49 protein-coding genes and 1 tRNA gene (1 of these 50 running past the window's edge) are annotated in these 57,671 nt (G+C 44.5%); 30 read left to right on the forward strand and 20 right to left on the reverse strand.

The features are described from left to right. Positions 1-357, forward strand: the end of a protein-coding gene (locus tag NI461_RS01150) for an NAD(P)/FAD-dependent oxidoreductase (protein ID WP_253156203.1). 1,134 nt of this gene lie to the left of the window's left edge; only the last 357 of its 1,491 coding nucleotides appear in the window; its start codon lies off the left edge, out of view; its stop codon occupies positions 355-357. A 57-nt stretch (positions 358-414) separates the two neighbouring features. Here the strand turns inward: NI461_RS01150 and NI461_RS01155 are convergent, their stop codons facing one another. Continuing rightward, positions 415-1,587, reverse strand: a complete 1,173-nt coding sequence (locus NI461_RS01155; protein WP_253156205.1) for an acyl-CoA dehydrogenase family protein — start codon at positions 1,585-1,587, stop codon at positions 415-417. Between the two features lie 183 nt (positions 1,588-1,770). On the opposite strand from NI461_RS01155, the gene NI461_RS01160 reads away from it, so the two are divergent. The 5 genes from NI461_RS01160 (at position 1,771) to NI461_RS01180 (ending at position 7,074) form a co-directional block, all read left to right on the forward strand. Beyond that, positions 1,771-2,028, forward strand: coding sequence for a succinate dehydrogenase assembly factor 2 (locus NI461_RS01160; protein WP_151204001.1), 258 nt, complete (start codon positions 1,771-1,773; stop codon positions 2,026-2,028). Next, the gene (locus NI461_RS01165) at positions 2,021-2,404 is read left to right on the forward strand and encodes a hypothetical protein (protein WP_253156207.1); all 384 of its coding nucleotides are present in this window, start codon (positions 2,021-2,023) and stop codon (positions 2,402-2,404) included. The genes NI461_RS01160 and NI461_RS01165 overlap by 8 nt, the downstream gene beginning before the upstream one ends. Before the next feature lie 528 nt (positions 2,405-2,932). Further along, positions 2,933-3,973: a hypothetical protein gene (locus NI461_RS01170; protein ID WP_151207433.1), complete on the forward strand. Its 1,041-nt coding sequence runs from the start codon at positions 2,933-2,935 to the stop codon at positions 3,971-3,973. A gap of 66 nt (positions 3,974-4,039) precedes the next feature. Continuing rightward, complete coding sequence (gene rrtA / locus NI461_RS01175) at positions 4,040-4,612, forward strand: rhombosortase (RefSeq protein ID WP_253156208.1); 573 nt, start codon at positions 4,040-4,042, stop codon at positions 4,610-4,612. Between the two features lie 179 nt (positions 4,613-4,791). Continuing rightward, positions 4,792-7,074 carry a TRAP transporter large permease subunit gene (locus tag NI461_RS01180; protein ID WP_253156210.1) on the forward strand — a complete coding sequence of 761 codons (2,283 nt, stop codon included), beginning with the start codon at positions 4,792-4,794 and terminating at the stop codon, positions 7,072-7,074. Positions 7,075-7,553: 479 nt separating this feature from the next. Here NI461_RS01180 and rsfS read toward each other — a convergent pair whose 3' ends face one another. The 5 genes from rsfS to NI461_RS01205 all read right to left on the reverse strand — a co-directional run bounded on the left by rsfS (position 7,554) and on the right by NI461_RS01205 (position 13,476). Continuing rightward, positions 7,554-7,958, reverse strand: coding sequence for a ribosome silencing factor (gene rsfS / locus NI461_RS01185; RefSeq protein WP_253156212.1), 405 nt, complete (start codon positions 7,956-7,958; stop codon positions 7,554-7,556). Between the two features lie 80 nt (positions 7,959-8,038). Continuing rightward, a complete protein-coding gene (locus tag NI461_RS01190; protein WP_253150457.1) occupies positions 8,039-8,827 on the reverse strand; it encodes a TIM barrel protein in 789 nt (262 codons plus the stop codon). A gap of 39 nt (positions 8,828-8,866) precedes the next feature. Continuing rightward, positions 8,867-9,733: an NAD(P)-dependent oxidoreductase gene (locus NI461_RS01195; RefSeq protein WP_253156214.1), complete on the reverse strand. Its 867-nt coding sequence runs from the start codon at positions 9,731-9,733 to the stop codon at positions 8,867-8,869. Between the two features lie 33 nt (positions 9,734-9,766). Further along, positions 9,767-10,558 (reverse strand): crotonase/enoyl-CoA hydratase family protein, encoded by a 792-nt coding sequence (locus NI461_RS01200; protein WP_253156216.1) that lies wholly within the window; start codon positions 10,556-10,558, stop codon positions 9,767-9,769. Between the two features lie 104 nt (positions 10,559-10,662). After that, positions 10,663-13,476 (reverse strand): ATP-binding protein, encoded by a 2,814-nt coding sequence (locus NI461_RS01205; RefSeq protein ID WP_253156219.1) that lies wholly within the window; start codon positions 13,474-13,476, stop codon positions 10,663-10,665. 349 nt (positions 13,477-13,825) lie between these two features. On the opposite strand from NI461_RS01205, the gene cysM reads away from it, so the two are divergent. From cysM to NI461_RS01230, 5 genes are all read left to right on the forward strand, one after another. After that, on the forward strand, positions 13,826-14,755 hold the full coding sequence (gene cysM / locus NI461_RS01210; protein ID WP_253156221.1) for a cysteine synthase CysM: 930 nt from the start codon (positions 13,826-13,828) through the stop codon (positions 14,753-14,755). A 17-nt stretch (positions 14,756-14,772) separates the two neighbouring features. After that, positions 14,773-15,591, forward strand: a complete 819-nt coding sequence (locus NI461_RS01215) for a 3'-5' exonuclease (RefSeq protein ID WP_253156222.1) — start codon at positions 14,773-14,775, stop codon at positions 15,589-15,591. Between the two features lie 6 nt (positions 15,592-15,597). Continuing rightward, the gene (gene rlmD, locus NI461_RS01220; RefSeq protein WP_253156240.1) at positions 15,598-16,974 is read left to right on the forward strand and encodes a 23S rRNA (uracil(1939)-C(5))-methyltransferase RlmD; all 1,377 of its coding nucleotides are present in this window, start codon (positions 15,598-15,600) and stop codon (positions 16,972-16,974) included. 44 nt (positions 16,975-17,018) lie between these two features. After that, entirely contained in the window at positions 17,019-19,325 is a 2,307-nt protein-coding gene (locus NI461_RS01225) for a bifunctional (p)ppGpp synthetase/guanosine-3',5'-bis(diphosphate) 3'-pyrophosphohydrolase (RefSeq protein ID WP_151205264.1), read from the forward strand. 90 nt (positions 19,326-19,415) lie between these two features. Next, positions 19,416-20,066, forward strand: coding sequence for a hypothetical protein (locus tag NI461_RS01230; RefSeq protein WP_253156242.1), 651 nt, complete (start codon positions 19,416-19,418; stop codon positions 20,064-20,066). 55 nt (positions 20,067-20,121) lie between these two features. Here the strand turns inward: NI461_RS01230 and secF are convergent, their stop codons facing one another. The 7 genes from secF to queA form a co-directional block, all read right to left on the reverse strand. After that, positions 20,122-21,096, reverse strand: a complete 975-nt coding sequence (secF, locus tag NI461_RS01235) for a protein translocase subunit SecF (protein WP_253156298.1) — start codon at positions 21,094-21,096, stop codon at positions 20,122-20,124. Positions 21,097-21,104: 8 nt separating this feature from the next. Beyond that, the gene (gene secD, locus NI461_RS01240; protein ID WP_253156244.1) at positions 21,105-23,003 is read right to left on the reverse strand and encodes a protein translocase subunit SecD; all 1,899 of its coding nucleotides are present in this window, start codon (positions 23,001-23,003) and stop codon (positions 21,105-21,107) included. Positions 23,004-23,057: 54 nt separating this feature from the next. Then, complete coding sequence (yajC, locus tag NI461_RS01245; protein WP_151203683.1) at positions 23,058-23,387, reverse strand: preprotein translocase subunit YajC; 330 nt, start codon at positions 23,385-23,387, stop codon at positions 23,058-23,060. A gap of 100 nt (positions 23,388-23,487) precedes the next feature. Then, positions 23,488-24,618 (reverse strand): tRNA guanosine(34) transglycosylase Tgt, encoded by a 1,131-nt coding sequence (gene tgt / locus NI461_RS01250; RefSeq protein WP_151203681.1) that lies wholly within the window; start codon positions 24,616-24,618, stop codon positions 23,488-23,490. Positions 24,619-24,847: 229 nt separating this feature from the next. Beyond that, positions 24,848-25,417 carry a LemA family protein gene (locus NI461_RS01255; protein ID WP_151203679.1) on the reverse strand — a complete coding sequence of 190 codons (570 nt, stop codon included), beginning with the start codon at positions 25,415-25,417 and terminating at the stop codon, positions 24,848-24,850. Between the two features lie 28 nt (positions 25,418-25,445). Beyond that, the gene (locus tag NI461_RS01260; protein ID WP_253156246.1) at positions 25,446-26,474 is read right to left on the reverse strand and encodes a hypothetical protein; all 1,029 of its coding nucleotides are present in this window, start codon (positions 26,472-26,474) and stop codon (positions 25,446-25,448) included. Between the two features lie 16 nt (positions 26,475-26,490). Next, positions 26,491-27,525 carry a tRNA preQ1(34) S-adenosylmethionine ribosyltransferase-isomerase QueA gene (gene queA / locus NI461_RS01265; RefSeq protein WP_151203675.1) on the reverse strand — a complete coding sequence of 345 codons (1,035 nt, stop codon included), beginning with the start codon at positions 27,523-27,525 and terminating at the stop codon, positions 26,491-26,493. 168 nt (positions 27,526-27,693) lie between these two features. Between queA and NI461_RS01270 the strand changes: the two genes are divergently transcribed. The 3 genes from NI461_RS01270 (at position 27,694) to NI461_RS01280 (ending at position 31,430) form a co-directional block, all read left to right on the forward strand. Then, positions 27,694-27,780, forward strand: a tRNA-Leu gene (locus NI461_RS01270). A 162-nt stretch (positions 27,781-27,942) separates the two neighbouring features. Continuing rightward, entirely contained in the window at positions 27,943-29,364 is a 1,422-nt protein-coding gene (locus tag NI461_RS01275) for an integrase arm-type DNA-binding domain-containing protein (RefSeq protein WP_253156248.1), read from the forward strand. 734 nt (positions 29,365-30,098) lie between these two features. Then, positions 30,099-31,430, forward strand: a complete 1,332-nt coding sequence (locus NI461_RS01280) for a hypothetical protein (protein WP_253156250.1) — start codon at positions 30,099-30,101, stop codon at positions 31,428-31,430. 452 nt (positions 31,431-31,882) lie between these two features. Here NI461_RS01280 and NI461_RS14200 read toward each other — a convergent pair whose 3' ends face one another. Continuing rightward, positions 31,883-32,017 (reverse strand): hypothetical protein, encoded by a 135-nt coding sequence (locus NI461_RS14200; RefSeq protein WP_257225514.1) that lies wholly within the window; start codon positions 32,015-32,017, stop codon positions 31,883-31,885. Positions 32,018-32,314: 297 nt separating this feature from the next. Here NI461_RS14200 and NI461_RS01285 point away from each other — a divergent pair, with 297 nt between their 5' ends. The 3 genes from NI461_RS01285 (at position 32,315) to NI461_RS01295 (ending at position 38,415) form a co-directional block, all read left to right on the forward strand. Then, positions 32,315-32,791, forward strand: a complete 477-nt coding sequence (locus NI461_RS01285) for a hypothetical protein (RefSeq protein ID WP_180083455.1) — start codon at positions 32,315-32,317, stop codon at positions 32,789-32,791. Positions 32,792-32,856: 65 nt separating this feature from the next. Next, a complete protein-coding gene (locus tag NI461_RS01290) occupies positions 32,857-37,779 on the forward strand; it encodes a type ISP restriction/modification enzyme (protein WP_253156252.1) in 4,923 nt (1,640 codons plus the stop codon). A 75-nt stretch (positions 37,780-37,854) separates the two neighbouring features. After that, entirely contained in the window at positions 37,855-38,415 is a 561-nt protein-coding gene (locus NI461_RS01295; protein ID WP_253156254.1) for a hypothetical protein, read from the forward strand. Positions 38,416-38,815: 400 nt separating this feature from the next. Here the strand turns inward: NI461_RS01295 and NI461_RS01300 are convergent, their stop codons facing one another. Both NI461_RS01300 and NI461_RS01305 read right to left on the reverse strand, forming a co-directional pair. Further along, a complete protein-coding gene (locus NI461_RS01300; RefSeq protein WP_253156256.1) occupies positions 38,816-39,442 on the reverse strand; it encodes an SOS response-associated peptidase in 627 nt (208 codons plus the stop codon). A 231-nt stretch (positions 39,443-39,673) separates the two neighbouring features. Then, positions 39,674-41,317 carry an acyl-CoA synthetase gene (locus NI461_RS01305; RefSeq protein WP_253156258.1) on the reverse strand — a complete coding sequence of 548 codons (1,644 nt, stop codon included), beginning with the start codon at positions 41,315-41,317 and terminating at the stop codon, positions 39,674-39,676. A gap of 225 nt (positions 41,318-41,542) precedes the next feature. On the opposite strand from NI461_RS01305, the gene NI461_RS01310 reads away from it, so the two are divergent. The 4 genes from NI461_RS01310 to infC all read left to right on the forward strand — a co-directional run bounded on the left by NI461_RS01310 (position 41,543) and on the right by infC (position 46,717). Beyond that, positions 41,543-42,826, forward strand: a complete 1,284-nt coding sequence (locus tag NI461_RS01310) for a D-arabinono-1,4-lactone oxidase (protein WP_253156260.1) — start codon at positions 41,543-41,545, stop codon at positions 42,824-42,826. Positions 42,827-42,836: 10 nt separating this feature from the next. Further along, positions 42,837-44,009, forward strand: a complete 1,173-nt coding sequence (locus NI461_RS01315; protein ID WP_253156262.1) for an alanine racemase — start codon at positions 42,837-42,839, stop codon at positions 44,007-44,009. Positions 44,010-44,237: 228 nt separating this feature from the next. Further along, positions 44,238-46,160 carry a threonine--tRNA ligase gene (thrS, locus tag NI461_RS01320; protein WP_253156264.1) on the forward strand — a complete coding sequence of 641 codons (1,923 nt, stop codon included), beginning with the start codon at positions 44,238-44,240 and terminating at the stop codon, positions 46,158-46,160. Positions 46,161-46,165: 5 nt separating this feature from the next. Continuing rightward, the gene (infC, locus tag NI461_RS01325; RefSeq protein WP_151203663.1) at positions 46,166-46,717 is read left to right on the forward strand and encodes a translation initiation factor IF-3; all 552 of its coding nucleotides are present in this window, start codon (positions 46,166-46,168) and stop codon (positions 46,715-46,717) included. Between the two features lie 418 nt (positions 46,718-47,135). Here infC and NI461_RS01330 read toward each other — a convergent pair whose 3' ends face one another. Further along, positions 47,136-47,609 (reverse strand): Hsp20 family protein, encoded by a 474-nt coding sequence (locus NI461_RS01330; protein WP_253156266.1) that lies wholly within the window; start codon positions 47,607-47,609, stop codon positions 47,136-47,138. 281 nt (positions 47,610-47,890) lie between these two features. On the opposite strand from NI461_RS01330, the gene NI461_RS01335 reads away from it, so the two are divergent. The 3 genes from NI461_RS01335 (at position 47,891) to NI461_RS01345 (ending at position 49,316) form a co-directional block, all read left to right on the forward strand. Further along, the gene (locus tag NI461_RS01335) at positions 47,891-48,508 is read left to right on the forward strand and encodes a glutathione S-transferase N-terminal domain-containing protein (RefSeq protein WP_253156268.1); all 618 of its coding nucleotides are present in this window, start codon (positions 47,891-47,893) and stop codon (positions 48,506-48,508) included. Positions 48,509-48,595: 87 nt separating this feature from the next. Next, entirely contained in the window at positions 48,596-48,886 is a 291-nt protein-coding gene (locus NI461_RS01340) for a hypothetical protein (RefSeq protein ID WP_151207474.1), read from the forward strand. Positions 48,887-48,893: 7 nt separating this feature from the next. After that, on the forward strand, positions 48,894-49,316 hold the full coding sequence (locus NI461_RS01345) for a YqaA family protein (protein ID WP_174660257.1): 423 nt from the start codon (positions 48,894-48,896) through the stop codon (positions 49,314-49,316). A gap of 23 nt (positions 49,317-49,339) precedes the next feature. On the opposite strand, the gene NI461_RS01350 is transcribed toward NI461_RS01345, so the two are convergent. Next, a complete protein-coding gene (locus tag NI461_RS01350) occupies positions 49,340-50,077 on the reverse strand; it encodes a TonB family protein (RefSeq protein WP_253156270.1) in 738 nt (245 codons plus the stop codon). Positions 50,078-50,438: 361 nt separating this feature from the next. Between NI461_RS01350 and rpmI the strand changes: the two genes are divergently transcribed. The 3 genes from rpmI to NI461_RS01365 all read left to right on the forward strand — a co-directional run bounded on the left by rpmI (position 50,439) and on the right by NI461_RS01365 (position 51,512). Continuing rightward, on the forward strand, positions 50,439-50,633 hold the full coding sequence (rpmI, locus tag NI461_RS01355; RefSeq protein ID WP_001096359.1) for a 50S ribosomal protein L35: 195 nt from the start codon (positions 50,439-50,441) through the stop codon (positions 50,631-50,633). 11 nt (positions 50,634-50,644) lie between these two features. Continuing rightward, a complete protein-coding gene (gene rplT, locus NI461_RS01360; protein ID WP_004647525.1) occupies positions 50,645-51,004 on the forward strand; it encodes a 50S ribosomal protein L20 in 360 nt (119 codons plus the stop codon). Positions 51,005-51,131: 127 nt separating this feature from the next. Next, the gene (locus NI461_RS01365) at positions 51,132-51,512 is read left to right on the forward strand and encodes a hypothetical protein (RefSeq protein WP_151203651.1); all 381 of its coding nucleotides are present in this window, start codon (positions 51,132-51,134) and stop codon (positions 51,510-51,512) included. A 668-nt stretch (positions 51,513-52,180) separates the two neighbouring features. Here the strand turns inward: NI461_RS01365 and NI461_RS01370 are convergent. Then, complete coding sequence (locus tag NI461_RS01370) at positions 52,181-53,203, reverse strand: hypothetical protein (RefSeq protein ID WP_253156272.1); 1,023 nt, start codon at positions 53,201-53,203, stop codon at positions 52,181-52,183. A gap of 160 nt (positions 53,204-53,363) precedes the next feature. Here NI461_RS01370 and pheS point away from each other — a divergent pair, with 160 nt between their 5' ends. The 3 genes from pheS to NI461_RS01385 all read left to right on the forward strand — a co-directional run bounded on the left by pheS (position 53,364) and on the right by NI461_RS01385 (position 57,150). Then, a complete protein-coding gene (pheS, locus tag NI461_RS01375; protein ID WP_253156274.1) occupies positions 53,364-54,344 on the forward strand; it encodes a phenylalanine--tRNA ligase subunit alpha in 981 nt (326 codons plus the stop codon). Positions 54,345-54,475: 131 nt separating this feature from the next. Beyond that, entirely contained in the window at positions 54,476-56,857 is a 2,382-nt protein-coding gene (gene pheT / locus NI461_RS01380) for a phenylalanine--tRNA ligase subunit beta (protein ID WP_253156276.1), read from the forward strand. Next, positions 56,854-57,150, forward strand: a complete 297-nt coding sequence (locus NI461_RS01385) for an integration host factor subunit alpha (protein WP_004783565.1) — start codon at positions 56,854-56,856, stop codon at positions 57,148-57,150. Before pheT ends, NI461_RS01385 begins: the two co-directional genes overlap by 4 nt. Before the next feature lie 104 nt (positions 57,151-57,254). On the opposite strand, the gene NI461_RS01390 is transcribed toward NI461_RS01385, so the two are convergent. Next, the gene (locus tag NI461_RS01390; RefSeq protein WP_253156278.1) at positions 57,255-57,542 is read right to left on the reverse strand and encodes a hypothetical protein; all 288 of its coding nucleotides are present in this window, start codon (positions 57,540-57,542) and stop codon (positions 57,255-57,257) included. Between the last annotated feature and the right edge of the window lie 129 nt (positions 57,543-57,671).

Consider the following 57,671-nt stretch of genomic DNA (forward strand, 5'->3'; position numbering starts at 1 on the left):
AATATGGCCTTAATTATTGGTTATATCAATGCTTCTTGGACCTTAAAGGTAGATATTGCGGCAGAATATATTTGCCGTTTGCTGAACCATATGGATCATAAGGGGTATGATGAGGTGGTCGCTCAAGGGGATGTTAGCGAATTGATGGACGATACGGTCATGGGCAGCTTGAGTTCGGGCTATATCGCCCGCGCGGCGGATGTCATGCCAAAACAGGGGAAACATGCCCCTTGGCATGTCAGTAATAATTATCTGGCCGATCGCAAGGATCTGAAGCAGGCTTCTTTTAAAGATGGTGTGCTGAAATTTAAAACCAAAGTAACTGCTGTTCAGAGCAAGCCACGACTGGTATCCTGAAAATCTATGTAAAATAAAAAGGAGTACTTAAGGTACTCCTTTTTAGATTATGAAACATTAAAGCGAACGGGCAATCAGCTCTTTCATGATTTCATTGGTGCCTGCATAGATGCGATTGGCCCGGTTATCGAGATAAGCTCTAGCAATTGGATATTCCAGCATATAACCATAACCACCATGCAATTGCAGGCATTCATCTACAACCTTACTGTACATTTCTGAGATTTTGTATTTGGCTGCAGCTGCTGCGTCAACTCCTAACTCATTTTTCAGCTGTAACTCCATACAGCGATCCAGATAGGCACGGCATACTTCGATTTCAGTACGCAGCTCTGCCAGTTTAAAGCGGGTATTCTGAAAGGCTGCCACGGGTTTGCCAAAAGCCTGGCGTTCCTCGGTGTATTGCAGTGTATGTGCAAAAGCCGCTTCAGCACCAGCCTGACAGATAATCGCCACAATCAGGCGTTCCCAAGCCAGCTCTTTCATCAGCATAATGAAGCCCATACCTTCCATGCCCAGCAGATTTTCTTTAGGCACACGGACATCGTCGAAGAACAGTTCACAGGTATCCTGGCCTTTCATCCCGATTTTATTTAAAGGTTGGCCTTTGCTAAATCCTACACGTTCTGCTTCTACCAGAATAAGGGATAAATTGGCGGAGCCTTTGTCGCTATTGCCCGTTTTGCACACTACAATTGCCAGATCACACAGATAGCCATTGGTAATGAAGATTTTGGAGCCATTGATAATATAGTCATCTCCATCCTGAACAGCAGTGGTGCGTACTGCTTGCAAGTCGGAGCCGGTACCGGGTTCGGTCATGGCAATGGCTGTAATGGTTTCACCCGTCGCCATTTTCGGTAACCATTGTTGTTTCTGAGTGGCATTGCCAAAATTTAAAATATAGTTGGCAACGATATCGGAATGTAGGGAAAAACCGGTGGCTGAATCACCGGCATAGGCCTGTTCTTCAATTAGGATCATGCTATAGAGACGATCTACACCGGAACCTCCATATTCTTCCGGCATGGTCGAGCAAAGCAGGCCTAATGCACCTGCCTTGAGCCAAAGCTCACGGTCAACATGCTGTTGGTGCTCATATTTTTCTGTATAAGGAATGACTTCCTGTGTATAGAATTTGTGTACCGTCTCACGAAAAGCCTCATGTTCGGCAGTGAATAATTGGCGCGGTAACATGCCAGCAAGCGGTCGGATCGCAGTGGATTGCATTTTATTTTTCCTGATTTTGTGTATTTTTCTCTAAATTAGGACAAGCCGGTATAGGCAGCAATGAGCAAAAGACTCAAATCCCAGATATATCCTGATGCTTTTGGTCATTTATATGAAATTCCTCGAAATTCAGTGATTGCATCAGGTAAACTATTCGGGTTTGAAACCGGTTGGGGGAACTCGATGACTGATGAAATAAGCTTAGAAGAACGCAAAGTGATTTATCGTGCACGTCGTGGCTTAAAAGAGTTGGATGTGTATTTTGATCCTTACGTAAAAAACTACTATCTCAGCGCTGAACCTTTTGAAAAAGAAATGTTTGCTGAGCTGGTTGCTCAGGAAGATCCGGATCTGCTGGACTGGTTTATGGAAGTGTCGGAACCGCCACGCCCTGAATTGAAAGCCTTTATCTTGAAACTTAAATTTTACGTTCATGGATAATCGTTGTTTCAGGCTGAAACGCAGTAAATGTGCCCTGACGTTTCAGCTATTTATTTTTGCTGTATTGATGTTCCTGCTTTACCAGTTATTACCTCTGTTTCTATGGGGGGTATGTGGTATTTTAGGTGTCCTCATTTATCATCTGTTTTACCGTAAAACTCCGCAGGTTGAACAGTTGGAATACCTGGATGGGCGAGAATGGTCACTGAGCACGGTAAAAAAGACCTATCGTGTGATGATTAGTCATGTGATTGATCATCAGGCCTATATCGTGGTGTATTTCCAGCATGCCAAGGCGCGCCCTTTGCTGATCTGGTGTGATCAATTGCCGCTAAAACAGTGGAAATCTTTAAAAGTTCTTACAAAAATGCTGTAATTGTTAGACAACTAGCGCAGCTTTATTTTCTATAAATCTATTTAAAACAAATATATATTTCTCAAATCTCTCTTTTTGTTAGACAGGATTCGTTGTTTATTGAGGGAAAGAGTGAATTGTCTGACAATTTTCCTGCTGGTTTTTTGATAAGCAGGTACATTGAAGTCACCAACGCCAGCAGAGGAGATCATGATGGAATTTCCAGTATGGATGTTTCTGATCGCAGCAATTGTTTTAGCCTTGGTCATTGGAAGACTTGGAACAATATTGAAGGAAAAATTTTCACCTGAACCCTAATAAAGCCTATTTAAGTGCTTTCCCAGTTAATAAGTGGCATGTGCTGAACCGTCGCAATGCTACTTTTTTTTGCCCAAAATTTGGGTATTTTTCTATTCGAGTCAATTGCACTGGACTAAATTCATGGCAAAGTGATTGTTTTGGATTAGAGTAAATACTCTTTTATTCCTAAAAAGCTTCTGCTATGTTTAGCAGCATATGGACATCATCACAATTATAGAGGACAGGAAAATGTCGAGCGTCCGAAAAATATGCCAAGGTATGGCGACCATTGCAATAACAACAACAGTTTTAACAGGATGTTCTCAAGTCACCAAGACCGGTGCCAATGTTGCACTCGGTTTTACTGAAAAGCATGTTGTCCCGCCAATTCTGGCGATGGATGATGCTGAAATGGTGTGTAATTCCGGTAATGCTTTAACGCCAGCCATTATGTCCACCAAGGAAATGGGAGCGGATCCTACTCGTGTGGCAGTCTTGATGTATTCTGCAGCCGGTATCTGTGCCGAGAAGAAGGCACTCGAAGCAGAATTACGCTATTTGCGAGCTTCCAGAGCTAATCAGGTCACCGAAGCACAAGATGCCCGCGTTGAACAAAAGCGCTGGGCCGCTCTGGCAGCGCAGCGTCAGTACACAGGCTATCAGTTATTCCAGACCCGTTATGAGAAAAAGTACAATAAAGGACTGGGCGAAGAATGCGCACGCATGAACAGTGATATTGAGCAGACCGTGTATTTGCTTGGCATGTTAAGCGGTTTGCAAGCCATGACCAATGATATTAATTCCGGTAATGCGGTCAATGTACCCAAAGATATTGCTGCTGTGGTCGAACGTGGCATGACCTGCCTAGACAATGCCAAATTCTGGGGTGTGCCAAATGCGACCCGGGCTGTTATCTGGACCTTATTGCCAGGCGCGGGAGAGGGCAAGCCAGAGCCTTACCAAACCCTTAAACAATCTACACAAATCGGTGAGCAAAAAGGTGTACGTTTATCACATGCTCTGTATGCAGTAGCAGCTCAGGCCAGCGGGGACGATGCTAAAGTACGAGATGCCCTAAAAACTTTTGCCCAAGCCCGCAGTGATGAGAAACCGGTTAATCCTCAGTTCAAACTCATCGACAGTATGGCAGCCATGATGACCGAAGGTATTGCAGATCGTTACTGGACTGAACATACGGGTGTACGTAGTGCAGATGATGGTATGCAGAACTTTTGGGATGAAACAGCCAATTCTTCAGAACTGGATGAGCTGTTTAATGCTGACATGTAATTAATAGAATAGGCATGAGCGGCTGTATAGCTCATGTTAGTGGCTCACAGGGAGGACAAGAAGCCGATGTACGATCAAGATCTGCGACGAAAAATTATTTTTCTGGCGGCTTTTGTCTCTCTTGCTGCATGTTTGCAAATTTTTATGGAGCACTTTATTTACTGGCGGGAAAGTTTGCTCGGTGAGTTCTGGCGGCCCTGGACGGCACATTGGGTGCATGTCAGCTGGGTACATTATTTGTTGAATATTCTGGCCTTTATCTGCTTGCCTTTTATATTTCCCCGCGTCACTATCTGGCATTTTACAGCGATTTTGCTGATTTTACCGCCGTTGATCAGCCTGAGCTTTTATTTCTTTTTACCAAATATTGAAGCGTATGCCGGTCTATCCGGGGTATTGCATGGGGCGTATGTGGCAGTGGCCTGTCTTCATCTGCTCTACCGGCGTGAACGAAGCTTTGCCACGCTGGTTCTGGTTTTAATTTTAGGCAAGCTGATCTGGGAAAATACTATAGGTAATATTGGCACTGCACAATTAATTGGTAGTCCGGTACTGGTAGAAGCGCATTTGTTGGGTGTCATCTGGGGAGTGGTAATCGCCTTGCTGTATATACTCGTCAGCTATGTTCGTGAAAGTTAAATAGTTGGCATAAAAAACGAAAAAGAAAATACAAATTGTCACTCTTATTTTGACAATATTCATGCAGAGTCGAAAAAGATAATAAAGAAACTTAGCTCCGAACAGGACGTGTCGGAGCATACAGGAAGATTGGCGTCCTGAACCAAAGGGTCGCTAAAACAAAAAAAATAGGAATATACATGCAAAACGATAATCAAAACAGATCAGGTCTGGGTCTGTTGCGTTATATCTGGACCGAATGGATCTCGACCTTTGTGGTGCTCATCTTGCTTTTGCTTACCCTGATTATTGGGACAGGTGAAATGATTCACGGTCAGCTATTACGTATGGGTGAACGCCTCTATGGTGATCCGGCAACCGGGATGCAATATTCATTTTTACGGGCAGAGCCTACTGCACCCCAATGTGAGCGCAATATTAATGTCGATCAGCGCGTTCAGGAGCAAATGAAAACGGATGCTGCGGATGAGTATGCCGACTTCTTTGGCGTTCGTGCTGAAGCGGATGTCCGTGCTGCCGTTATGCAGGCCCAGCAGGTTTGTGAGGAGTCCTATGGGTTCTATGACAAGGCGATTGCACATATGCAGGCTTATCCTAGTATTCGGGCCTATCGTACTTTTGAAACCACGTTCTTTGGACTGTTTAAGTTCGGAACTGAAAACCGGGCGTTATTGCTGGTGATCATGGTGGTATTTGCTGCGATTAGTGCGACTTTAAAAACCCACCACATTGGTCTGCGTAGCCCGGCCACTAAAATTGATTTCCGGGTATATACCTTGGCCATGCTGATTGCCAATGTGTTCCTGGCCTTTTCATCTTATAGCCAATATCAATCCGTACTGAATTCTGGTGTCCCGATGGGCGAGATGAAGTATATCTACTGGTTATGGATGATTTTATTCGGAACTTTGACCCTCGTCAGTTTGTTTCAGGTCATCCGGCTTCCTCAGCCTATACGTGAAGGGGGTAGTCTGGGACTAGCATTTTTAAGTGTACCTCTGTATGCCTATATGGCGATTACAACCGGGATCAACTTTACCTTCTTTATGGATTATCCAATGGGACAGGGGATTTACCTCGGTCAACTGGTTGAATTTTCCAGTATTTTCCTGAATCTGGCCCTGTTTATCTGGGCTGGTATGCTGTTAAAACAGACCCGTGTGGTCGACATGTTTTTGAATATTCTGCGTCCATGGAATCTGGCACCAGAAACCCTGACCTGGCTGATACTGCTTGCAGCAGCCTTGCCGACAGCCTATACCGGTGCTTCAGGAATTTTCGTGATTGCAGCGGGTGCCATTATTTATAAGGAAGTCTGGAATGCCGGAGGGCGTCGTCAGTTTGCCTTGGCAGCTACGGCGATGTCTGGCTCGTTGGGTGTGGTTTTGCGTCCATGTCTGCTGATTGTTGTGGTGGCCTCCTTAAATAAAGAAGTCACGACCGATCTGCTGTATCACTATGGTCTGTATGTTTTCCTGCTGACTTCAACTTTATTTTTAGTCATTTCACTGTTCTTTGCCGAGCATAAGTTTAGGATTGCTGCACCAAGCATAGCTGCACCACAATCAGCTCGTGCCTTTGTTGCGATCATTCCTTATGTGATGATCTTTGTGCTGATCTGGTTGTTCTATAAATATGCCTTGTCGACCAACCTGAATGAGTTTACTGCACCTGTGATGATGCCAGTGATCTTGCTGATGATCGTGCTGTTTGACAAGCTGCGTCATGAGCCTGCGCCGTTACCAGCAGTTGGACATTGGGATGAAACGCTGACCGCGAGCCTAGGTTCAGGTTCTACGCCGGCGCTTGCAACGGCGAGTGCTGCTGCTCCTGCCGAGTATCGTGAAGCAGCACATGCTGAGCAATCTCAAAAAGAGTTGGCAGTAGATCATGGCGTTCCACGATCACCGTCGAATGGGAATTTGCGTCAGGTGGGTTTCTGGAAGTCCATGCATATCTCTACCAGTGAAACGGTAGGGCATATCGGTGCTTTGGTTATCCTGATGGCGTTGTCAGTCAGTGTCGGCGGTTTGCTGGAGCGTCTGGAAATCATGGAAGCTTTCCCGACCGATATTAGCAGTACGCTACTAGTAATTTCGATGATTGTCGGGCTGATGATTTTTGTCGGGATGATCATGGACCCATTCGGTGCCGTTATTTTAATCTCGGCTACGGTAGCCCCAGTGGCTTATCAATACGGCATTCATCCTGTGCATTTCTGGATGATTACCTTGATTGGCTTTGAGCTGGGCTATGTCACCCCACCTGTAGCATTGAACCATCTATTGGCACGGCAATCCATTGGCGATGCTGAAGTGGCCGAAGCGGATGCAGAAGTACGCCATCTGTCCTTCTACTATCGTTTTGAACGCTGGATTTTGCCAGTGATCGTATTGTTGCCAGCTATGCTGATCATTGCTTATGTACCTTATATTTTTAAGCTATTTGGCTGGTATCAATAGGTTTCAATAAAGGCATCTTCGGGGCATACATGTCCCGCCGTTTGCTTTAAATAACAACCTGAGTCTCAACGGTTAAAATATCGGTATGACCCCATATTTTAATAACAAGAACTCAGGTATTGTCCTATCTGAAGATTGTGCGTGATTCCTGAATAAAAGTTATTTCATCTTGTGAGATTGATGGCCTGTCCATCAGTAGCATTCAGGATAAAACCAAGATCATTAAGATATGGGCATCAAGTTAGCAACCTCCAATATGACTCATATTCATTGTCTATCTATTGGCCTTTTCAGGCACTGGATGTGAGCAGAAGGGCAATGGAGATAAGTCGTAGTCAGTTGAGTTTATTTGAAGTTAAACCTTCAAAACCTCTTATTCACTGCGGAAAAGGTATGAAAACAAAAAGAACCTCAATTGAGGTTCTTTTTGTAATATGTCTGGGGGAGCAGGACGCTACGGACCTGTTTCTAGAATCCGGTTAGGCGACAGAATCTGCTGGATTTTTTTGCCATAAGCTTTCCAGGTCGTAAAACTTACGAGCAGTGGGCAGCATGCAGTGAACAACCACATAACCTAAATCAATTAGAATCCATTCTGCATCACGTTCACCTTCCACGCCAAGTGGACGGAAACCGGCTTTACGTGCTTCTTCAGCAACATTATGGGCAAGAGATTTAATATGACGCGTTGACGTACCACTGGCAATAATCATGGCATCTGCAACATTGCTGATACTGCTGACATCAAGCTCGACAATTTCTTTCGCTTTTACATCTTCAAGGGCTGCGTGTACAACGTTCAGACACTCTTGTACCGCTGGAGAATAAGAATTCATGCTGTGATCGTGGGAATTAGAAGCGCTGGGCGATGGTTCTAAATTCATAGAGGGTATAATTTCCTAACAATTATGCTGATCTAATATAGCGGTTTTAGTCTTAAATTTCAAACGCTACCCTGGCCGGCTTAGTCATGCTCAGGAAAGAATTCAGCTTTCCAGCTAAAGGAATCATTGGAGTGTCCGAGCGGCTTATATTCGGCTGCAACATAAGCTTGATATTGACTACTCTTTAACCACTGAAAAATATCATAATATTCAATAGAAGCAGTATTTGGCTGATGCCGACCCGGGTAATCTGCAAATTGTATATGTCCAATCACTGCAATATTTTCTTTCAAAGTTTCCAGTACATCTTCGCCCATCATGGCCATGTGATAACAGTCATATTGCATTTTTAGGGCCGGATGCTGAACTGCTTCCAGCATTTCCTGAGCCTGGGCAATATTTTGTACTAGAAAGCGAGGCATATCCTTGCCATTAATCATTTCAAATACAGGCTCAATCTGATGCTCAGCGAGCATAGAACAGGCCATCTTTAAATTGCTGGCGAGGGTTTTCAGGCAGGGCAGCAGGTCACAGTCGAGTGGCTGCCGTCCTGCCAGAATATTGACCCGCGGTACTTGGAGTGCGGTTGCATATTGGATGGCCTGTTGCATGGCGTGACGAAATTCCAGTTCCTGTCCCGGAATACCTGCCAGACCATGGCCGCCCTGCATCAGGTTACCGGCTGGTACATTGATGAGGCAGAGGCTGAGTTCATGTCTGCTTAACTGACTACGAATCTGCTCTATGCTGAGTTCATAGGGAAACTGTATTTCAACATGTTCAAATCCGTGGGCACGGGCAAGGGCAAATCGCTCTAGGAGGGGAACTTCCGTAAAAATCATCGAAAGATTAACGGCGAGTTTAATCATAGGAAATGTCCTTGCTGAGTATTTAACAGGAATAGCGTATTAATGATTGATCTGCTGAATGAGAGAGGCCAAATCTGCTTCAGCAAAGCCTTGATCCTGATGAGCTTTTAATTGGGATAAAGCCTGCTGTGCAACCGGAATATCCAGCTCCAAACTGCGGGCCAGTTGTACGGCATTATTCAGATCTTTAGACAGGGTCTGGACTTTCCATTGTACCGGTTCAAAGGTTTGGGTGGCCATACGCGGTGCCAGAATCTGAAAGGGCTTGGAGTCGGCAAAACCATCGGCCAGTGCAGGGGCCAGTAAGCGGGTATCGACCCCGGCATGCTCCGCCAGCGCGACAGCTTCGGCAATGAGGGTGCTGTTGGCAGCTACAATCAGCTGATTGCAGATTTTGGTTGCTTGGCCCGCACCATTGTTGCCCATACGGGTGACACGCTGTGACAGCACCTTATAAATCAGGCTTAACGCGTCAATGATTGCGCGATTACCACCTGCAAAGATGACCAGATTACCCTGTTCGGCACCTGCTGTTCCACCAGAGACGGGTGAGTCAATCCAGTTGACCTGTTTGGCCTGTGCCTGTTCAGCCAGCAGCAAGGTCTGGGCAACTGAAAGACTGGAGAAATCAACAATAACCTGACCGGCTACCAGAAAAGGCGCAATTTGTGCAAATACCGCCGCCATCGCCTGATCATCGGCCAGACAGGTCAGAATTACAGGATAATCTGAAATCTGCTCGAGACTTAAGGCAAGGGCACCCATAGCAATAAGCGGATCGCAGGCGGTCGTTGTACGATTCCACACTGCAACCTGAAAACCGGCCTGTAGCAAACGTGTCGCCATACGGCTGCCCATCAGCCCCATGCCCAGAAAAGCAATTTTGCTCTCACGATTAAATAGCATCTGTGTTTTCACCTCTTGATTCCGCTTGCACTCTTATGATTTGTACTGACGTGGTACAAACTGAATCTCCGGATTCTTGTCTTTTTTACGGGCCAGCTGGCTGTTTTTGCCCAAAATTAATTTTAATTGCCAGATTTTTTCCATACGCAGGGATTTGTTCGGATGGTGCTGCATGGCATCCAGCACAAATTTAGAAGCCATTAAGGCATCTGGGGAGCGTTGTAGCATTTCCTCTGCCAGGGCCTGAGCTTTGACAAATGGTTGCTCATCTAGATGAGTGACCAGACCAATTTCTTTGGCATAGGCCCCTTCAAAAATACGTGCCGTTAATGTCAGCTCTTTGGCCAGATCAATCCCGATCAAGCCTTTGAGTGAACGGCTCAGGCCCATATCTGGCACCAGACCCCAGCGGGTTTCCATAATCGACATTTTGGTGGCGGGGTGAGCAATACGGATATCGGCGGCAAGCGCCAGTTGCATGCCGGCACCAAAACAGAAGCCTTCAAGTGCTGCAATCACGGGCACAGGTAGCTCCTGCCACACCAGAAAGGCTTTTTGAAACAGGCTCTGGCCCGGGCGAATCAGCTCCCAGGCGGCAAAGACACGGTTTTTAGGATTGTTTAAGTCAGCCAGATCAATTCCGGCACTAAAGACCTGGGCTTCGCCTGTCAGGATGACACAGCGGATGGATTTATCTTTTTTAATCCGCTTGGCCGTCTGCACCAGTTCACGCAGCAGGGCAAAGCTCATGGCATTACGTTTGTCTGGACGGTTCAGTGTAACCGTCGCAATTCCATTATTTTTTTCAAAGCGTACCAGAGACATGGGGTTCATCCTTATTTTTTCTTCAGCGAGCATAACATGCACTCTAAGCACTTGCATGACAGTCCGGTCACGCTCTCTTTACGTGTCCCGGACTAAAAACAGATTTAATGATCGGATTTATACAGGATTTGTCGGGCTGCCTGTTGGACCTGCTCAATGACGGTTTTTAGCTCATCCAGATATTTCAGCACCTGCTGTACAAAACTCTCATCTGCTTTACGGCGCTCTTTACGCAAGGTCGAAACAAACTGCTCAAACTCGCCTGTGATCGTTTGCAGGCTTGGCGTACCGACATAACGAGTTGCGCCATAGAGGCGGTGCAGAACATGTTCAAGCTGAGGAAAATCCTCCAGCTCGATCAGCTGCTCAATTTCAGTCAGTTCATTTTCAAAGCTGTCGACCAGCATGCCGAGCAGGTCAATCGCCAGATCCTCTTTGTTGGCTGCCAGTTGCAGGCTTTGTTGCCAGTCCAGAATATTAGGATCCAGGGCTTCAATGACATTGATACGTTCGGGTACCGGCGGTTTTTTAAAGCTTTCTGTGGTCCATTGGGTCAGGATCTGTACAATCTGCTCAATCTGAATTGGCTTGGTCACATAATCATCCATCCCATTTTGCAGCAGTTTATGCTTTTCATCGGAGAGTGCATGGGCGGTCAGGGCAATAATCGGCAAGCGCTGCTGAGGCTGGGGGTCAAACGTAGATTCCAGTGAGCGAATCGCACGCGTGGTATCAATGCCTGACATCACCGGCATCTGGATATCCATAAACACCAGATCAAAAGGGCTGAGTCCCTGTTCATGGCGGCTCTGGATAATATGCAAGGCTTCTTGTCCGCTAATGGCTTTGGTGGTACGGACATTCAGTTCGCCCAATAAGGCTTCCAGGACAATCAGGTTCGGTAGATGGTCATCCACAGCCAATACATGCAACCCCTGGCCATTAAAGCTTTCATACTGTTCTTCTTCAAAACTTTGCTGGTTGCTCAGGAGTTGAATCAGGGCCGTACGGCTGAGTGGCTGATGCAGGGCGCGAGCGCGATGTTCATTCAGCATGTTCGGATCAAGCTGCATCTGATAGCCATACACTGCCAGATGACCCTGATAACGGGTACGGATTTCTCTGAGCAAGGCCTGTCCATCGCCGCCATGATCAACAATAAGCCAAGTGTTGTCGGTGCTGTGTAAATGATTCAGGCGACTGAACAGATCCAGAATAGAGGCACATTCACTGTGTGCCACTTTATAGTTTTCTAGATAATGCCGCAGTACATTGGCGGTTGCCGGATGCGCCAGATAGGACACTACCGTCAGTTCACTGAAATCCGGATGTTCAATCACATGTTCTTCATCCAGCAGTAATTGTGCCGTAAACCAGAAAGTTGAGCCTTTTTCAGTCGGGGCGCGTTCCTGATTATCTTCAAAGCCAATCTGGCCATGCATCAGGCTCACTAATTGCTTGGAAATAGCCAGACCCAGACCGGTTCCGCCGAACTGACGGGTGACAGAGGTGTCGCCTTGCGAGAAGGATTCAAACAGTCTCTTGCGGTCAGTACCACTCAGGCCAATACCGCTGTCCTGTACGCTAAAGTGCAAGACACAGTGCTCCAGGTCCTCATGTTCCAGACGTACCCGGACAATGATTTCCCCGTCGGGGGTGAACTTGATGGCATTGGAGATCAGGTTGGTTAAAATCTGCTTGAAACGTAGCGCATCGCCAATCACATGTTTAGGCACATTGTCGGCATAGTAGAAGGCCATATCGATATGCTTTTGCGCAGCCAGCGGCGAGAGCATATCCATCACATCAAAAATAGCTTCTTCCAGATCAAAAGGTGCGGTTTCCAGCTCCAGTTTACCGGCATCAATCTTGGAAAAATCCAGCACATCATTAATCAGGGCCAGAAGATGGGCTGAAGACTTGCGAATGGTCTGCAGGTACAGGCTTTGTTCATTGCTCAGGTTGCCCTGACGCAGCAATAAATGGATAAAACCGTCAATACTGTTCAGTGGCGTGCGCAGTTCATGTGAAATATTGGCCAGAAATACCGATTTGGCCTGATTGGCAGAAATGGCCTGATCGCGTGCCTGACGATAGGTAATGTTTTGCACTTCTAAAGTGTCTAAGGTACGGCGCAGGTCATCTTCGGTCTGTTCGGTATGTTCGCGTAACTCCAGAAAACTAAAATGCAGACGTTTAACCACATTGGCAATATCGCGTTGCAACAGGCGCAGCTCGCCGGTACTGTTAATAACCATGTGTTGGTCCAGCGTATCGACGTTCAGGCGTTGCAACTGCATGCGAATTTCATACATCGGCGCAATCCAGCGACGCGAATAGAAATTCAGACATAACAGCAGAAGTAATAAGGTCAGTAAACCAGTGGCAATCAGTACGATTAATACCCGGTAACGGGCGATTTCCAGAGGCTGATTATCCAGCTCAATGGCCAGCCAGCCGGAATTAAAGCTATTTTCATTGACCCTGACCGCATAAATATGATTATTTTTATAAAGAATGGGGCCGATAAAACTGGCAGCTTGATTGAATTCCGGCCAGGGTGCCTGTTCTTGAAAGCCAATTCCCAGACGGTTTCGGCCATTTTCATCCAGAATTGCTGCACGTACCAAATGCTTTTCATTCAGCATATGCTGCATGGCACTGTGCGCCTGATCATATTGCCAAGGATACAGGCTTAAAATATCAAGTGAATATTCTGCCGTAGACTGAAAACGCGTCATAATCGCAATCGCCATCTGCTTTTGCTGGGCACGTGCCGCATTCGAGGTTTCAGTAATCACCAGAATGGCACCTACACAGGCCAAGATGGTAATCGGCACAAAAATCAGTGCAATCAGCTGTCCATAAGCGTGATTTAAGTGCAGGCGTTTAAACATCTTTTTATTGATACTTGACATGATTTAAGCAGTATTTTCCTTATGTCGGGCATATTAGCATGCTTTAAATTGACAGTTAAAATTTAAGCATTATTTTTATTCAGGTAGCCGCCGTGAAATACTGATCATCGGGTTTATAAAAGAGCTATCCTGCACATTTGCTCAGATAAAAATGCAAAGACATAACTGGATGCCATTTTCTTTAAATAGCATAGATTTGACCTACTCTTTTGAAAATACCTGTTTTTGAATCCATTTTTGATAAAGCGGAGCAATCTGCAAGCCGTAGGAAGGAAAAAGAAAAGGGGAAATGGATGCAGGGAAAAGTATTTTTTCATACAATAGTCGCACATCGATATAGGTGCAAATAATGAGTAATACATACCCCGATTTCCAAGCCGATGAATTTTTGTTAGACCATTGTGTCGGTAAAACGCCACTGGTGCGTTTGCAACGTCTGGCAAGTCATACTCAAGCGACTGTATTGGCTAAGCTCGAGGGCAATAATCCGGCAGGTTCAGTGAAGGACCGTCCTGCTTACAATATGATCATGCAGGCAGAAAAACGCGGGCAGATCCAGCCCGGCGATACCTTGATTGAGGCAACCAGCGGAAATACGGGAATTGCATTGGCGATGGTGTCTGCCATGCGCGGCTACAACATGAAGCTGATCATGCCGAATAACATGAGTCAGGAACGTAAGGATGCCATGCGTGCTTATGGGGCCGAGCTGATTGAAGTAAGTAAAGAGCAGGGCATGGAAGGCGCGCGCGATCTGGCCTTGCAAATGCAGGCAGAAGGTAAGGGGCTGGTTCTGAACCAGTTTGGTAATCCGGATAATGTCGAAGCACATTACCTGACCACAGGTCCGGAAATCTGGCAGCAGACGGGTGGCAAGATTACCCATTTTGTGAGTTCCATGGGAACGACTGGCACAATCATGGGGGTGTCCAAGTACCTGAAAGAAATGAACCCGGAAATTCAGATTGTAGGCTTGCAGCCTTCGGATGGCTCAAGCATTGCAGGCATTCGTCGCTGGCCGGAAGAATATCTGCCAACGATTTTTGACCGTAGCCGGATTGATCGTATTATGGATATTCCGCAGATTGAAGCTGAAAGAACCATGCGTAAACTGGCCCAAAAAGAAGGTATTAGTGCCGGTACCTCATCAGGCGGAGCCGTTTGGGCCTCCATTCAGTTGGCCGAAGAGCATCCAGACGCTGTGATTGTCTGTATCATCTGTGACCGGGGTGACCGTTATCTGTCTACCGGCCTGTTCTCTGTAGAAGATCCCGAATAATTGTTGAGAAATCGTTTATGCGCTTGCCTGTTTTAACTTTCGATATTGAAACCCAAACCGATCTTAAATCAGGCGCTCATCTGTTTGGTCTGGATCTGCCCGAGACAGACCTCGAGCAGGCCCTGACCAAATTACGCCGTCAGGAATCTGGTTCGGATTTTCAGCGTTTGCCCCTGCATGAGATTGTCTGTATTTCCGGTTTATGGATGGATGAGCAGGGCATGCGCCTGTTTTCTTTTAGTCAGGAACAGGACAGCGAAGCAGAGATTTTAAAAAAATTTCTGTCCATTTTTGACAAGCGCCATCCGACTCTGGTGAGCTGGAACGGCTCACAGTTTGATTTACCGGTAATTTTATACCGTGCCATGTATCATGGCCTTTCAGCCCCCAGCCTGTTCGACCAAGGCGAAATTGACACACAAAAGCGTTATAATAACTACCAGAATCGTTACCATCAGCGCCATGTCGATTTGATGGATGTCATGGCCATGTTTCATGCGCGGCATTTTCAAAAACTTGATGATGTGGCGCATTTGCTGGGTTATCCGGGAAAACGCGGTGATGGTGTGTACCGTATACCGAATTACGTCCGCGACCAGCAATGGACTGAAATCACCAGTTATTGTGAAGGCGATGTCCTGAATACCTGGCTGGTATATATTCGCTGGCTCTTGCTAAAAGGGCAGCTGTTATTGCCGGATTATCAGCATCTGTTGCAAAGCACCATTCAATATTTGCAGACCCAGCCGCAGCATGCAGATTTTTTAAGCCGCTGGCGCGAAACTGCGCAGCAGACTGCATTTACCCGTTTTGATTTTCCACTCTCCACAGATTAGGTTTTCATGAAACATCGCGCTCGACCCCGTCTCCAACAGCCATCCGAGTATATTTTTCAGGTTGAGTCGCTTTCCCATGAAGGGCGTGGCATAGCTCACTATGGCACCCATCCTGATCATCCGCCTGAAAAACACGGCAAGAAAGTGTTTATCCGCTATGCGCTGCCGGGTGAAACCGTGCGTGCCCGTATTAGCCGTGAAGTCAAAAAGCTGGAAGAAGCCGACAGTATAGAACTGCTGAGTGCACCTTTTAATATGCGTATCCAGCCCATCTGTCCGCATTTTGGGATATGTGGTGGCTGTAATATGCAACACATTCATCCCGATGCCCAGATTGAGCTGAAGCAGAATGTATTGCAATCGCATCTGGCACATTTTGCAGGCATCCAGCCGGAACAATGGCTGATGCCTTTGCGTTCCCAGCGTGAAGATTATCGCCGTAAAGCCCGGATTGGTGTGCGCTATATCGCACAGAAAGACCAACTGGTGGTGGGATTTCGTGAAAACCAGTCTAACAGGCTGACTTCAATTGACCGTTGCATGATTCTGGATCGTGAGTTCGGCTCGGTTACAGCTCTTAAACAATTGCTCCAAAGTCTAAATGGTCAGGCCGACATCGGTCATATAGAATTAGCCATGGGTGATGCAGAAATTGCGCTGACGGTTCGGGAAACTGCAAAACTATCAGCAGAAGATGTCAACCAATTGCGCCAATTTACGTTAGATAAAGGCTGGCAGCTGTATTTGCAGCCTGTGGGCAAGGATACGCTGCAGCGTATGGACGACTCGCAAGCTGCTGCACGCTTGCACTATGGTCTTGATGACTTCGCCGTAACATTCGGGTTTAATCCTTCAGACTTTACTCAGGTAAATTCGACTATTAACCCGCAGATGGTCCGTCTGGCATGTGATTTGCTTCAACTGCAGCAAGGCGAAAGGGTTCTGGATCTATTTTGTGGATTAGGAAATTTTTCCTTACCTTTGTCACGCTGCGTGGGGCCTTCAGGTCGGGTTGTGGGCGTGGAAGGTAGTGAAGAAATGGTACAACGTGGTCGGGAAAATGCCAGATTAAATGGGATTGAACAGATTTCGTTTTATTCACAAGATTTAACCAAAGATTTTTCGCAGCAGGCTTGGGCAAAACAGGGTTTTGATGCATTATTAATCGACCCACCACGCTCAGGAGCGGAAGAAGTAATGCAGTATGTGCCTAAATTTGGCGCAAAAAGAATCGTTTATGTGTCATGTAATCCGGCAACCCTGGCAAGAGATGCGGGAATTTTGACACAACAGGGTTATCGCCTGAAACGGGCCGGAGTGATGGATATGTTTACCCATACTGGCCATGTAGAATCGATCGCCTTGTTCGAAAAAGAAAATTAAATAAACGATTAAAGAGATGATGTATCTAAAAGTAGGAGAAGGGTATGGTCACAGTGCGTGAACAACTGCCTGGGCGACTCAATGAGTTGTCACAGGAGACGACTGTAGAACATGCCGAACAAGCACACCAAGATCTGACCGAATGGTTAGAGCGGGTTCGTGGCATATTAGATGGAGCACCCTTAACGCAGCTCGAGGAAGTCGCTCATTTAACATTACAATATGAGCTGCAAAGTACGATTCAGCATCGCTCCAATACCTTCTATACCGGTATTGAAATGGCCGATATTCTGGCGCATCTGCATGTGGATGAAGATACCTTATCGGCTGCGATGCTCTATCGTTCCGTGCGTGAAGGGGTCATGCCGCTGGCAGAAGTGCGGGAAAGGTTTGGCGAACAGGTGCATAACCTGGTCAAAGGCACCCTCGCGATGGGTAAGTTGTCCGAGCTGATTGAAAAAAATAAACGTCTGGAAGACCATTTCAATAATAACCAGCGTGAACATCTGACCGGTATTTACAAGATGCTGATTTCGGTCACCGAAGATGTGCGGGTGGTCTTGATCAAGCTTGCCGAGCGTACCTATGCCTTACGTGAACTGACTAATTCTTCGCGTGAGCGTCAGGAACGGGTAGCCCGGGAAATTTTGACCATTTACTCACCGCTTGCCCACCGTTTGGGCATTGCCCAGTTGAAATGGGAGCTGGAAGATCTGGCTTTCCGTTATCTGGCGCCTGAACGCTATAAAGAAATCGCTTCTTTATTGAATGAAAAACGTTTGGAGCGTGAGCAGTATATTCAGTTTGTTATTGATAAGCTGCGTACTGAACTGAGTGAGTATAATATCGACGCTGAAATCAGTGGCCGGGTAAAACACATTTATTCGATTTATCGAAAAATGAAAAGCAAAAACCTGAGCTTCGACCAGCTTTATGATATTCGTGCGTTACGGGTTCTGGTAAAAAATGTGCCGGAATGCTACCACACCTTAGGGATTGTTCATCAGATCTGGCGACATATTCCACACCAGTTCGATGACTATATTACTAACCCTAAAGCGAACGGTTACCGTTCCTTGCATACGGCGGTAATAGCCGAAAACAAATCGCTCGAAGTGCAGATCCGTACCTATCAGATGCATGAAGAGGCAGAATTGGGGGTCTGTTCACACTTTAACTATAAGGAAGGTTCAAAAAATACCGATCATTCCTTTAACCATCGTTTGCATTCCTTGCGTGCTGTGCTGGAGCATTATCAGGAGCGCAATGAGGCCAGTGCCTATAAAACAGATGATGAAACTGAGAATTTTGAGCATATTCAAGAATTTGAAGGTTTTGAAAAAATCTATGTATTTAGTCGTGATGGGGATATTAAGGAGCTGCCACGTGGCTCGACAGTGCTGGATTTTGCCTACCATGTGCATACTGAAGTCGGGAACAAGTGTTATGCTGCGCGGGTCAATCAGCGTTATGTGCCGCTGACCTATACCTTAAAAACCGGTGAGCAGGTTGAAATTCTGACCAAGAAAGACCGTGAGCCGAACCGGGACTGGCTGGTGAATTCACTGGGCTATATCCGGACAGCACGTGCGCGGGACAAATTGCGTCACTGGTTCCGCCAGCAGGATCGTAGCAAGAATCTGGAAGTGGGCCGTGATGTACTGAATAAAGAACTTTCACGTCTGGCGATTCATCCAAAATCCATTGATTTGAGTGATTATTGTAACCATTTTAATGTAAAAAATGGTGATGATATTCTGATTGGCATCGTAAATGGCGATATTAGCCTGCATGCCCTGATCAATCAGGTGAACCGTCATATGCATCTGGATCAGGATGAGCCTGAACTGGTGCTGAAGCCGGCTTTAAATCCACGAGCCAGTCACACGCTTTCAGCGCATGGGATTCTGATCGATGGTCTGGATAATGTAGAACTGCATATTGCGCAGTGCTGTCAACCAGTGCATGGTGAGTCTATTGCAGGTTATATTACCTTGAACCGTGGGGTAAGCATTCATAAGGTGGCTTGTCCGGACTATGTGCGCATGATTAATCAGGAACCGGAACGCGCAGTAGAAGCGGACTGGGAAATGCAGCCAACCCGGGGGCAAAGTGTACAGATTGTGGTGGAAGCTTATGATCGCCGGGGTCTCTTGAAAGACCTGACCCAGGTCATTTTCTCGGATCAGATTAATATCCGGCAGGTCAATACGATCTCGGAGTCCGATGGTATTGCCAATATGAAATTGCTGATTGAAGTAAAAGGCCTGGCGCAACTGTCCAAACTGCTGGCCCGTCTTGAGCAGCAACCGGGAATTATCAGTGCACGCCGTCTGGTACAAGGCAATTAATTTCTGATCGAATACTTTAAAAGCCCGCAATTCAATTGCGGGCTTTTTTGTTGTAAGGTGTCTGTTCAGAATAAAAAACCAGCTAAAAATATGAGTGCGACGGAAATATTTGAGCGCAGACGTCATAATCTGGCCAAGCTCATTGACCATCTGATTGACAGCCAGCGCTTTAAAAATGGCAAAGACATTTGTGAGCATTTTGGTCTGTCAGCGTCTTATATTACCCAATTACTGAATAGCAAACGCCAGATAGGGGACAAAGCCGCGCGGGAGCTGGAACGGCAGCTGGGGCTGGAAACCCTGTTACTGGATCAAGCCCTAGAGTCGCAGACTGAGTTGTCCCCCGCCCAAGTATCGTGTGCTCTATTTCAAATGCACACTGTTGAGCAGCAGGCTTTTCGTTTAAGTCCTTTGCTGGGCGCTATCGGAAAAGTACCTATAATCTTATCTGCGTCTGATTACTATGCAATTCAGGTTAATGATCAGCATTATTTTCCCGCTTTAAAGCCCGGTTACTGGGTGGTCTGTGATCCAGGACAGCAAGTCCAGCCTCAGGACATGATCTGTTTATATCTGAACAATGCCATACAGCTCATGGTGGAACTAATTGCTGAAACAGAAAACAGTTTGCAGTTGCAAAGTCTGGATGCTAGCCGGACGGTCAGTTTTAAAAAATCCGATATTGAAAAGATGCATAGGGTGGTGGCCATTCTACCGGCCAGAGAGATAGGTGTGAATTGAAAATAAATCAGCCCATCCGAAGATGGGCTGAACACTGATTAGGTGAAAAGACCGCTTATGGCAGCTGGTCCTCGTCTTCAAATTCAGGTTTGACTTGTACAATAAAGTCCTGACGATTCAGACCACGCCATAGCGCAAAAGCTGTCCCGATATAGATCGATGAATAGGTACCGACAAAGACCCCGATAAACATTGCAATTGAGAACCATTTCAGACCTTCACCCCCCATGACCATCATGGCCACGACCACCAGTAATAGGGTCATGGAGGTGTGGATAGTACGGCGCAAGGTTTCAGTCAGGGCAATGTTGATGATCTCGAGCGGTTCGGCACCGCGAATTTTGCGGAAGTTTTCACGGATACGGTCCGACACTACGATGTTATCGTTCAGTGAGAAACCAATAATCGCAAGAAGCGCTGCCAGAACAGTCAGGTCAAATGGCCATGACATCATCGCAAAAATACCAATGGTCACGATGATGTCATGGAACAGGGACAGGACGGCACCCATCGCCAGCTTGAACTCAAAGCGGATGGTGACATAAACCAGCATCAGCAGGAGCGCAAGGGCAACTGCACCGCCGGAACGCACATACAGCTCGTTACCAACCTGTCCGCCGACCACATCGACCTTCGGCACTTCTGCTGCATTATTTGGCAATTGCACGGCAGAGGTGATGGCTTTGGTCAGGTCTTCCGCTTCAATATCTTCCTGCACCGGCATACGTACCATCAGGTCACGTTCAGACCCTAGGGTCTGCACCACTGCATCATTAAAGCCAGCCTGAGCCAGTGCTTTGGATACCTCGGTCGGTTTTACAGGATTGGTATAGTTCAGTTCAGCTGCTATACCGCCGGTAAAGTCCAGACCCAGATTTAAACCTTTGGTCACAATAAAGAAGATACTAGCTACCGTCAGAATGATTGAAAATACTGCCGCAGGCAGTGCAATCTTCATAAACGGGATAATGCGTTCGTCTTCCGGGCGACCGTACTGTTTTTGATTCAGTTGAGTATTTTCAGTCATCAGTGATCTCCTTAAATGCTCAACTTTTTCAAGTTACGTTTTTTGCCATAGATCAGCTGAACAATGGCACGGGTTACCGTAATGGCGGTAAACATCGAGCAGACAATACCGATCATCAGAGTCACGGCAAAGCCTTTGATCGGACCAGTACCAATCGCGAACAGGATAAATGCCACCAGGAAGGTGGTGAGGTTCGAGTCGAAAATGGTGTTATAGGCCCGGTCATAACCAGCCACAATCGCCTGTTTGGGCGAGGCCCCCCATTTAAGTTCTTCCCGTATCCGTTCACAGATCAGGACGTTGGCATCGACCGCCATACCAATGGTAATCACGATACCTGCAATACCCGGCAGGGTAAGAGACGCACCAATCCAGGACATGACCGTAAGGATCATAGCCAGGTTAAAGATCAGGGCAAAGTTGGCAATCACACCAAACAGACGGAAGAACACCACCATCCAGATTGCGACCAGAATGAAACCGATCTGCGTAGATAATACGCCTTTGTCGATGTTTTCCTGACCAAGACTTGGACCAATCACACGTTCTTCAACAAAATACATGGGCGCAGCCAAAGCACCAGCACGTAACATCAAGGCCAGTTCAGCTGCTTCTTGTGGTGAATCCAGACCGGTAATACGGAACTGTGAACCCAGTACGGCCTGAATGGTGGCGGCATTAATTACCACAGATTCGGTATATGGCGTACGTACTTCAGTCTGGGTACCAGTTGCAGGGTCTTCGACATAACTGATGCGCTGTTTATTTTCAATGAACAGTACTGCCATGCGCTTGCCGACTGCATTACGGGTCGCATCGGCCATCAGCTTGCCACCCGCGCTGTCCAAGGTAATATTGACCTCAGCACCACCAGTGTCCTGGCTAAAACCGCTTGAGGCATTCTGAACACGCTCACCGGTCAAAATACGGTTACGATTCAGCAATAACTGACGCCCACTGTCCAGCGATTCATAAGCAAAAGCTTCGGTTCCCGGTGGCGGAGTGCCATTTAATTGGCCGGTATATGGGTCGATTGACTGATCATTCAGATCAGACACCAGACGGAATTCCAGATTCGCAGTACGACCCAGAACACGTTTGGCCTCAGCCGTATCCTGTACACCTGGAAGCTCGACCACAATACGGTTGCTGCCTTGGGTTTGTACCAATGCTTCTGCTACACCGAGTTCATTAATACGGTTACGTAAGGTGGTTAAGTTCTGGTTAACAGCATATGACTCAATTTCCTGCTTACGCGTGTCTGTATAGTTCAAACGTAAAGTTGAGCCTGAGTCGGTGGCTACAGCTTGCGGGCTAAACTCATTCCCATTGCGACGCAAGAAATCCATGACCGCAGAACGGTCATCATTGTTGGCAAACTGCACCACAATGGTATTGTTGCTTAAAGAAAGGCTGTTGAATTTCAGGTTATTGTCACGCAGTTGACGACGCAGGTCGGCAGCTGAAGTTTCCATCCGCTGGGCAATGGCTTTGTCCATATCCACTTCAAGCAGGAAGTGTACACCACCACGCAAGTCCAGGCCGAGCTTCATTGGCTTGGCACCAATTTTTTGTAGCCATTCTGGTGTGGTCGGGGCCAGGTTCAAGGCCACCACATATCCATCACCCAAACCACGGCGCAATGCTTCTTTGGCTTTGAGCTGGGTTTCACTTGAATCTACGCGTAAGAGGGCGGCATTGTTACTAAAGCTATTGTCATGAGTTGCAATATTTTCAGTGCTTAAAATCTGCTCTGCTTTTTGTATGATGCCTGCGTCAATTTGAGTACCGGCTTTGGCACCCGAAATCTGTACAGCAGGTTCATCTGGATACAAACTTGGCAGGGCATATAAGGTACTGATCACCAGGACAACCAGGATCAGTACATATTTCCATGCTGGGTAACGCATTCGTTTTCTTCTTAAAATGAAAAAAGTCGTGCGGGTGGCACGACTGTTTTTTGATTAAATGTTATTTAAAGTACCTTCAGGCAGCACTGAGATCACACTCGCACGCTGAACTTTAACTTCTACGCCACGGCTTAATTCAACTACTGCAAATTCACCTTCAATTTTGGTGATCTTGCCCATTAAACCGCCAGCGAATACCACTTCGCTGCCTACTCCAAGGCTGTCAACTAGGGCGCGGTGCTCTTTGGCACGTTTGGACTGTGGACGCCAGATCAGAAAGTAGAAGATTGCAATAAAAACCGCAATCATCAGGATGTTAGCCATCATACTTGGTTGTTGTGCGGCTCCACCTGCAGCGTGCGCAGTCGAAATAAAAAGGCTCATTTCATTTTCCTAAAATAAAAAACTGGTGATCAACTCGGTAATAAATTGACATATTCTTGCAATTTACCTTGTCTTTTTCTTCAGCGCAAATGCTGAAAGATTAATCTTGTGGACAAGGTGGAACTTCCAGGCCGCGACGGGCATAAAAGTCCTGTACAAATTCATCAAAAGTTCCATGGTCGAGCGCATTACGGATATCTTCAGTAAAACGCTGGTAATAACGCAGGTTATGGATGGTGCCCAGCATAGAGCCCAGCATTTCTCCGCATTTTTCCAGATGGAACAGATAAGAACGGGTAAAGTTTTGACAGGTATAGCAGTCACAATGTGGATCCAGCGGGCTTTGATCATGACGATATTTACTGTTGCGAATTCGTACCAGACCATCTGTCACAAAATAATGGCCATTACGTGCATTACGGGTTGGCATGACACAGTCAAACATGTCGACACCACGGCGGATGCCTTCCACAATATCCTCCGGCTTGCCGACACCCATCAGGTAACGCGGTTTGTCTTCCGGCATTTTGACCGGAAGATAATCCAGGACCTTGATCATTTCTTCTTTCGGTTCGCCGACAGACAGGCCGCCAATCGCATAACCGTCAAAACCAATTTCTAACAGGCCTTGTAAGGATTCATCACGCAGGTCTTCATACATGCCGCCCTGAATAATGCCGAACAGGGCATTGGTATTGTTCAGGTGATTGTGATGATGTTCCTTACAGCGCTTGGCCCAGCGTAAAGACAGTTGCAAGGATTTTTGTGCCTCTTCATGCGTTGCAGGATAAGGGGTACATTCATCAAAAATCATCACAATGTCAGAATTCAGCACCTGTTGAATTTCCATTGAAATTTCAGGAGAAATAAAGACTTTTGAACCATCAATGGGAGAACGGAAAGTAACGCCTTTTTCTTCAATCTTGCGCATTGCGCCTAGACTAAAGACCTGGAAACCGCCAGAATCGGTCAAAATCGGCTTGTCCCATTTCATGAAACCGTGCAGGCCGCCATGCGCTTTAATGACATCCAGGCCAGGACGCAGATACAGGTGGAAGGTATTGCCGAGGATAATCTGGGCTTTAATGCCTTCCACATCACGTGGCAACATACCTTTGACCGTACCATAAGTACCGACTGGCATAAATACGGGAGTTTCCACCACACCGTGTTCAAGCGTTAAACGACCACGACGGGCACGGCCCGACTGACCTAATTTTTCAAACTTCATAGGAGTTCCACATCGAGGCGAAAAAACAGTTCGCTGATTGTTAATATAAATAAAAGGCGCTATTTTCCTTGATTCCGGCCTGAAACGCCAGCATTCCAGAGTTTCAACTCTGTAATTTTATTTGTAAATGATTAAAGTGAAGTTTCAAATATAAATAAAATATCCTTAATTCCTGGCTTTTTTCTGCTTGCCGTCAGCCAGAGAAAACATGCTTGAGTGAAGGGTACAATTAATGAAAATTCGGACGATAGTCAAAATTTTGACTGACGTTCTGGTCGCGAAAAGGACGTACCGCTTTTTTTCTCAGCAGCATGTCATTGATCATATTGTGCGGAAAAATCTGGATCTGATTATTAAACAGCTCGACATTGCGGTTATAAATGGTGATCGCAGCACCGACATTTTCATTCTGTTCTTCAATTTCATTCATCATTTTCAGATAAATTTCATTGGCTTTGAGTTCCGGATAATTTTCAATCACCACATTCAGGCTGCGCATCAGTTCTTTATTCAGGCTTTCAATGCGTTGTAGCTGGGCAATATCGGCATCTTTCATGTTCAGGTTCATGATGTTCTGGCGCAGTTCGGTCACTTTTTCCAGAGTACCTTTTTCAAAGCTGGAATACTGTTCGACCAGAGGGTGCAGGCCATCCAGGATTTTAATTTTCTGGCGCTCATAACTGGCCACATCGGCCCAGGCACGAATGGTCGAGTTGTGATGACGGACAATATTGTTACGGATCATGATGATCGCGACAATCGCAGCGACCATGATCAGGCAAAAAATCAAAAAGCCCATGCGTAGCTCCCCCTTAAAGTTAAAATAATTATTTTAAAAACTGTAGTAAGTCGTGTTGTAACTTTTCTAGTTCGGTTAATTTAAACGTTCTCAGATGCCCACGCAATGCTGGAATATCGTTAATTTTATCGTGTTTGCTCGATGCCTGAAACAGATTGTGGGGTCCTAGGTAGCAGAGCAGCCGACTTTCCGGGTGAAACATTAAGTCTCCCTGACGCCCTTCAAAAAAGTCAGCCAGTCTGAGTACAAAACCTGGGGTGTAGAGTTTGGCCATCTGCAGCGGGTCACTACCATAAAAGCTCAATTTCTGGTTAGTGCGAATATCACTACTGTGCCAAGGGTAGGTAAAAGGATAATAAAATTTCTTTCGGGCTGTGGTGACTGCCAGTCCCTGAGTTTGAATGTCAAACACAAATACTCCCCACAGATCTTTATGTACTTCGGTCAGTTTGATCGGCTGGCCTTCTTTGTCCCGTACCTGGACTTCATGCACATAATGATATTGAAAGAGCAGCACCTGATGCTGCTGACCATCTTCATCTTCCCAGACGGTGCTGGCATAACGCTGTATATCATTCCTCAGGGAACCCTGGTTAAAGACCGGAAACTGGCGCTTTAAATGACTGATGAAATGCAGGGGATTCAGCGCAATAGAAATATGCTGTGGTTGTTGTTGAAAAGCCAGCTGATATTTTTTTGCAATCGCCGCCTCTTCCAGATAGCGAATGACGTCATCCAGCGGCTTACGGTGTTCATAACTGATATAGGCACCGAACAGCAGCAGGCAACCTAAAAATACACAGCTTTGAACCCAGATATTTTCAGGTGCGATAAACACACCCATGATTAAAAAAATACTGATTCCACCCAAGACAAGTGGCAGGTTATTTTCAAATTTTAAAGTGATTGGGCCATTCCAGGGATGCAAGCCATCTAGTAGTTCCTGATAGCTTTTAGCCTGATGGCCCAAGTGCCAGAGCCGTGCAATATTGTGAAGCACCACTTTATTCTTCTTGCGTCGAATATGAATGGAATGCTGCACAGAGTCGATCGGCATCGGGAAGCTTCCTGCTTTATTCGGCTTGATCAATCAGCATGGCATCGCCATAACTGAAGAAGCGATATTGGCTGGCCACCGCATGCTGATAAGCCTTCAGGATATGGTCACGGCTGGATAATGCCGATACCAGCATCAGCAGGGTAGATTCCGGCAAATGGAAGTTGCTAATCAGGCGGTCGACCACTTTGAACTCATAACCGGGATAGATAAAAATCTGGGTATCGCCAGTCCAGCCTTTCAATTCACCACCATTGGCCTGAGCCGCACTTTCAGTGGCCCGGGTGGCAGTGGTTCCCACGGCAATCACTTTATTGCCACGCGCTTTGGTGGCTTTAATTAACGCCATGGATTCATCTGAAACCTGACACCATTCACTGTGCATGATGTGATTTTCAATATTATCAGTGCGTACGGGCAGGAAGGTACCTGCACCGACATGCAAAGTTACAAAAGTCTTTTGAATGCCTTTTTCTTCCAGCTTTTTCAATAAGTTGACATCGAAGTGCAAAGAAGCAGTGGGTGCCGCAACACTGGCCAGTTTGGTCGGATCATTAAATACAGTCTGATACCGCTCGCTATCAATCTCTTCCGCTTCACGGTTGAAATAAGGCGGAATCGGCAGGGCGCCGTATTGATCTAATACTTCTAGAATCGGCTGAGAGAATTCGACAATAAACAGGTTCTCATGACGTCCCTGAACCGTGACTTTAATAGCATCCGGTCCAATAAACAGTTCTGCACCAGCTTTAGGCGTATTACTGGCCTTGATATGACAGTGGGCAACCAACTGGTCTATCATCCGTTCGACCAGCACTTCAACAGCGCCACCTGACGCGCGTTTTCCTTTCAGGCGCGCTTTCATGACCTTGGTGTCATTCAGAACCAACAGATCTCCTTCATTCAGCAAATCCAGAATATCGGTGAACTGGTGATCGTGATATTGGCCTTGTGCATCCAGATGCAGGAGGCGAGAGGCACTGCGTTGTTCCAGCGGGTAACGGGCAATCAGCTCATCGGGGAGATCGAAACTAAAATCAGAAAGTTGCATGACAATTTACGATAAAAAAACTACGGCTAGTATAAACTTTTTTCTTTTTTGTGGCGGGAATTGCCCGATTATAAAACAAAAAAATGCTAATTGTTTTAAAATTAAGCAAATGTGTTTTTTTCTGCGTTGACAAGTTTTCGAATCGGAGTAATATAGCCGACATCCACTCCCGAGGTGGTGAAATTGGTAGACGCGGCGGACTCAAAATCCGCTGTCAGAGATGACGTGTCGGTTCGAGTCCGACCCTCGGGACCACAGATTTATAATTATATGCCAACTAATGGCAAATAAGCTTCGAAAGCCCTGATAATTCAGGGCTTTGTTGTTTCTACACACCAACACATGCCTATACACATCTCAATGTTTTAAAGATACGATTAAAGATACAGAACATCTTTTAATTTTTATATCTTTATCATGGCAAAAATCGTCAAACCTCTCACTGATACAAAGTGTGCTTCTGCAAAGCCAAAAGTAAATGCTCAGGGAAAATCCATTGTTAATAAACTAGCGGATGGTAATGGTCTGTATCTAATTGTTAGACCAACTGGTACCAAAACTTGGCAGTTCATCTATGGGCGTAAGCAATACTTGAATGACAAAGGCAAACCAACCGATGGCGTAATCACGATTGGTGATTATTCTAAAGCAGGCGTGAAAGGCGTTCTTGTCTCATTGGATGATGCTCGTGAGAGAAGAAAGTTCTATCTATCTCAGATTGCAAACGGTATTGATCCTATCGACTTTATGAAAGTTGAAGAAGATAAGCTAAATGACAGCTTTGATTTTGAGAGCATTACAAGGCAGTGGCATCTTGCATATGCTCAGTCATCGGGTAGCCAAGAATCTACGATTGCTAAATCTTTAAGAAACTTTGAAATGTATGTATTTCCATTGATCGGGGAGCGGTTAGTGGATTCGATTAAGCCGCGTGATTTGAGCAAGGTATTAGAACATATTGAGAAAACAGGCTTTAGCGAGGTCTACGATAAAGTTAAGCGTAGGCTTGCTGCTATCTTTGCCTATGCCGTCAGTAAAGGTTATATCGAACAAAGCCCCGCTATTCATCTAAAAGGTTCACTTGCTCAGAAAAGAGAAGAAAAACACTATCCTAAGTTGCCACTGGATAGATTGCCAGAGTTTTTCGCACGGTTAAAAAATGATACAGGTAATCCCCTAACCAAACTTTACACTGAATTTGCATTGCATACTTTTGCGCGATCAAGCGAAATGATGTTTGCCCGTTGGTCTGAGTTTGACCTTGAAAAAGGTATATGGACAATTCCCGCAACACGTACGCCTGTTGATGGATGTAAAAATTCACATCGTGGTGCCAAGATGCGTAAAGAGCATATTGTACCTTTGTCACGTCAAGTTAAGAGCCTTCTTAAGGAGATTAGGCTTTACAGCGGTGTGAGCAATCATGTCTTCCCAGCCGATCATGACCTAAACAAATTCATTAGCGAAAATACTGTTAATAAGACCTTAAAGCGAATGAAGTACAACACTGAAACAGATGTTTGTTTACATGGTTTTAGGGGTATGGCACGCGGTGCATTGGGCTTAAGTGGTTTATTTGACCGCGATGCTATCGAAAGACAGATGAGTCACAAGAGTGACAACGAAGTAGAGTGGGCGTATACGCACCATATTGATTTTATGGAAGAGCGCAAGATTCTGATGGAGTGGTGGAGCGAATATCTTGAGATCAACCACGCGCAATATATTTCGCCACAGGAATTTCGAGAAAGCTTGTTGAACGATGCTCGTAATGGAGTACAGAGTTTCAAGTATGGAAAACTCATCAAGTTTCAAATGGCGATGCTTAAGGCGGGTTGATCGAGAAGTATAATAGTTGAGCGGTTGTTCAGATTTCTACTCTAGATAAACTTTCATCTCACTATACTAAATATGTGCTTGAAACAAATTTAGGAAAGTTGCTATGCAATCTCAAACTTCTCAATCTCTTCAGAAATTTAGACTCTCAATGAATCATACTTGTGAGTTGTTGGATATTTCGCGGGAGGGGTTACGTAAGTTAATGATCAGTGACCCTTCTTTTCCCCGTGGATTTAAGAGCAATCCAGATTCAAGGCAATCGAAGGTGTTCTTCGATTACTCATCTATTCTCAATTGGTATGAGAATCAAAAGAAGATCAACCAAATTTGATTTTTAAATCTCGGGTACTTCAGTCCAATTGAGCTGAAGTACCAAAGCACTCAACTTCAAAAGCTCGTTAATGTCTGCTTAGTGACTAGGCGTTCTCAAATTTGAAAGAGTGTGAAAAGAAACATCTTACCCGATGGCATACAGCCGAATCACCTAAATGTCCCAAGACATACGGTTGAATGGCTAGGTACGGAAACCTTGCTAGGAAAAATACAAGTAAGTTATGTGTACTCCCCCCCGTAGGAATCACACTTAACTTGAAGCAAGTTTAACTTGCCCCCCCCACACACATTACAAGGGATGATCCCACCCCCTTTCCAGATTCAAAATTTGATAATTAAAAGCTAAGACAAACTTTGATCTTTGGCTGGCTTTTTATTATCGAATACGGACGATATAAAACATGATGAATACTCAAAACTTTGAATTGCTCGCTGAGCAACAATTAGAGCAGATGATGGATGATTTGCTCGAATCAACAATTGATTACGGCTTCGATGAAAGTTTGTTCTCGAATTCACCTAAAAGATCATTTCAGTACAGCACAATATTCTATAATGAAAATGGTTTTGTTTGGATTGCTAATCCTTTCGGTTGTGAATCAACTTTCAAAAGCGGTGGTGCACTCGAACTGGAAAAAAGCCTAGCTGAGTCCATCAAGGAAAAAGACGAATCAAAGTCTGTAAAGCCGAAAGCCACGGGATTTGAAATGACTACTTCCTCATCGTTTGATGAGGTAAAGGCAAATTTGGAGGAGTATCAAAAATCTCTAACGCCTGCCGTTCAGGAGGCTGAAGAAGAAGAAGTTAAAATCTATGGTGACATCAATACTGAAGCCTTCCTTGCGACAAGGTTTGATGCAGTCATTGATTGGTTGGATCTCAAATTTACAGTTGATCCGAAAGTTTGGGAGCATTGCGGGAGTAGTGGTGCTCGTCGTCACATCAAAGCCTTCTTCACACGTCATACAGGGGTTAGACATTATGTGGCTAAGAGCAGTGAGGTAATTCAAGATGGAGCGTCATTTACCATTCGCCTGCATGATGTAGAAAATCGTAAGTCATTAAAGCTCATTACAACTCTGCTAACAAATCAGTATGGGTGTAAAGTCGAAGATATGGGTATTGAAGCGATTGAATTATCGCTAGATTGCTATGATGCTCGAAATTCAGCCTTACTAATTGCGTTACATAAGTCGTTAAAGTACCCAACAGTCGTGAATCGAATGCGTGTTTATAAGACTAGAGGTACGGTAAGAGAAGTTCCAGAATCACCGCATGAGTTATATATGCTGTTAGAAGATGGCTATAACTTAGCAACGGGCGATCATCGTGGAGAAGAGTTTTGCACTAGAATGTATATTAAGCGAACTGATAAGAATGGAACACCATTGCCATCGAGTCAGCATCGTTTAAGGGCTGAGGTCACTCTTCGTAAAACGTTTTTTGAAAAAGCCAAGATTGATTGCGGTTTGGATAATCTACCTCTGATGATTACTCATGGTTTTAAACAATTAACTTTCACTAAGTTGAGCAATAGAGCGACGGAAGCTTACCGTAAAAACTATCGTGATTTAGTTCAGCCATTCGGTCAAGAGCAACCAATTGTTAAAAGTTCAAGCAAACATAAACGTCTTTTATCGGACGAGATTGAAAGCTATGGATTACTAAATGAGCGCAAGAGATTAGAGGTCAAAGCTTTGGCTGATAAATTCCGAGTGCGCAAAAATCGGTGATTTTTAGTGAGTGAGTGATTTGGTTCAAGCCCTTTAAATCAAAGGGTTTGGGCTGAGTTTTAAGAATAAAAGTCTTCTAATAACATTAGGTATTACTATTACCTTAATATTAACCACTACAATTACAAAAACTACGAAAATTTCCACCAATCGGTTTGCCTCCGCTGCCGCTACGCCAAACCTCATCCTCAAACCCTGATCGAATATTTAATTGTTACCCAAGCTCGATTTTGCCTCCGCTACCGCTTCGCAAAATCTCACACCCTAATCCAAGATCATCAAGCTCCGAGCTGTACTACTGTGACCAATAATTTTAGCGAATAAAATTTGAGTGATGTCCTAGGTGAAAAAACAAACAATCTATGTGTTGCAGTTGTCGATCGGCGGTTCCTAGCAATATCCTTATACAAAGGATAGATGCTTTAGGTTTTTGAGAACCGCAAATCATGAAATTACTCTTCGTCAGTTTCCTCAGTCTCTTCGATTAAATCATGCGGTTGGGTTTTGCTGTTATTAAGTTGTTCGATTGATTTTTTCAAATGTTCAGCATTGGCTTGAGTTGCTAGTAAATACTCGGTTTCGTCCATCTCCTAGCACCCTAAGTTAATATTTGTTTAAAGTTAATTTAACACTATTCTAGCGTTTTTTAATTAAAGTGGTAATACGAGTCGGTTTAGTGTTTAGGCGCGCTTAGAACGCAAATGGTGAGCTTCTATAGCTATATAGTTTAACGTTTCTACGCGCATATTAGTTGTGCGGTTGTTGCAGTAAATTTTCTATAATAGTAAGTCAGTGCTGACTTTGTGTAAGTTGTTGTTTTGTAAAATATATGTCTAATTTTGATGTCTTTTGCTAAGTTTTCGGTCTTTTGAGAGTGATGAATAATGAAAAGCAAGAAATGCCCGATTAAGTTTGACGTAGGTATTACGGAATTGGCATTCAAACTGCTGTGTATGATTGACATTGATAAGTATATTCAACAGAGCGAAGCCGCTAACGAAGAAGGTCTAAAGTTAATGGCAGAAATATCAGTCACTGAATATGGTCAAGTGATGGGGATACAGGATTTCTCATTAGCTGGAGAGCAGTTAAGTATGGCTGCAAAGCAATTGTTAGATGCTCATGTTTGGGTTGAAAATGATTTTACGACAGGTAGAGGTTTCATCAAGTTCATTGACGAATATAGTATTTATATAGAAGATGGGCCACAGTTTATTCAAATCATGCCTTCTATACCTGGACGATGTTGGTTAAGCGAGAATAAAAAATGGTTTTATGATCAATATGTAGAGCTTGCTTCGGCACGGTTTGTGAAAACAACCTCAATCATCAAGCGGTTTTTAGATGACTCCAATGAATAGTCTTTGGATTTTTATTAATTTTTACCTAAGATAAGACCCAAATTGCACATATTGAGCTTTGGGTCATGTCGTCTTTCTTCGATTTAATCAACACATATAGAACAACAGCAAAAACAGAACGAGAAAAAGGCACTTACTTTGAGTTGCTTTGTATCAAATACTTTGAAAATGAGCCTTACTATGCCGACTTGTTTAGCAAAGTACAGACTTACACTGTGTGGGCTAAAGAACAAGAACTATCGGGTAAAGATACAGGCATTGACTTAGTTGCAACGACCAAAGACGGCGAATTTCATGCCATTCAATGTAAACTCTACGATGCCGATCGTAAGGTCACCAAGGCTGAAATTGACAGCTTCCTAGCTGCGGCATCTAAAACCTACTTTAAACGCCGTATCATCGTCAGCACGACACACGAATGGTCAGACAATGCTTTGGCGACTTTGGAAAACCAAGACCCGCCTGTAACCAAGATTGATTTGGACACGCTAGCGCAGAGTGCGATTGATTGGTCTTTATTTGCGGAAAAGAAAGAAGTTACATTCAAGCCGAAGAAAGAACTACGTGATCATCAAAAAGCAGCCTTGGTAAACGTAAAGGCTGGCTTGTACGAACAAAAGCTTGAGCGTGGCAAGCTTATTATGGCTTGCGGTACAGGTAAGACCTTTACAAGTTTGAAGATCGCCGAAGAATGTGCGGGCAAAGGCAAACGTGTTTTGTTCCTTGTGCCAAGTTTATCCTTGCTTTCCCAGACACTGACAGAGTGGACACAAGAGTCGGCTACGCCGTTGCATAGCTATGCGGTCTGTTCAGATACAGAGGTCGGCAAGAAGAAAAATGCCACGGCGATTGATGCAGTGACAACGCTTGAGCATGAGCTTCAATATCCTGCGACGACGGATGCGAAAAAACTCGCTGAGAACGTAGAGAAGCATCACGACGATGAACACATGACGGTCGTATTCTCGACTTACCACTCAATTAATACCGTCAGCGATGCGCAAAACGAGCATCAGATGCACGAGTTTGACCTCATCATCTGTGATGAGGCACACCGCACAACTGGCGCAACGCATGATAGCGAAGATGATTCAAACTTCGTGAAAATCCACGATGGCGGTTTCATTCTTGGCAAGAAACGCCTGTACATGACCGCAACACCGCGTATCTTCTCGGATGATGTGAAAGATAAGGCAACCGACTTTACTTTATATTCTATGGATAACGAGAAGCTGTTTGGTGAGACGCTTTACACCATTAACTTCTCAGAGGCGGTTAAGCGTGGTCTGTTGGTTGATTACAAGGTCATTGTTCTCACGGTTGATTCGGACACCATCATCAATAAGATCGGCAGCACCATCACCGAGAACAGTGAAATCGTGGTGGATGATGCAGCACGTATCGTTGGTTGTTGGAAAGCATTATCTAAGCAAGGTATTCACTCGGACGTTGAAGAAGACACGGCACCGATGCAACGTGCCTTGGCATTCTGTCAAGTAATTGAACAGTCGGAGAAAGCGCGTAAGCACCAAGTCAGCTCAACACGTATTGCTAACATCTTCCAAACCGTCGTAGAAGCTTACCAAGAAGCAGAAGCTAAAGAAGGCAATGAAATCTCACATCGTTTGATTTGCGAAGCACAGCACGTCGACGGCGCAATGGGGGCGGATAAGAAAGAACAGAAGCTTAACTGGCTGAAAGCAACGCCTGAGCCTCAGTTTGATGAAAACGGCGTAGAACGTCCAATTTGTCGTGTTTTAAGTAATGTGCGCTGTTTGTCCGAGGGTGTAGACGTACCTGCCTTGGATTCAGTGCTCTTCCTAACACCACGTAATTCTCAAGTGGATGTGGTGCAGTCTGTCGGGCGTGTCATGCGCCTTGCACCGAACAAAAAGTGTGGTTATGTGATTCTTCCTGTCGTGATTCCACCAGGTGTTGACCCCAACAAAGCATTAGACGACAACCTAACCTATAAAGTGGTTTGGCAAGTGCTGAATGCGCTTCGCTCGCACGATGACCGTTTCGATGCCATGATTAATAAAATGGATTTAACGGGCATTGATCGCTCGAAAATGGAAGTGATTGCTATCACCGACAAAGTAGCGGCGAAAGCGAAGAAGAAATCAGCGGGTAAAGGCGGTACAACGATTGGTACAGCCAAGAAAAAGACCAAGAAAGAAGAACTTGAGGATGCACAACAGTCCTTTAGTTTTGAATCGGGTGAGATTGAGCGTGCTATTGTTGCCAAAGTCGTTCAGAAAGTCGGTAATCGTCATCATTGGGAAGATTGGGCAAATGATATTGCCAAGATTGCGCAGACTCACATCAAGCTCATTACAGACATCCTTGCACGTCCTGAATGCGAGAAAGAACGCGCCGTTTTTGAAGAGTTTGCATACGAGATTCGTGATGACTTAAACAATGCGGTATCGGATGCTGAAATCATTGAGATGTTGGCACAGCACTTGATCACCAAGCCTGTTTTTGATGCCTTGTTTGATGAGTATAGCTTTGCTGCTAAAAATCCAATGGCTCAAGCCATGCAAAAGGTTTTGGAGGTTCTCGATCAGCACCAACTCGATAGTGAAACTGAAGCATTACAACGCTTCTATGACAGCGTAAAGCTACGTGCATCGGGTATTGATAGCGCAGAGGGCAAACAGAAGATCATTGTTGAGTTATATGACAAGTTCTTCCGTAATGCCTTCCCTCGTATGACCGAACGCCTTGGTATTGTTTATACGCCTGTTGAGGTGGTGGACTTCATCTTGCACAGTGTTAACGATGTATTAAAGCAAGAGTTTGGAAAGAGCTTTGCGGATGAAGGTGTGCATGTGCTTGATCCATTTACGGGTACGGGGACGTTTATTTCTCGCCTATTACAAAGTGGTTTGATTCCATCGGACAAGTTGGTCTATAAATATAAAAATGAAATTCATGCCAATGAACTTGTATTGCTCGCTTACTACATTGCAGCCATTAATATTGAAGCGGTTTATCACAGCCAAATCATTGATGATTACACGCCGTTTGAAGGGATTTGTTTAACCGATACTTTCCAAATGTATGAAAAAGAGGATTTGGTTGATCAAGTGCTTGTAGACAATAGCGCACGCCGTAAGCGTCAGAAGTCACTTGATATTCAAGTCATCATTGGTAATCCTCCATATTCTGCGGGTCAAGAGTCTATTAATGATAATAATGCAAATATTAGATACCCAGCATTAGATGAAAAAATTCGTCAAACTTATGCTCATCGTTCTATAGCTACAAATAAGAACTCTCTTTACGACTCATATATTCGAGCAATCCGTTGGGCGAGTGATCGAATTTCTGCTCAAGGTGTGATTGGTTTTGTAACGAATGCAGGTTGGATTGATGCAAATACAGCAGATGGATTACGAAAATGTTTAGCTGAAGAATTTAGTAGTCTCTATATTTTCCATTTACGTGGAAATGCACGTACTTCAGGTGAACAACGACGCAAAGAAAAAGATAACGTCTTTGGGCAAGGAACACGTACACCAATTGCTATTTCAATTCTTGTAAAAAACCCTAATGCAGAAAAGCATGGGCAAATCTATTTCCATGATATTGGTGATTACTTAAGTCGTGAGGAAAAGTTAGAGAAGATTGCCAACTTTAAGAGCTTACAGGGTATCAATGACACTAATGGTTGGTTAATAATTACCCCTGATGAACATGGAGATTGGCTTAACCAACGTGATGATAGTTTTTGCGAATTCATGAGTATTGGTGATAAAAAAGATAAAACAAGTCACTCAATTTTCATGACTTATTCAAGTGGTGTCAAAACTAATAGAGATGCCTGGTGTTACAACTATTCAAAAAATGCTTTACACCATAATATTAATCGTACTATTGATTTCTATAACCATGAAGTTAAAAGAGTTAAAGACTTAGATTCTAAACTTTCTATTGAAGAAAAGATCACGATTGATCCAACTCAATTTGCTTGGGGGCGTGCAAATAAATGGGATGTGGAAAAAGAAAAGTCATATAAATTTGATCCAAAAAGTGTACGTTGTTCTACATATAGACCTTACACCAAGAGCTATTTATACCTTCATCGTCAGTTGAATGACATGGTATATAAAATGCCTTCGTATTTTTACGATCAATCAAGTATTAATAAAGTCATATCTTTAACTGGTCTAGGTACACCTAAAGCATTTAGTTGTTTAATTTCAGACTGTGTGCCTGATGTACAGTTACATGCCAATGGTCAATGTTTCCCACTTTATTTTTACGAAGAAGTGAACCAAGATAAAAAAGTAGGTTCAGGCGACTTATTCGACGAATCACTTGACCTAACAGTGACTGAAACCAAATATAAACGTAAAGATGGCATCAGTGACGAAGGTTTACAGCACTTCAAAACGGCATACCCAAGCGAGCAGATCACTAAAGAAGACATCTTCTATTACACCTATGGTTTACTTCATAGCGAAGAATACCGTACCCGCTACGCGGACAACCTCACCAAAGAATTACCACGTATTCCATGCGTAAAGAAAGCTGAGGACTTTTGGGCGTTCTCTAAAGCGGGTCGTGAGCTTGCACATTGGCATCTTAACTACGAAACCGTTGAACCATACAAAGCAACATTGGACACAGGTAGCACGCCGTACAGCCAATTAACCTCTGAAGACTTCTATGTCGAGAAAATGAAGTTTGCAAAGAAAGGTGAAAAAGGTACGGTCGTTTACAACAAGCGCATCACGATCAAGGACATTCCTGTAGAAGCGTATGATTACGTGGTGAATGGTAAGCCTGCACTTGAGTGGGTAATGGAGCGTCAGGGCGTTTCTACGCACAAAGACAGCGGTATCGTAAACGATGCGAATGATTGGGCAATTGAGACCATGAACAACCCAGCGTATCCGCTTGAGTTGTTCTTGCGTGTGATTACAGTCAGCCTTGAAACGATGAAGATTGTGAAGGCTTTGCCGAAGTTGGATATTTAAGTCACATCAGTCTTACTTCATTTGCGGAGTAAGGCTGTATTGCTTATTGATAGAAAAGAATAAAAAGGAAAATTAATGTTAGTTGGCGAAATGTTCTCTGGCGATCCTATGTGGATAGCCCATATACAATTTGACCTATATGGAAAATATGCGAGCCTTGTGTTTGACAAAGCTAGAAAGGAATATTTAAGAGCGGAATGTATACTTGGAATTGATACTGAATTCGGCGGGCAGTTGAGGAAAGTCACTCGCTTTGATCATAGAACAATTCAAGACCTCCATGACGTCATAGCAGGCAAATTTCGCTTTCAGTGGCTTGCTTTAAAAAATCAGCAGTTGGATTTTTTTAAAGAGCCTGAACTTGTGAGTGAAGATGCATCGGCTACTGCTTATCAATGGAAGATTTTCTTGGAATCTGAGCTTGAAACGATCTTCAATGATGCTCCTGATTTGATTAAACAAGTTTGCCTAGCGACTATCTACGTCAATCCTGACAAGCGTGGTTGCGAAGCCGAAGATCGTATCTACGAATATACCCAAAGATATAAAGATTTCTTCAATGACTCAGCAAGTTCATACAATTTGTTGCAAAGCATCAATGAAAAAGAAAAAATCATTGATGGTAAGGATATTTAAAGGCTGAGAAATTTAAGTGATTGTAATTTGACCATTCAATCCGTTAGTAATTTATAGTTAAATTAGTGATTTATCCCTAGGTTGTAGTTGTATAGACCTTTGGAAATAAAGATACCAATGCAGATACAATTGGGTGTTTTGGTTTTTAAATATATTAAAAATCAAATACTAAGATGGTAGATTTGGTTCTGACCCTCGGACCAAAATTCAAAAAACCCAAGCATATTCAGTCTTGGGTTTTTTATTGCCTGAAAATTTTGATTTTGAGTGCAAGTTATTGAATATTTGCAATATTTTTCTGTACCTTAACTGCATAAAACGAGTAAACAACCTTCTTTAAGAAAAGGCACCAAGCAGAATCATCATGCCAGTAGCGAATAAATCTTCTAGCTGCTAATGCTTAAGTCTTGCGCGGCATAAAAGAAGCAGTAAACTCCGCAGGATTCATATGGATAAAAAATTGCGCTGCATCTTCAAAATTACCATATAACCAGTCCTCGCGTAGTTGCTCCGGAATCACAATAATCGAGCGCTTTTCAGCTCCGGGTTTATGGAAGTTTTTCATAAGTGGATGCTGATCAGCATTGATAGTCAGCATAGACATGGAACGAACCTGCTCCCCTTCTAAAGTTGTATTTTCATAGAGGGCAGCGACGGTAAAGGGGAGGCCATCTTTGCGATAAATACCCCAGCGCTGGGCCTTGCCATCTACATATTTGGGTTCATAAATAATCTGCACCGGAATCAGGGCAAACTGGTTGTGATACCACGCGTTTTTGAAACTCGGTTTTTCATCGATAGTTTCAGTTCGGGCGTTGTAGGTCATTCTGCCAGTTTTGAACGTTCTGGCCCATTTCGGAATCATGCCAAATTTGACCGAACGCCATTCAAGCCCTTGGGGGCCAGCAAAGACAAGCGGACAGTCATTCAGCGGATAAATATCTGGCTTAAAGTCAAACTCAGGCGGATCGGGCAGCTTCAGGAGTTGAGCCTGCTCTCTGCTGATGGGACGAAAATTGGCGCACATTGTTTATCTCCTGAATGCGACAAAACACAATTCAAGGGGGCTGAACAGACCCGACTTTATCGGGCTGCTGTGTTGAATAAGCCGACGATTACCGGATCAATACTTCAGAGCTGAGCTAGGTAATCTGATGACTTTATTTTAAGCATAAAAAAGCCCCACGCCTGAAATTCTCCTTTTTATATTGCAACAGAAAAATTCAGGCTTGAGGCAGTTTTGGACTATCGCAATGAATTAAGAGAATTCACCTTGTGAACGTTCTTTGGCCCATTCACGCAGGACAAACTTCTGTAATTTACCAGTGGAGGTTTTTGGAATCTCGGTAATGACCACATCTTTTGGCACTTTAAAACGTGCCAAATGCTCACGACAGAAATTGATAATTTCTTCTTCTGTAACCTGACTGCCCTGTTTTAGTTCAATAAAGGCACATGGGACTTCCTGCCAGCGAGGGTCAGGTTTGGCAACGACTGCTGCGGTTAGTACCGCCGGATGTTGATATAAAACCTCCTCCACTTCTAGGGAAGATATATTTTCACCACCGGAAATAATCACGTCTTTTGAACGGTCCGTGATTTTGGCATAGCCGTCCGGCTGGCACACAGCCAAGTCACCGGTATGGAACCAGCCACCTGCAAAAGCTTCTGCTGTTGCTTCCGGATTTTTTAAATAGCCTTTCATCACAATATTGCCCCGGAACATAATTTCACCCATGGTCTGGCCATCATTCGGCACGGGTTGCATGGTTTCCGGGTCCAGCACTTTCATACCGTCTTGTAGCGGATAAGGCACCCCTTGACGGGAGTGCAGTTGTGCCTGTTCCTGAAGGGACAGTTCTGACCAGCCCGCTTGCGAAGCACATAGCGCTGATGGACCGTAGGTTTCAGTCAGGCCATACACATGCGTCACATTAATCCCAATATTACGCATACCTTCAATAATTGCCGCAGGTGGTGCAGCACCTGCCACCATTACTTCAACACGATGCTCAATGTTTACCTTTTTGTCTTCAGGTGTATTGATCAGCATAGACAGGACAATTGGCGCAGCACAGAAGTAGTCCACTTTGTGTTGCTCGATCAGTTTAAAGATCAGTTCCGGATCGACTTTACGCAGACAGATATTGGTTCCGCCGTTTGCTGCCATGGTCCACGCAAAGCACCAGCCATTACAGTGAAATAAAGGCAAAGTCCATAAGTAGGTGGCGCGTGGCGTCATGCCACAGGCAATGATATTGCTGGCCGCATTGATATACGCACCGCGATGGTGATAGACCACACCTTTAGGATTGCCGGTAGTGCCGGATGTATAATTCAGACTGATGGCATCCCATTCATCCTGCGGTAAATGCCACTCAAAATTGGCATCTCCTTCAGCCAGCCAGTCTTCGTACTCAATCTGCCCAATCGGCGTAGTAAAGCGCTCTTCATAATTTTCATCTTCTACATCAATAACGAAAATTTCTTGAGGCACCATGTCCAGGGCTTCTTTGGCCACAGCAGAAAACTCTGGGTCGACCAGCAGCACCTTGGTTTCTGCATGTTCCAGCATAAAGGCCAGAGTTTTGGCATCGAGGCGTGTATTGAGCGTATTCAGTACTGCACCCGCCATCGGCACAGCAAAGTGTGCTTCAATCATGGCTGGAATATTCGGTAACAGGACCGAAACGGTATCATTTTTGCCAATGCCGAGCTTTTGTAATTGATGGGCAAACTGGCGGCAGCGCTGATAAGTTTCACGCCAGCTAATTTCACGCTTGCCATGAATGATGGCATTCTGAGTCGGATAAATATAGGCGGCACGCTCCAGATAACGCAAAGGAGATAACGCAACAAAATTGGCCGGTGTGCGTGGTAATTCGTCATAAGCGCTGACCATTGTTCTACTCCATGAATTTTATTATTACATCCTTTAACAATAGTCATTTTTCAGTATCTCTGACAGTTATGCTTTAGTCGAGTTTTTGTTCATTGTTTTTAAGCTACTGAATTTAATCATAATTATTTTTTGGTTTAATTTTTTTTGAACTATCGGGTTCCTATGTTTGCTTTTTGGGGTATTTTGTTCTAATTGAAAATAAATCCTCATGGTCAAGGAAGAATAATGAAAATAAGACAGGCGGAGGGAAGGTGGCAGAACTGGTCAGGCAGCCAGCAGGCGCGACCGGAAATTATTCAGGTTCAGCATCTCCAGCATTTACAGGATATTGTGAAATCTTCGCCGCAGATTCGTGCTGTCGGTGCAGGACATTCCTTTAGTGCGCTCGCCACCACAGATAATATTTTAGTGAATCTGGATCATTTAAGAGGCGTTGTGGCCTGGGATAAAGTAAACACCCGGGCCACCGTGCAGGCCGGCACACGACTCTATGAATTGGGCAACGATTTAACGCCCTTCAATCAGGCCTTGATCAATCAGGGCGATATAGACCAGCAAAGTCTGGCAGGTGCGATCTCTACCGCGACCCATGGCACAGGAGTCGATTTACCTTGCCTTGCCGCTTTTGTTCAGGGTTTTGAACTACTGACCGCGGACGGTGAGTTGCTACAATGTAATCAACAGCAAAATAATGATATTTTTCAGGCAGGACGGGTAGCACTGGGCAGTTTGGGTGTACTAACCAAAATTACCCTGCAAAACCGCTCCTGTTATAAGTTAAAAGAACAGATCCGGCTATGTAGATTAAAAGAAGTCTTTACCCAGCTTGAACACTGGAAAAATCAGCATCGGCATATTGAGTTCTGGGCTTTCATCCATTCCGACGTGGTGATGCTGAAAACATTGGATGAAACTGATGACGCTATTCAACCTAGAGAGGACGACTGGCCTTCTGAAGATAATTTACTGACTGTATGTTCGGAGTTGACCCGAATTATTCCTGCCTTTAATCCTTATCTACAAAAATTACTCGGTGTTTTTGTCAAACCCAGTTGTTATGTGGACTGGTCCAGCTGGATTTTCCCCACAGCGCGCAATACCAAATTTAATGAGATGGAGTACCAGCTTCCGGCTGATTTGGGGCTGCAATGTCTGGAAGAAGTTTTACAGACCTTAAAACAGCAGCGCGCCCCGATATTTTTTCCGATCGAGTTCCGTTATGTCAAAGGCGATGATATCTGGTTAAGTCCGTTCTATCAGCGTGATTCAGTTTCTATCTCGATTCACCAGTTTTATAAACAGGATTATCAGGCTGTGTTTGCTCTGGTTGAGCCGATTTTACAGAAATATCAGGGACGTCCTCATTGGGGCAAATTACACTCCATGACTGCGACTGGCCTGCGTGAACTTTATCCGAAGTGGGATGAGTTTATGACCTTGCGCCAGCAACTTGACCCGCAGCAAAAGTGGCTAAACCCTTATTTAAAACAATTGTTTTTGACGGAGTAGGAGAGGCAGGATGCAAGCTGTTTATTTTCAGCAGTTGACTCAGGACCTGAAGCAACAGGGCACGGGTACACCACAACTGATTCTGGATTTGGCCCGTTATCACGCCAATCTGGAGATGGTGCAGTCCAAATTGGCTACTGCTCAGCCCAAGCCACGTCTGGTGGTGAAATCTTTGGCCTGTATGCAGTTACTGCAAGTGGCCAGTGAAAAGCTAAAGACTCAGCGTTTTATGGTTTTTCATCTACCACATTTGTCAGACCTACTGAGCAGATTCAAGCAGGCCGACATTTTGCTGGGTAAACCGATGCCCGTTCAGGCAGTCCAGCAGTTTTATCAAAACCGTTCAGATCTAAATGTATCGTATCCACCGACAAATATTCAATGGTTGGTGGATGATCTGGAGCGGCTGCAACAATATCTGCAACTGGCACAGCAGTTAAAGCTGTGTCTTAACATCAACCTTGAAATTGATGTCGGCCTGCATCGGGGTGGTGTAAGTCATCCGGAGCAGTTTAGCGCCTTACTTGAGCTGATTCGGCAACATCCCAACTTTCTCCAGCTTTCCGGCCTGATGGGCTATGATGCCCATGTTGCAAAGCTGCCAAAAGTGCTGAAAAGCCCGAAAAAAAGTTATCAACAATCACAGCAGACTTATCAACGCTATAAAACTATTCTTCAACAGCAGTTTCCTGAGCTGTGGCAGGCAGATCTGTGCTTTAACGGTGGCGGCAGTCCGACTTTTATGCAGCATTGCCAGCAGAGCGTCTGCAATGATCTGGCCTTTGGCTCGATGCTGCTCAAGCCGCGTGATTTCGAGCTGGACCTTCTGTCTGCTTTTCACTGTGCTTTATGGATTGCAGCGCCCATTTTAAAGATATTGCCTTATAGTCAGATTCCGGGGCTGGAGGTGCTGAGTCATCTGCCGCATAGATATAAAGCCGCCTTTATTTATGGCGGCTACTGGCAGGCAGATTATGTTTATCCAGAAAAAAGCCAGCCACATGCCCTGTATGGACGTAGCAGCAATCAGGAAATGGTCCAGATTCCCAAACACTGTGCAGTAAGCGTTGATGATTATGTGTTTTTAAGACCTCAGCAAAGTGAAGCGGTGATTCCGCAGTTTGCCCGACTGTATGCCTATCATGAAGGACGATTGACTGCATGGGAAACTTGTCGGGAATAAGAAAATCCTGCAGCAAAAAAATCAGCCGGAGTCTTTACTATGCTGGAGCGATTTTCGCCCTAAATCTTATTTTTATTGGGGAAAAGGTTTAATCATGTGGCCAAGCCGTGTAAAATTCCAAATGATTTTTTATTTATCCACCGTTTTTATCTTTTGAGGCTTTGCCTCGATCATAATCTCGCGGTGACATGCTCCATGGTACGGGGCATCACTCCTTAAGGATTTTCTATGCCAATTATCACTTTGCCCAATGGCGATCAAAAACAGTTTGATCAAGCCGTATCCGTGATGGACGTTGCTCAAAGAATCGGTCCTGGGCTTGCGAAAAACACGGTTGCAGGTCGTGTGAATGACCGTCTGGTCGATGCGTGTGATCTGATCACTGAAGATGCCACCCTGCAAATCATTACACCTAAAGATGAAGAGGGTGTCGAGATTATCCGCCACTCTTGTGCGCACTTGGTGGGACATGCAGTGAAGCAATTGTTCCCGGAAGCGAAGATGGTAATTGGGCCGGTCATTGAAGAAGGTTTCTACTATGACATCTGGATGCCACGTCCGTTTACACTGGATGATATGGCCGCGATTGAAGAGCGTATGAAAAAGCTCATCGATCAGGACTATGATGTCGTGAAAAAAATGACACCGCGTGATGAAGTGATTGCAGAATTCACTGCACGTGGCGAAGAGTATAAGCTGCGCCTGATTGCAGACATGCCAGAAGAAACCCAGATGGGCTTGTATTATCATCAAGATTATCTGGACATGTGTCGCGGTCCGCACGTTCCCAATACCAAATTCTTAAAATCTTTCAAGCTGACCAAAATTTCAGGCGCTTACTGGCGCGGTGATGCCAAAAACGAACAGTTGCAACGGATTTATGGTACCGCATGGGCTGACAAGAAACAGCTGGCTGCCTATATCAAGCGTATTGAAGAAGCTGAAAAGCGTGATCATCGTAAAATCGGTAAGGCACTGAACCTGTTCCATATGCAGGAAGAAGCACCGGGCATGGTATTCTGGCATCCAAATGGCTGGACCATTTACCAAGTGCTTGAACAGTATATGCGTAAAGTGCAGCAAGACAACGGTTATGAAGAAATCCGTACTCCGCAAGTGGTCGACTTTACGTTGTGGGAAAAATCGGGGCATGCGGCCAACTATGCGGAAAACATGTTTACCACGCATTCTGAAAACCGTAACTATGCTGTAAAGCCGATGAACTGTCCTTGTCACGTACAGGTATTCAACCAGGGGCTGAAATCTTACCGTGATCTTCCAATCCGTCTGGCAGAGTTTGGTTCATGTCATCGTAACGAGCCATCAGGTTCTTTACACGGCATTATGCGTGTTCGTGGTTTTACTCAGGATGATGCACACATTTTCTGTACCAAAGAGCAAATCGGCACAGAAGTTGCAGACTTTATTAAATTGACACTGGATGTATACAAAGACTTTGGTTTTGAAGACGTACAGATGAAGCTGTCCACGCGTCCTGAAAAACGTGTGGGTGAGGATGCACTTTGGGATCTGGCCGAAAAATCTCTGGCAGATGCGTTAGATGCTGCTGGACTGGAATGGGAGCTTCAGCCAGGTGAAGGGGCATTCTATGGTCCGAAGATCGAATTCTCCTTGAAAGACTGCTTAGGTCGTGTATGGCAATGTGGTACGATCCAGTGTGACTTTAACTTGCCAGAGCGCCTTGACGCCTCTTATGTCACTGAAGATAACGACCGAGATCAGCCAGTAATGTTACATCGTGCAATACTTGGCAGTTTTGAGCGTTTTATTGGTATACTCATTGAACACTATGCAGGTTTGATGCCACCTTGGTTGTCACCTGTGCAAGCATGTGTAATGAATATTACCGATTCTCAAGCTGAAGCTTGTGAGTCAGTCGTCGCGAAACTTAAAGAAAACGGAATTCGAGCAATTTCTGACTTGAGAAATGAGAAAATCGGCTTTAAGATTCGTGAACGTACTTTAGAGCGTATTCCATACTTACTGGTACTTGGGGACCGTGAAGTTGAGGAAGGTACAGTAAATGTTCGTACCCGCTCAGGGAAAAATTTGGGTACTATGTCAATCGATACTTTCGTTGACCTAGTAAAAGCAGCCGTAGCCGAACGCGGCCGGTACATTGTGGAGTAACAGCGATTAAACAGCCTGACCGTAATCAACAGGGTGGTAACAAATCAAACCGTCCTGCCTTGAATGATGAAATTCGTGCAAAAGAAGTCCGTCTTGTAGACGAAAATGGTGAGCAAAAAGGGATTGTAAGCTTAGCTGAAGCCCTGCGCGCAGCAGAAAGCGTTGAGCTTGATCTTGTGGAGATCGTAGCGAATGCCGAGCCACCTGTTTGTAAAATCATGGACTTCAACAAGCATTTGTTTGATTTAAAGCAAAAGCAGAAAGAAGCGAAGAAAAAACAGCATCAAGTCCAGGTGAAAGAAATCAAACTGCGCCCGGGTACTGATGTTGGTGATTACAACGTAAAGTTACGCGCAATCATCAAGTTCCTTGAAGATGGTAACAAAGTGAAAATTACCTTGCGTTTCCGTGGTCGTGAAATGGCTCACCAGCAGTTAGGTCTGGCTCAATTGCAAAAAATTGAAACAGATGTAGCTGAATACGGTACAGTCGAACAAGCACCAAAAATGGAAGGCCGTCAAATGGGTATGCTGCTTGGTCCTAAAAAGAAAAAGTAAGCACTCATTGAGTCTAAAAAGCCCTGCAATTGCAGGGCTTTTTTATGTTGGTTTTATGAGTCTTGATGGGTTTAAAGTTCCAATAGTCTTGAAACATTTGAACAATCGAATGCCGGTATTGTTTAGAAAAGTTGAGTAAATACATGAGGCTGAATTTATGTCTCTCAAGCGCAATGAATAGCTGTCAGATTTCCACATAAGTCCTATTGTTGCTCCGCCCGATCTAGAAAATAACTAAAGTGGCCAAGACAGGAAAGAGAATAAAAAATAAGCCCGTATATTTCAAAATATCAACCGGATATGGTTTTATGAAAGATTGAGGTTTCATGTATTTTTTATTGTGTATATTGTGAATCCACTAGACTGTTATGTATAAAAAAGAAAGACTCCAGTTGGAGTCTTTCTTTGCATAAAAACATTATTCTGCCTTCACTGTTTTTTCGGTCACATCTTCTGAATTTTCTAGCAGTAAATTTTTGCCGATCGGGATTTGTCGTGGCAACTTTTCTTCTGGAATGATACGTTGCAGATCAATGACCAGCAGACCATTTTCATAATCGGCTTGTTGTACTTCAATATGCTCATCTAAACGCAATGACAGCCTAAAGGCGCGACGGGCAATACCTTTATGCAGGTATTCAGTACTTTCTGTTTGTACTGCTTCGGGCTTGCCGGAGATGGTTAATAAACGATTTTCAATTGAAATATCCAGTTCGTTTTGATTGAAGCCAGCAGTTGCCACTACAATGCGGTAATGGTTTTCACCATGTTTTTCAATATTATAGGGTGGATAGTTGGGTGCGTCGCTTTGCATCGCGTAGTCAATAAAATCGTTTAAACGATCAAAGCCAATGCTACGACGGAACAATGGATGAAGATTTAAGTTGCTCATAATTAGAACCTCCTGAGGTCAGCAAAGTTTTAATAACAAGAATTCAAATCTGTCATGATTATCATCGACAGAGCGAAAGAAAACTTTTATCCTTACGCATATTCAATATGTGATTTAGCGGGAAAATTTCAAGATTTTTTCACTTATTTTTTTATAAATTTATAATAAAACACTGAAGTTAAAGTAAAAATAATTTATAGCGTGATGGCTTGCTATTTTTTCATGGCTCTATTACGTTGTTCAAACAAGTCGCTCTTCAGGTAGACGGAGTATAAAATCGAATGATCGATCTATATTATTGGCCAACCCCGAATGGTCATAAAATTACTATTGCCCTGGAAGAGATGGGCCTGAAATATCAGCTTATTCCGGTTAATATTTTGGAAAATGACCAGTTTCAATCCGATTTTCTGGCGATTTCTCCTAATAATAAAATCCCTGCAATTGTGGATCAGGATGGTCCCCGTCATCAGGCGATTTCAATTTTTGAATCGGGGGCAATTTTACAGTATTTAGGACGTAAAACCGGGCTGTTTTATCCACACGATGAGCTAAAACGGGTACAGGTCGAGCAATGGCTGATGTGGCAAATGGGTGGGCTGGGGCCAATGTTGGGCCAGAATCATCATTTTAGCCGTTTTGCACCTGAGCGAATTGCCTATGCAACTGAGCGTTATGTGAATGAATCCAAACGTTTATATGGGGTATTGAATACACAGCTGCTGGGACAGGACTATGTTGCAGGTGAATATTCGATTGCCGATATAGCGGTTTTTCCGTGGTTATTGCGGCATGAATGGCAGCAGATTGATCTGGCCGATTATCCTGAAGTCGAAAAATATATTGCACGTATCAAAGCCCGTCCTGCGGTAGCAAAGGCCTTGGCAATCCAGGTTTAGGCGATGCCATGCATGAAGCAGGTTTATGCTAAACTAGAGTTCTTAAACATAAAACCACCTTTCCGGTGGTTTTTATTGGATAGATGTATGCAAGATTTTTTTCTGAATTTAACCAAGATTATTGAAAGTAATACGCGAATTTATTGGAGTATTATTTTTGGGGTGGCGGCTTGTCTGTTGCTATATATTGCTGAAATTTTCCATGTTGATCATATTATTACGCTCTTAAATACCAAAGATCAGCAGATTTTGGCTGCAGCGATTGATCCGATCACGGACAGATACGGCTGGGCGCGTATGGCAATCATTGTGGCCGCTGTATTGTGGGCAAACTGGGAATTTCTAAAGGCAAAAAAGAAACTGGGCTTAAAACCTTAAGTTTGGTATGTCGCTCCTTTTACTCTTTCTTTCCGCATTCGGGGCGGCAACTCTATTACCGTTGCAATCTGAGGCGGTCTTATTGGGCTTGCTCTGGCAGGAGCATCATCATGCAGCCTTATTGATACTGGTGGCGAGCCTTGGAAATATTCTGGGTTCTTGTGTAAACTGGTATTTAGGTATGCGGGTAGAACAGTATAAACATAAAAAGTGGTTTCCTGTTTCAGAGCAGCAGATGCTGAAAGCGCAACGCACTTACCAGAAATATGGTTATTGGTCGCTACTTTTTAGCTGGGTGCCCATTATTGGTGATCCGATTACCCTGATTGCAGGTTTGCTTAAGGAAAAGTTTGGCCGTTTTTTATGGATGGTCAGCCTGGCCAAGACCGGGCGTTATCTATTTCTCTATTGGGCTTTTAGTATGTGGTAAAAAAAGAGGCGTTCGCCTCTTTTTTAATGACATTCATCGAGTTTAAATTCAATTTCATCTCTAAGGCTGGACGGTTTATACAGCCATAAGGTGCTGGCAAGGCGTTTACTACGGATTTCAGTGCCTTTTAGGGCAGCGATCACTTGCTGGTCGACTTCATAACGTCCCGAACCTTGTCTGATTTTAACGCTTTTGACCTGACCTTCGCGATTGAGCTTCATTTTAAATTTAACTTTGCGGTCATGCCCATGCAGCTGCTCAGGATGAAGATCAAGCTGAGGCTGCTTCAGATATTGAAAATGGGTTTTCTGCCCTTGCTGCTGTGCCTGCCAGTGACTAGAGTTAAAGCTATATTCACAGTCAGTCTGAGTCTCATCTTTTAGTTTGAGGTTAAATACCTGATAGCCAATCAGTGGCAGGGTGGTTTTATTTTCAATATGTGGTTTGGCTTTGGCTGCTTTTACAGCCTGAAGCAGGCGTTGATCAAGCTGGGTAAAACCGGTGCTTTCCTGGATCGAGGCCTGTTCTATTTGCCCCTGCTCATTGACATAGATGCGGACGATGGCAGAGCGATCCTGGCCTTTGAGTTCATCATTATTATAAATAGGTTGAGGAAACTTGCTCCATTCAATACGTGTGGTCAGGTGAGCAGGCTGTACATCAATAGATTGTGTGGGTAATTGATTGACGTTTTTTATTGTTGCGCTATAAGCCGTGGCAAAAGGGGCAGTGAATAGCATTACACACAGGATAGGTTTCATAAGTTTGAGTCTTAAATCAGGCAAAGTACAAGGCGATGAGTCTTGCAGCGCAGTATTTCCTGAAATGGCAACACGAGCAAGTATTAAACATAAAAATCTTATTTTTCTTTAGCTTTGCTGAGGTCTACTGCAAACGGCTCTTGGAGTTGGGTTCAGTTGAATGCAATGATCAGCATGGCCAGGTTTGTCAATTTCGTAATTTAATTCCTTTGCTGCAAAATGTTAGTTTTGCAATTTCCTTCAGAAAAAAGCACTAGTGCTTTTGTTTTAAGCAAAGATGCATTAGAATGTGCGCTCCCTTACCTGCAGGTCGTTGTTGCAATGGTGCAGACGTGCCGAACAGGTGTTTAAAGAGGTTGTTATGGCTAAGTTAAAAACTCGCCGTGGTGCAGCTAAACGTTTCAAAGCGACTGCAAACGGTTTCAAGCGTAAACAAGCGTTCAAACGCCACATTTTGACCAAAAAATCTGCTAAACGTATCCGTCAATTGCGCGGCTGTGTAATGGTTCACGTAAGTGACGTTGCTTCAGTTCGTCGTATGTGCCCATACATCTAAGGAGATTATAAATGGCTCGTGTAAAACGTGGTGTACAGGCTCATCGCCGTCATAAAAAAATTCTTGCTCGTGCTAAAGGTTACTACGGCGCTCGTTCACGCGTATATCGCGTAGCGTTCCAAGCGGTAATCAAAGCAGGTCAATACGCTTACCGTGACCGTCGTCAGAAGAAACGTCAATTCCGTGCTCTATGGATTGCGCGTATCAACGCTGGTGCTCGTCAAAATGGTTTGTCATACAGCCGTATGATCGCTGGCTTGAAAAAAGCTCAGGTGATTATCGACCGTCGCGTACTTGCTGACATCGCTATGCATGACGCAGTTGCATTTGCTGCTTTAGCTTCTAAAGCTAAAGATGCATTAGCTGCATAAGTCTTTAGGACTTAAAGAAAAGACCGCTTTTAGCGGTCTTTTTTTGTGCCTTTATGTATATGGTTGAATCATAAAATTATGAGTAAAAGTTTGAACCCTGATTTTACCTTCATTAGAGAAAGCTGAAATGCGTCAACAATATCATTTTAGACAAGTGGGCGATGATACTCATATTTGGGATGTGCATCGTTTGGTCAAGCTGAGCCAAAGCTTACAGATTAAACAGATTCCAGTGGCAGCTATTCAAGAGCTGAATGAGGCCTATTGGTTTCCTGAAACTCATCCTACCACGCAGCAAATTATTGAACATATTCAGTTGATTCAAGAAGCTGATTTAAGTTATCCCATTATTTTATGCGCAGCAGGGAGGGTGATGGATGGAATGCATCGAGTGGCAAAAGCTCAATTATTGCAGCAGGAAACCATTCAGGCGGTCCAATTTAATATAACCCCAGTACCCGACTTTATTAACCTTGCTGAAGATGAGCTGGATTATGACGAGGACTAAAGATTAATTAGGGTAGAGACGGCCATTTCGCGTATTAGTGACTAAGCACGTGCAGCGGCTTTAACTGATATGCATTGATCAGATGACTTGAGGGCAATACCGTAAATGATGGCTGAAATAAATAAAATCAACGCCGTTGCTACCTCTGCTACAGGGAAAATCATTTTTTTCAGGACTTTGGTATATAAACTCGGCTTGTATTATATTGAGCTGGATAGCCTATTTGGACTGGATTTGCCCTTTTCAGTAAATTTATACTGTTCTGTTAAGCGTGTATTTCATCGGGCATGGCATCAACAGGAGTTATGGTCTAATTCGAGTAATCAGGAAAGTCTGCCGCAGTTGTTTGGATAGCATTCGATGGTCTACTGGATGCTTGGTATACACCGCAAAACTGGGAAAAATATGTGCAGATGAAGAATCTACCCGAATCTCGGCATAGCCGGTGGATACCTGTAAAAAGTCAAAAGAGATTGATGATTTTTTAGCTCAGCTGGGTACTTCTGTGTTATCGCAGATGTGACACCAACATCCTTTAAATTGTCATCTCGTTCTATAAATCTGTTTTAATTCACAGATGTTAGGCCGCTCTGCATTAAAGGAACACGACAGTTGAAGATACAATTTAATGCACAAAACAGAGTTGAATAGCAGCCCTATCAACAAAACTACAGGCCAAAATAGTAGCCAATCAGACAGATAATCACGGTGATAATAATTAAAGTTAATACATTGGTCGCACTGGACTTGCCTGGGTCTTGCGGTTTGTGTGCCTTAGAACTTGCCGATACATGTTTGTCCGTCGTCATGCCAGCGAATGGATCAGGAGTTGCTTTGCTGCTCAGTTGAGCCGTCTTGTAGTGATTCGCAACTTTAACAATAAATTTTGCAGTTAAATCATCAATCTTTTGCGAGAAATGGCGTAAATCCAGTTGCTGTTCAGGGCTTAAAATCTCTCCCTCCGCATGATAAGGATGCTGAATCTGGCTATCAATAAAATCACTTAAGGCTTCTAGACGATAAAGGGTCTGATGGACATAATCTGCTGAGTAATTGGTCGGGATTAAAGCTAGATGGGTGTTTGAATCAGCTTGCAACGCCGGGATGCTGCCATAATAAGGCAAAGAGCTATAAGTCGGCTCTGTAAAACCTTGGGCCCATCTATTTTGAAACAGCTCCTGTTCGGTATAAGTCTGAATATCATCCCAGTTTGGCGCCTCCAGATCGGCATTAATACGTTTGGCCAATTTAGAATTTAACTGATAACCCCAGAAAGTTTCATGCCGTAAAGGAGACTGCTGAGCAGGAGGGGCTTCATAGTCATTATCTGCGCTATACCATTCTGCCAGTTCCTTCCCAATCATCCAGGCCATTTTCTCCTGCTTTCCATGGCTGATAATCACATGCGCGAAAGGCACCAGTTCGACATTGGCATTGGGGTTCTTTTCATCTTCCAGTAAATGTGAGGAGTGCAGGCTCAAGCGAAGAACCCCCTGTTTTTTTAAGCCTTCCAGCCAGATCTGAAAGTGTTGGGCCAAGAGATGCTGTGAAAGCAGGTCACGAAAAGTTAAATGGTGCTGATTAAAAATGGAGTGATTCAGCCACTGGCTAAAGCCAAGATCCTGAGTCAGAAACTCGTTACCATAAGTCACAAGGGTCAGTTGCTGTTTCCAAATTTGATCGAGTGCCATAGTGATTTGATCTCTTTGATATTGTTTATATCTTATACTTTTTATATTTGATCCTGCCAATCTAATTTTCCTGTACAGGTCTCTTCATCAAAGTCTTTAAAAACTGTTAGAATATGGGGTTTTTAAAATAATTTTTTAACCTGTTGCTTTGAGAGTTACTATGTCACTGGAAGCCCTGACCACTGAAGCGCTCGCTGCGATTGCAGCAGCTCAAGACCTTGCTGCACTTGATCAAGCCCGAGTGCAATTTACAGGGAAAAAAAGCCAGCTCGCGGAACAATCTAAGTCGCTGGGTAAAATGGATCCTGAACAGCGTAAAGCGTTCGGCGCACAAATTCATGCAGTCCGTGAAGCAATTACCAGTGCTTTGACCGCACGTCAGGCTGAACTGCATCAAGCCGCATTAGAACAAAAGCTGGCGAGCGAAACAATTGATATTACTTTGCCGGGTCGCGGTCAGCAGGTGGGCAGTATCCATCCGGTGACCCAGGTTCAGGAACGTATTTGCCAGTTCTTTACCAAAGCCGGTTTTACCGTGGAAACAGGTCCAGAAGTTGAAGATGACTATCATAACTTTGAAGCCCTGAATATCCCGGGACATCACCCTGCACGTGCCATGCATGATACCTTCTACTTTGATGTCAACCACCTGCTGCGTACCCATACGTCTGGAGTGCAGATCCGTACCATGGAAACCCAGCAACCGCCGATCCGTATTGTCTGTCCGGGGCGAGTATATCGCTGTGACTCGGACCAGACGCATTCACCGATGTTCCATCAGATCGAAGGGTTATACGTTGCGGAAAATACCAGCTTTGCTGAACTGAAAGGTTTGCTAGTCAATCTACTGAATGAATTCTTTGAAAAAGATTTAACAGTACGTTTCCGTCCGTCTTATTTCCCATTCACTGAGCCAAGTGCTGAAGTGGACATTATGGATGAGCGCGGCAAATGGCTGGAAGTACTAGGCTGCGGAATGGTGCATCCAAATGTACTGCGTGCAGCAGGCATTGATCCGGAACAATACAAAGGCTTTGCATTTGGTTTGGGGGTAGAACGTTTTGCCATGCTACGTTATGGCATTAATGACTTGCGTATGTTCTATCAAAATGATGTGCGTTTTTTACGCCAGTTTGCTTAAAACTTTTTAATAATCCTCTCCTAACCTCTCCTTTTAAAAGAGGGAATCCGCGAAATAGATGGAGTTCTCTCCCTTTGGAAAATGGGGGGTAGAGGGGGATTCTAGAGATTTGAATTACAGGTTTTATATCAATGAAAATTAGCGAAAATTGGCTGCGCACATGGGTTAACCCAGCCATCGACAGCGAAAAATTATCTGACCAACTAACAATGCTCGGTCTGGAAGTCGATGAGCTGGCTCCAGCAGCAAAACCATTTACAGGCGTAGTGGTGGGTGAGGTTTTAACAGTAGAACAGCATCCTGATGCCGATCGCCTGCGGGTAACAACAGTAAATATTGGTTCGGGTGAACCGTTACAAATCGTATGCGGTGCGCCCAACGTCCGCGCAGGCATGAAAGCGCCGGTGGCAACCATCGGTGCGGTTTTACCAGGCAATTTCAAGATTAAAAAAGGCAAACTGCGCGGTGTTGAATCACAAGGTATGCTATGTGGTGCTTCTGAAATTGATCTGGAAGATAAAATTGACGGTCTTTTAGAATTACCGGATGATGCTCCTGTCGGTGTCAATATCCGTGAATATCTGGATCTGGATGACCATGTGATTGACATCAGTATCACGCCAAACCGGGGTGACTGTTTTAGCATTCGTGGTATTGCACGTGAAATCGGGGTCATCAACCAGCTGCCAGTAACTGTACCGGAAATCAAGGAAGTTGCTGCAACGATTAATGATGAGAAGAAAGTCGTTGTCTCAACTGAAGGTTGTCCACGTTACTTGGGTCGTGTGATCAAGAATGTAAATACCAAAGCGCCGACACCAGAATGGATGGAGCGTGCTCTGGTGCGTTCAGGCATTCGTCAGCACAGCATTCTGGTGGATATTACCAACTATGTCCTGATGGAGTTGGGTCAACCTCTTCATGCTTTTGATGGCGGTAAAGTTCAGGGTTCTGTCCAGGTTCGTCAGGCAACAGCAGGTGAAAAACTTGTATTGCTAAATGAACAGGAAGTCGAGCTGCAAGATGATGTCATGGTGATTGCAGATGATGAAAAAGCATTGGCCATTGCGGGTGTAATGGGAGGCTTGTCTTCATCAGTTACCGATGAAACAACAGAAATTTTCCTGGAATCAGCCTTCTTTGCTCCGCTGTATATTGCTGGTCGTGCGCGTCGTTTTGGTCTGCATACAGATGCCTCGCAGCGTTATGAGCGTGGGGTCGATTTTGAACTTCCAATGCTGGCTATGCACCGTGCTTCACAATTGATTGCTGAACTGGCTGGCGGTGAATTTGGACCAATTGTTGTGGCTGAAAATCCAGCAGCATTGCCAACGCGCGAAGCGATTGAACTTGAACAGGCACAAGTAGACCAATTGCTGGGTTATAGTATTGAGCCTGGCTTTATTCGCGATGCATTAATGCGTCTGGGCTGTGAGGTGACGGTCAAGGCAGAAGGGCAATGGTCCGTTGTTCCGCCATCACACCGTTATGATATGGTGATTTATCAAGACCTGATTGAAGAAGTGGCGCGTATTCACGGCTATGACAATATTCAGATCAGCTTGCCAGTACTTGAAGCCAAACTTGCAAAATATCAGGATCAGTTTGAAACCGCACAATTGCGTCAGACAGCGGTGACTTTGGGTTATCAAGAAGCGATCAGTTTTAGCTTTGCTGATTTGAAGCTTGAAAAGCAGTTAAATCCTGCGGTTAATCCATTGGCATTAGCCAACCCAATCTCTAGTGATTTGGCGGTGATGCGTTCGACCCTGCTTTCCAGCCTGATTCCTTGTGTGCAGTACAATACCAACCGTCAGCAGAGCCGTGTCCGTTTCTTTGAATTGGGTTTACGCTTTGACTATCAACATGCTGCCTCAATTCATGATCTTAAGCAGATTCCAACCTTTGCCCTGATTGCCACAGGTTCACGCACTGCGGAAAGCTGGCATGCAAAACCGCAAGCGATGGATTTCTTCGATTTTAAAGGCGATGTAGAAGAAATTCTGGCTGCTGCACGCTTGAAAGTGGAATATGTACGTTCTGAACGTGCCTGGTTGCATCCTGGTCAATCCGCGGAAATTCTCGTGAATAATGAATCAATAGGTTATTTGGGGCGTTTACACCCTTCACTTGAAGATGAACTGGATTTAACAACGACTTGGGTCGCAGAACTGGATCAAAATGCTGTTTTGCAAACTTATGTATCTAATTTTACAGAATTATCACGTTTTCCGTCGGTTCGACGTGATATTGCGCTTTTAATTAGTGATAAGATTAATGTTAGCGAAATTCAGGGACTTATCGAAAAAACAGGTGGAGAGCTTTTAGACTCGACATGGCTATTCGATGTGTATACTGGACAAGGAGTAGAGGAAGGGAAACGCTCACTGGCATTTGCACTTCTCTGGCAGCATCCAAGCCGTACACTGGAAGATGCTGAAATTAAATCAGGTATGGATAATATCCTTCAAGTGTTGGAAAACACTTATCAAGCGACATTGAGGGCTTCATGACAGCATTAACAAAAGCAGAAATGGCTGATCATTTAAGTGAGCTCACGAGTTTAAACCGTCGTGAAGCTAAACAAATGGTCGAGTTGTTTTTTGATGAGATTAGCCAAGCACTAATCTCAGGCGAGCAGGTCAAATTATCAGGTTTTGGGAACTTTGAGTTACGTGACAAACGTCAACGTCCAGGTCGTAATCCTAAAACCGGGGAAGAAATTCCAATTTCTGCACGCCGTGTCGTTACCTTCCGCGCCGGACAGAAATTCCGTCAACGCGTAGGGAATGAGCAGATCAATTGATCTGCTTTTTTCTTTGAGTAACAAGCTATAAAAATTTAGATTTTTATAGCCACAAAAAAAGAGAGCCAATGGCTCTCTTTTTTTGTACTGAATAATCGTAATGATTATTGAGCAGCAGCTTCAGAAGCAGCAGTTGCGTCAGCAGCAGCGTCAACAGCAACAGCAGCAGCAGCAGCAGCTTCAGAAGCAGCAGCAGCTTCAGTAGTAGCAACTTCAGAAGTAGCTTCTACAGCAGCAGCATCAGCAGCAGCTTCAGCTTCAGAAGCAGCTTCTACAGCTTCAGAAGCAGCTTGGTTAGCGTCAGTAGCAGCGTCGTCAGCTTTTTTAGCACAACCAACGAAAGCTAAAGTAGTAGCAACTGCAGCAGCAATAGCGATTTTTTTGAATAACATGGCATCACTCTCTAAAAAAATGAGATTAAAAAAAACCGGAGTTAGGCTGTAATATGCTTTTATTATTCCTAATTTTGTCAGGGACTAACAACGCAGGAGCAGTCTAACTGGTCTGTAAATATGCTATCA

Source organism: Acinetobacter sp. S4400-12, assembly GCF_024129495.1.
In the GTDB taxonomy this organism is placed as follows: domain Bacteria; phylum Pseudomonadota; class Gammaproteobacteria; order Pseudomonadales; family Moraxellaceae; genus Acinetobacter; species Acinetobacter lwoffii_C.

Bases quoted from the DNA above. Each gene is read 5' to 3' on its own strand.
- NI461_RS01155 (WP_253156205.1), bottom strand. From the start codon at position 1,587: ATGCAATCCACTGCGATCCGACCGCTTGCTGGCATGTTACCGCGCCAA.
- NI461_RS01160 (WP_151204001.1), top strand. From the start codon at position 1,771: ATGACTGATGAAATAAGCTTAGAAGAACGCAAAGTGATTTATCGTGCA.
- NI461_RS01165 (WP_253156207.1), top strand. From the start codon at position 2,021: ATGGATAATCGTTGTTTCAGGCTGAAACGCAGTAAATGTGCCCTGACG.
- NI461_RS01170 (WP_151207433.1), top strand. From the start codon at position 2,933: ATGTCGAGCGTCCGAAAAATATGCCAAGGTATGGCGACCATTGCAATA.
- rrtA (WP_253156208.1), top strand. From the start codon at position 4,040: ATGTACGATCAAGATCTGCGACGAAAAATTATTTTTCTGGCGGCTTTT.
- NI461_RS01180 (WP_253156210.1), top strand. From the start codon at position 4,792: ATGCAAAACGATAATCAAAACAGATCAGGTCTGGGTCTGTTGCGTTAT.
- rsfS (WP_253156212.1), bottom strand. From the start codon at position 7,958: ATGAATTTAGAACCATCGCCCAGCGCTTCTAATTCCCACGATCACAGC.
- NI461_RS01190 (WP_253150457.1), bottom strand. From the start codon at position 8,827: ATGATTAAACTCGCCGTTAATCTTTCGATGATTTTTACGGAAGTTCCC.
- NI461_RS01195 (WP_253156214.1), bottom strand. From the start codon at position 9,733: ATGCTATTTAATCGTGAGAGCAAAATTGCTTTTCTGGGCATGGGGCTG.
- NI461_RS01200 (WP_253156216.1), bottom strand. From the start codon at position 10,558: ATGTCTCTGGTACGCTTTGAAAAAAATAATGGAATTGCGACGGTTACA.
- NI461_RS01205 (WP_253156219.1), bottom strand. From the start codon at position 13,476: ATGTCAAGTATCAATAAAAAGATGTTTAAACGCCTGCACTTAAATCAC.
- cysM (WP_253156221.1), top strand. From the start codon at position 13,826: ATGAGTAATACATACCCCGATTTCCAAGCCGATGAATTTTTGTTAGAC.
- NI461_RS01215 (WP_253156222.1), top strand. From the start codon at position 14,773: ATGCGCTTGCCTGTTTTAACTTTCGATATTGAAACCCAAACCGATCTT.
- rlmD (WP_253156240.1), top strand. From the start codon at position 15,598: ATGAAACATCGCGCTCGACCCCGTCTCCAACAGCCATCCGAGTATATT.
- NI461_RS01225 (WP_151205264.1), top strand. From the start codon at position 17,019: ATGGTCACAGTGCGTGAACAACTGCCTGGGCGACTCAATGAGTTGTCA.
- NI461_RS01230 (WP_253156242.1), top strand. From the start codon at position 19,416: ATGAGTGCGACGGAAATATTTGAGCGCAGACGTCATAATCTGGCCAAG.
- secD (WP_253156244.1), bottom strand. From the start codon at position 23,003: ATGCGTTACCCAGCATGGAAATATGTACTGATCCTGGTTGTCCTGGTG.
- yajC (WP_151203683.1), bottom strand. From the start codon at position 23,387: ATGAGCCTTTTTATTTCGACTGCGCACGCTGCAGGTGGAGCCGCACAA.
- tgt (WP_151203681.1), bottom strand. From the start codon at position 24,618: ATGAAGTTTGAAAAATTAGGTCAGTCGGGCCGTGCCCGTCGTGGTCGT.
- NI461_RS01255 (WP_151203679.1), bottom strand. From the start codon at position 25,417: ATGGGCTTTTTGATTTTTTGCCTGATCATGGTCGCTGCGATTGTCGCG.
- NI461_RS01260 (WP_253156246.1), bottom strand. From the start codon at position 26,474: ATGCCGATCGACTCTGTGCAGCATTCCATTCATATTCGACGCAAGAAG.
- queA (WP_151203675.1), bottom strand. From the start codon at position 27,525: ATGCAACTTTCTGATTTTAGTTTCGATCTCCCCGATGAGCTGATTGCC.
- NI461_RS01275 (WP_253156248.1), top strand. From the start codon at position 27,943: ATGGCAAAAATCGTCAAACCTCTCACTGATACAAAGTGTGCTTCTGCA.
- NI461_RS01280 (WP_253156250.1), top strand. From the start codon at position 30,099: ATGATGAATACTCAAAACTTTGAATTGCTCGCTGAGCAACAATTAGAG.
- NI461_RS14200 (WP_257225514.1), bottom strand. From the start codon at position 32,017: ATGGACGAAACCGAGTATTTACTAGCAACTCAAGCCAATGCTGAACAT.
- NI461_RS01285 (WP_180083455.1), top strand. From the start codon at position 32,315: ATGAAAAGCAAGAAATGCCCGATTAAGTTTGACGTAGGTATTACGGAA.
- NI461_RS01290 (WP_253156252.1), top strand. From the start codon at position 32,857: ATGTCGTCTTTCTTCGATTTAATCAACACATATAGAACAACAGCAAAA.
- NI461_RS01295 (WP_253156254.1), top strand. From the start codon at position 37,855: ATGTTAGTTGGCGAAATGTTCTCTGGCGATCCTATGTGGATAGCCCAT.
- NI461_RS01300 (WP_253156256.1), bottom strand. From the start codon at position 39,442: ATGTGCGCCAATTTTCGTCCCATCAGCAGAGAGCAGGCTCAACTCCTG.
- NI461_RS01305 (WP_253156258.1), bottom strand. From the start codon at position 41,317: ATGGTCAGCGCTTATGACGAATTACCACGCACACCGGCCAATTTTGTT.
- NI461_RS01310 (WP_253156260.1), top strand. From the start codon at position 41,543: ATGAAAATAAGACAGGCGGAGGGAAGGTGGCAGAACTGGTCAGGCAGC.
- NI461_RS01315 (WP_253156262.1), top strand. From the start codon at position 42,837: ATGCAAGCTGTTTATTTTCAGCAGTTGACTCAGGACCTGAAGCAACAG.
- thrS (WP_253156264.1), top strand. From the start codon at position 44,238: ATGCCAATTATCACTTTGCCCAATGGCGATCAAAAACAGTTTGATCAA.
- NI461_RS01330 (WP_253156266.1), bottom strand. From the start codon at position 47,609: ATGAGCAACTTAAATCTTCATCCATTGTTCCGTCGTAGCATTGGCTTT.
- NI461_RS01335 (WP_253156268.1), top strand. From the start codon at position 47,891: ATGATCGATCTATATTATTGGCCAACCCCGAATGGTCATAAAATTACT.
- NI461_RS01340 (WP_151207474.1), top strand. From the start codon at position 48,596: ATGCAAGATTTTTTTCTGAATTTAACCAAGATTATTGAAAGTAATACG.
- NI461_RS01345 (WP_174660257.1), top strand. From the start codon at position 48,894: ATGTCGCTCCTTTTACTCTTTCTTTCCGCATTCGGGGCGGCAACTCTA.
- NI461_RS01350 (WP_253156270.1), bottom strand. From the start codon at position 50,077: ATGAAACCTATCCTGTGTGTAATGCTATTCACTGCCCCTTTTGCCACG.
- rpmI (WP_001096359.1), top strand. From the start codon at position 50,439: ATGGCTAAGTTAAAAACTCGCCGTGGTGCAGCTAAACGTTTCAAAGCG.
- rplT (WP_004647525.1), top strand. From the start codon at position 50,645: ATGGCTCGTGTAAAACGTGGTGTACAGGCTCATCGCCGTCATAAAAAA.
- NI461_RS01365 (WP_151203651.1), top strand. From the start codon at position 51,132: ATGCGTCAACAATATCATTTTAGACAAGTGGGCGATGATACTCATATT.
- NI461_RS01370 (WP_253156272.1), bottom strand. From the start codon at position 53,203: ATGGCACTCGATCAAATTTGGAAACAGCAACTGACCCTTGTGACTTAT.
- pheS (WP_253156274.1), top strand. From the start codon at position 53,364: ATGTCACTGGAAGCCCTGACCACTGAAGCGCTCGCTGCGATTGCAGCA.
- pheT (WP_253156276.1), top strand. From the start codon at position 54,476: ATGAAAATTAGCGAAAATTGGCTGCGCACATGGGTTAACCCAGCCATC.
- NI461_RS01385 (WP_004783565.1), top strand. From the start codon at position 56,854: ATGACAGCATTAACAAAAGCAGAAATGGCTGATCATTTAAGTGAGCTC.
- NI461_RS01390 (WP_253156278.1), bottom strand. From the start codon at position 57,542: ATGTTATTCAAAAAAATCGCTATTGCTGCTGCAGTTGCTACTACTTTA.